At 39.6% G+C, this 57671-nt stretch carries 56 protein-coding genes (2 of these 56 running past the window's edge); 31 read left to right on the forward strand and 25 right to left on the reverse strand.

Annotated elements, in window-relative coordinates:
- Positions 1–90, reverse strand: the start of a protein-coding gene (locus ACKWBX_RS13595) for a TraR/DksA family transcriptional regulator (protein ID WP_413969249.1). It extends 294 nt beyond the left edge of the window; the window shows 90 of its 384 coding nt (coding positions 1–90); the start codon lies at positions 88–90; its stop codon lies off the left edge, out of view.
- Positions 91–94: 4 nt separating this feature from the next.
- The gene (gene ileS / locus ACKWBX_RS13600; RefSeq protein WP_413969250.1) at positions 95–3493 is read right to left on the reverse strand and encodes an isoleucine--tRNA ligase; all 3399 of its coding nucleotides are present in this window, start codon (positions 3491–3493) and stop codon (positions 95–97) included.
- Between the two features lie 184 nt (positions 3494–3677).
- Between ileS and ACKWBX_RS13605 the strand changes: the two genes are divergently transcribed.
- On the forward strand, positions 3678–4064 hold the full coding sequence (locus ACKWBX_RS13605) for a hypothetical protein (RefSeq protein WP_413969251.1): 387 nt from the start codon (positions 3678–3680) through the stop codon (positions 4062–4064).
- Between the two features lie 53 nt (positions 4065–4117).
- On the opposite strand, the gene ACKWBX_RS13610 is transcribed toward ACKWBX_RS13605, so the two are convergent.
- From ACKWBX_RS13610 to ACKWBX_RS13630, 5 genes are all read right to left on the reverse strand, one after another.
- A complete protein-coding gene (locus ACKWBX_RS13610; protein WP_413969252.1) occupies positions 4118–6529 on the reverse strand; it encodes a TonB-dependent receptor in 2412 nt (803 codons plus the stop codon).
- 1 nt (position 6530) lies between these two features.
- Entirely contained in the window at positions 6531–7250 is a 720-nt protein-coding gene (gene recO, locus ACKWBX_RS13615) for a DNA repair protein RecO (RefSeq protein ID WP_413969253.1), read from the reverse strand.
- 279 nt (positions 7251–7529) lie between these two features.
- On the reverse strand, positions 7530–8372 hold the full coding sequence (locus ACKWBX_RS13620; RefSeq protein WP_413969254.1) for a CPBP family intramembrane glutamic endopeptidase: 843 nt from the start codon (positions 8370–8372) through the stop codon (positions 7530–7532).
- Between the two features lie 107 nt (positions 8373–8479).
- Positions 8480–9823, reverse strand: a complete 1344-nt coding sequence (gene gdhA / locus ACKWBX_RS13625; protein WP_413969255.1) for an NADP-specific glutamate dehydrogenase — start codon at positions 9821–9823, stop codon at positions 8480–8482.
- Positions 9824–10005: 182 nt separating this feature from the next.
- On the reverse strand, positions 10006–11160 hold the full coding sequence (locus tag ACKWBX_RS13630; protein WP_413969256.1) for a cystathionine gamma-synthase: 1155 nt from the start codon (positions 11158–11160) through the stop codon (positions 10006–10008).
- Between the two features lie 86 nt (positions 11161–11246).
- Between ACKWBX_RS13630 and ACKWBX_RS13635 the strand changes: the two genes are divergently transcribed.
- On the forward strand, positions 11247–11990 hold the full coding sequence (locus tag ACKWBX_RS13635) for a DUF3298 and DUF4163 domain-containing protein (RefSeq protein WP_413969257.1): 744 nt from the start codon (positions 11247–11249) through the stop codon (positions 11988–11990).
- A 5-nt stretch (positions 11991–11995) separates the two neighbouring features.
- On the opposite strand, the gene ACKWBX_RS13640 is transcribed toward ACKWBX_RS13635, so the two are convergent.
- Positions 11996–12454, reverse strand: a complete 459-nt coding sequence (locus ACKWBX_RS13640) for a DinB family protein (protein ID WP_413969258.1) — start codon at positions 12452–12454, stop codon at positions 11996–11998.
- A gap of 71 nt (positions 12455–12525) precedes the next feature.
- On the opposite strand from ACKWBX_RS13640, the gene ACKWBX_RS13645 reads away from it, so the two are divergent.
- From ACKWBX_RS13645 to ACKWBX_RS13665, 5 genes are all read left to right on the forward strand, one after another.
- Positions 12526–12828, forward strand: a complete 303-nt coding sequence (locus tag ACKWBX_RS13645) for an ArsR/SmtB family transcription factor (RefSeq protein ID WP_413969259.1) — start codon at positions 12526–12528, stop codon at positions 12826–12828.
- A 72-nt stretch (positions 12829–12900) separates the two neighbouring features.
- Positions 12901–13596: an aspartate/glutamate racemase family protein gene (locus tag ACKWBX_RS13650; protein WP_413969260.1), complete on the forward strand. Its 696-nt coding sequence runs from the start codon at positions 12901–12903 to the stop codon at positions 13594–13596.
- Positions 13597–13603: 7 nt separating this feature from the next.
- The gene (locus ACKWBX_RS13655; RefSeq protein ID WP_413969261.1) at positions 13604–14209 is read left to right on the forward strand and encodes a short chain dehydrogenase; all 606 of its coding nucleotides are present in this window, start codon (positions 13604–13606) and stop codon (positions 14207–14209) included.
- A gap of 16 nt (positions 14210–14225) precedes the next feature.
- Positions 14226–14579 carry an arsenate reductase family protein gene (locus ACKWBX_RS13660; protein ID WP_413969262.1) on the forward strand — a complete coding sequence of 118 codons (354 nt, stop codon included), beginning with the start codon at positions 14226–14228 and terminating at the stop codon, positions 14577–14579.
- Positions 14576–15493, forward strand: coding sequence for a DMT family transporter (locus ACKWBX_RS13665; RefSeq protein ID WP_413969263.1), 918 nt, complete (start codon positions 14576–14578; stop codon positions 15491–15493). Before ACKWBX_RS13660 ends, ACKWBX_RS13665 begins: the two co-directional genes overlap by 4 nt.
- Here the strand turns inward: ACKWBX_RS13665 and ACKWBX_RS13670 are convergent.
- Entirely contained in the window at positions 15474–15953 is a 480-nt protein-coding gene (locus ACKWBX_RS13670; protein WP_413969448.1) for an acyl-CoA thioesterase, read from the reverse strand. The genes ACKWBX_RS13665 and ACKWBX_RS13670 overlap by 20 nt on opposite strands.
- Positions 15954–16061: 108 nt before the next feature.
- Here ACKWBX_RS13670 and ACKWBX_RS13675 point away from each other — a divergent pair, with 108 nt between their 5' ends.
- A complete protein-coding gene (locus ACKWBX_RS13675; protein WP_413969264.1) occupies positions 16062–17036 on the forward strand; it encodes an NAD(P)H-dependent flavin oxidoreductase in 975 nt (324 codons plus the stop codon).
- Positions 17037–17125: 89 nt separating this feature from the next.
- Here ACKWBX_RS13675 and ACKWBX_RS13680 read toward each other — a convergent pair whose 3' ends face one another.
- A complete protein-coding gene (locus ACKWBX_RS13680) occupies positions 17126–18775 on the reverse strand; it encodes an FAD-dependent oxidoreductase (protein ID WP_413969265.1) in 1650 nt (549 codons plus the stop codon).
- Between the two features lie 3 nt (positions 18776–18778).
- Complete coding sequence (locus ACKWBX_RS13685) at positions 18779–19054, reverse strand: UBP-type zinc finger domain-containing protein (protein ID WP_413969266.1); 276 nt, start codon at positions 19052–19054, stop codon at positions 18779–18781.
- Between the two features lie 116 nt (positions 19055–19170).
- On the opposite strand from ACKWBX_RS13685, the gene ACKWBX_RS13690 reads away from it, so the two are divergent.
- From ACKWBX_RS13690 to ACKWBX_RS13710, 5 genes are all read left to right on the forward strand, one after another.
- Positions 19171–20172 (forward strand): bestrophin family protein, encoded by a 1002-nt coding sequence (locus ACKWBX_RS13690; RefSeq protein WP_413969267.1) that lies wholly within the window; start codon positions 19171–19173, stop codon positions 20170–20172.
- Positions 20172–21137: a YheT family hydrolase gene (locus tag ACKWBX_RS13695; RefSeq protein WP_413969268.1), complete on the forward strand. Its 966-nt coding sequence runs from the start codon at positions 20172–20174 to the stop codon at positions 21135–21137. Before ACKWBX_RS13690 ends, ACKWBX_RS13695 begins: the two co-directional genes overlap by 1 nt.
- A gap of 132 nt (positions 21138–21269) precedes the next feature.
- Positions 21270–21746, forward strand: a complete 477-nt coding sequence (locus ACKWBX_RS13700; protein ID WP_413969269.1) for a c-type cytochrome — start codon at positions 21270–21272, stop codon at positions 21744–21746.
- Between the two features lie 147 nt (positions 21747–21893).
- Entirely contained in the window at positions 21894–22700 is an 807-nt protein-coding gene (locus ACKWBX_RS13705) for a hypothetical protein (RefSeq protein ID WP_413969270.1), read from the forward strand.
- A gap of 13 nt (positions 22701–22713) precedes the next feature.
- The gene (locus ACKWBX_RS13710; RefSeq protein ID WP_413969271.1) at positions 22714–23382 is read left to right on the forward strand and encodes a DUF7103 family protein; all 669 of its coding nucleotides are present in this window, start codon (positions 22714–22716) and stop codon (positions 23380–23382) included.
- A 9-nt stretch (positions 23383–23391) separates the two neighbouring features.
- Here the strand turns inward: ACKWBX_RS13710 and ACKWBX_RS13715 are convergent, their stop codons facing one another.
- Positions 23392–23958: a TlpA family protein disulfide reductase gene (locus tag ACKWBX_RS13715; protein WP_413969272.1), complete on the reverse strand. Its 567-nt coding sequence runs from the start codon at positions 23956–23958 to the stop codon at positions 23392–23394.
- A gap of 149 nt (positions 23959–24107) precedes the next feature.
- On the opposite strand from ACKWBX_RS13715, the gene ACKWBX_RS13720 reads away from it, so the two are divergent.
- Entirely contained in the window at positions 24108–24797 is a 690-nt protein-coding gene (locus ACKWBX_RS13720) for a DsbA family oxidoreductase (protein ID WP_413969273.1), read from the forward strand.
- A gap of 8 nt (positions 24798–24805) precedes the next feature.
- On the opposite strand, the gene ACKWBX_RS13725 is transcribed toward ACKWBX_RS13720, so the two are convergent.
- Positions 24806–25171, reverse strand: coding sequence for a DUF2237 family protein (locus ACKWBX_RS13725; RefSeq protein ID WP_413969274.1), 366 nt, complete (start codon positions 25169–25171; stop codon positions 24806–24808).
- Positions 25172–25259: 88 nt separating this feature from the next.
- Between ACKWBX_RS13725 and ACKWBX_RS13730 the strand changes: the two genes are divergently transcribed.
- Entirely contained in the window at positions 25260–25547 is a 288-nt protein-coding gene (locus tag ACKWBX_RS13730; protein WP_413969275.1) for a hypothetical protein, read from the forward strand.
- 4 nt (positions 25548–25551) lie between these two features.
- On the opposite strand, the gene ACKWBX_RS13735 is transcribed toward ACKWBX_RS13730, so the two are convergent.
- Entirely contained in the window at positions 25552–27138 is a 1587-nt protein-coding gene (locus ACKWBX_RS13735) for a SulP family inorganic anion transporter (protein WP_413969276.1), read from the reverse strand.
- Between the two features lie 142 nt (positions 27139–27280).
- Here ACKWBX_RS13735 and ACKWBX_RS13740 point away from each other — a divergent pair, with 142 nt between their 5' ends.
- The gene (locus ACKWBX_RS13740; RefSeq protein ID WP_413969277.1) at positions 27281–27643 is read left to right on the forward strand and encodes a YciI family protein; all 363 of its coding nucleotides are present in this window, start codon (positions 27281–27283) and stop codon (positions 27641–27643) included.
- A gap of 131 nt (positions 27644–27774) precedes the next feature.
- Here the strand turns inward: ACKWBX_RS13740 and ACKWBX_RS13745 are convergent, their stop codons facing one another.
- Positions 27775–28686 (reverse strand): nicotinic acid mononucleotide adenyltransferase, encoded by a 912-nt coding sequence (locus ACKWBX_RS13745; protein WP_413969278.1) that lies wholly within the window; start codon positions 28684–28686, stop codon positions 27775–27777.
- A 177-nt stretch (positions 28687–28863) separates the two neighbouring features.
- Between ACKWBX_RS13745 and ACKWBX_RS13750 the strand changes: the two genes are divergently transcribed.
- Complete coding sequence (locus ACKWBX_RS13750) at positions 28864–29865, forward strand: NAD(P)H-dependent glycerol-3-phosphate dehydrogenase (RefSeq protein WP_413969279.1); 1002 nt, start codon at positions 28864–28866, stop codon at positions 29863–29865.
- A 43-nt stretch (positions 29866–29908) separates the two neighbouring features.
- A complete protein-coding gene (locus ACKWBX_RS13755; protein ID WP_413969280.1) occupies positions 29909–31291 on the forward strand; it encodes an alpha/beta fold hydrolase in 1383 nt (460 codons plus the stop codon).
- Here the strand turns inward: ACKWBX_RS13755 and ACKWBX_RS13760 are convergent.
- From ACKWBX_RS13760 to ACKWBX_RS13770, 3 genes are all read right to left on the reverse strand, one after another.
- Positions 31288–32955: a glycerol-3-phosphate dehydrogenase/oxidase gene (locus tag ACKWBX_RS13760; RefSeq protein ID WP_413969281.1), complete on the reverse strand. Its 1668-nt coding sequence runs from the start codon at positions 32953–32955 to the stop codon at positions 31288–31290. The two genes, ACKWBX_RS13755 and ACKWBX_RS13760, sit on opposite strands and share 4 nt — an antisense overlap.
- A 93-nt stretch (positions 32956–33048) precedes the next feature.
- Complete coding sequence (gene glpK, locus ACKWBX_RS13765; RefSeq protein ID WP_413969282.1) at positions 33049–34533, reverse strand: glycerol kinase GlpK; 1485 nt, start codon at positions 34531–34533, stop codon at positions 33049–33051.
- Between the two features lie 367 nt (positions 34534–34900).
- Complete coding sequence (locus ACKWBX_RS13770; RefSeq protein WP_413969283.1) at positions 34901–35257, reverse strand: hypothetical protein; 357 nt, start codon at positions 35255–35257, stop codon at positions 34901–34903.
- Positions 35258–35334: 77 nt separating this feature from the next.
- On the opposite strand from ACKWBX_RS13770, the gene ACKWBX_RS13775 reads away from it, so the two are divergent.
- The 6 genes from ACKWBX_RS13775 (at position 35335) to ACKWBX_RS13800 (ending at position 40952) form a co-directional block, all read left to right on the forward strand.
- Positions 35335–35847 (forward strand): CvpA family protein, encoded by a 513-nt coding sequence (locus tag ACKWBX_RS13775; RefSeq protein ID WP_413969284.1) that lies wholly within the window; start codon positions 35335–35337, stop codon positions 35845–35847.
- A gap of 181 nt (positions 35848–36028) precedes the next feature.
- Complete coding sequence (locus ACKWBX_RS13780; RefSeq protein WP_413969285.1) at positions 36029–36502, forward strand: CAP domain-containing protein; 474 nt, start codon at positions 36029–36031, stop codon at positions 36500–36502.
- 367 nt (positions 36503–36869) lie between these two features.
- Positions 36870–37250, forward strand: a complete 381-nt coding sequence (locus tag ACKWBX_RS13785) for a DUF1304 domain-containing protein (protein WP_413969286.1) — start codon at positions 36870–36872, stop codon at positions 37248–37250.
- A 76-nt stretch (positions 37251–37326) separates the two neighbouring features.
- Positions 37327–38880 carry an L-piperidine-6-carboxylate dehydrogenase gene (gene amaB, locus ACKWBX_RS13790; protein WP_413969287.1) on the forward strand — a complete coding sequence of 518 codons (1554 nt, stop codon included), beginning with the start codon at positions 37327–37329 and terminating at the stop codon, positions 38878–38880.
- Between the two features lie 573 nt (positions 38881–39453).
- A complete protein-coding gene (locus ACKWBX_RS13795) occupies positions 39454–40365 on the forward strand; it encodes an OmpA family protein (RefSeq protein ID WP_413969288.1) in 912 nt (303 codons plus the stop codon).
- A 32-nt stretch (positions 40366–40397) separates the two neighbouring features.
- Positions 40398–40952, forward strand: a complete 555-nt coding sequence (locus ACKWBX_RS13800; protein WP_413969289.1) for a hypothetical protein — start codon at positions 40398–40400, stop codon at positions 40950–40952.
- Between the two features lie 68 nt (positions 40953–41020).
- Here ACKWBX_RS13800 and ACKWBX_RS13805 read toward each other — a convergent pair whose 3' ends face one another.
- The 4 genes from ACKWBX_RS13805 to ACKWBX_RS13820 form a co-directional block, all read right to left on the reverse strand.
- A complete protein-coding gene (locus ACKWBX_RS13805; RefSeq protein WP_413969290.1) occupies positions 41021–42019 on the reverse strand; it encodes an acyl-ACP desaturase in 999 nt (332 codons plus the stop codon).
- 54 nt (positions 42020–42073) lie between these two features.
- Positions 42074–42808 carry a metallophosphoesterase family protein gene (locus tag ACKWBX_RS13810; RefSeq protein ID WP_413969291.1) on the reverse strand — a complete coding sequence of 245 codons (735 nt, stop codon included), beginning with the start codon at positions 42806–42808 and terminating at the stop codon, positions 42074–42076.
- Positions 42805–43887: a TFIIB-type zinc ribbon-containing protein gene (locus tag ACKWBX_RS13815; protein ID WP_413969292.1), complete on the reverse strand. Its 1083-nt coding sequence runs from the start codon at positions 43885–43887 to the stop codon at positions 42805–42807. The genes ACKWBX_RS13810 and ACKWBX_RS13815 overlap by 4 nt, the downstream gene beginning before the upstream one ends.
- A 95-nt stretch (positions 43888–43982) precedes the next feature.
- Positions 43983–45125, reverse strand: coding sequence for an SPFH domain-containing protein (locus ACKWBX_RS13820; protein ID WP_413969293.1), 1143 nt, complete (start codon positions 45123–45125; stop codon positions 43983–43985).
- A 180-nt stretch (positions 45126–45305) separates the two neighbouring features.
- Here ACKWBX_RS13820 and ACKWBX_RS13825 point away from each other — a divergent pair, with 180 nt between their 5' ends.
- The 4 genes from ACKWBX_RS13825 to ACKWBX_RS13840 all read left to right on the forward strand — a co-directional run bounded on the left by ACKWBX_RS13825 (position 45306) and on the right by ACKWBX_RS13840 (position 52463).
- Positions 45306–49013, forward strand: a complete 3708-nt coding sequence (locus ACKWBX_RS13825; protein WP_413969294.1) for a T9SS type A sorting domain-containing protein — start codon at positions 45306–45308, stop codon at positions 49011–49013.
- A 111-nt stretch (positions 49014–49124) separates the two neighbouring features.
- The gene (locus ACKWBX_RS13830; RefSeq protein ID WP_413969295.1) at positions 49125–49541 is read left to right on the forward strand and encodes a hypothetical protein; all 417 of its coding nucleotides are present in this window, start codon (positions 49125–49127) and stop codon (positions 49539–49541) included.
- Positions 49542–49587: 46 nt separating this feature from the next.
- On the forward strand, positions 49588–50541 hold the full coding sequence (locus ACKWBX_RS13835) for a carbohydrate kinase family protein (RefSeq protein ID WP_413969296.1): 954 nt from the start codon (positions 49588–49590) through the stop codon (positions 50539–50541).
- A complete protein-coding gene (locus tag ACKWBX_RS13840) occupies positions 50538–52463 on the forward strand; it encodes an amylosucrase (protein ID WP_413969297.1) in 1926 nt (641 codons plus the stop codon). Before ACKWBX_RS13835 ends, ACKWBX_RS13840 begins: the two co-directional genes overlap by 4 nt.
- Here the strand turns inward: ACKWBX_RS13840 and ACKWBX_RS13845 are convergent.
- Genes ACKWBX_RS13845 through ACKWBX_RS13855 form a run of 3 tightly spaced genes read right to left on the reverse strand, consistent with a single transcriptional unit; the run spans position 52460 to position 55232 of the window.
- Complete coding sequence (locus ACKWBX_RS13845; protein ID WP_413969298.1) at positions 52460–53596, reverse strand: ATP-binding protein; 1137 nt, start codon at positions 53594–53596, stop codon at positions 52460–52462. The genes ACKWBX_RS13840 and ACKWBX_RS13845 overlap by 4 nt on opposite strands.
- Complete coding sequence (locus tag ACKWBX_RS13850) at positions 53596–54348, reverse strand: SDR family NAD(P)-dependent oxidoreductase (protein ID WP_413969299.1); 753 nt, start codon at positions 54346–54348, stop codon at positions 53596–53598. Before ACKWBX_RS13850 ends, ACKWBX_RS13845 begins: the two co-directional genes overlap by 1 nt.
- Before the next feature lie 11 nt (positions 54349–54359).
- Positions 54360–55232, reverse strand: a complete 873-nt coding sequence (locus ACKWBX_RS13855) for an aldo/keto reductase (protein ID WP_413969300.1) — start codon at positions 55230–55232, stop codon at positions 54360–54362.
- A 158-nt stretch (positions 55233–55390) separates the two neighbouring features.
- Between ACKWBX_RS13855 and ACKWBX_RS13860 the strand changes: the two genes are divergently transcribed.
- From ACKWBX_RS13860 to ACKWBX_RS13870, 3 genes are all read left to right on the forward strand, one after another.
- Positions 55391–56392, forward strand: coding sequence for an AAA family ATPase (locus ACKWBX_RS13860; protein ID WP_413969301.1), 1002 nt, complete (start codon positions 55391–55393; stop codon positions 56390–56392).
- A 96-nt stretch (positions 56393–56488) separates the two neighbouring features.
- Positions 56489–57355 carry a DUF58 domain-containing protein gene (locus ACKWBX_RS13865; protein ID WP_413969302.1) on the forward strand — a complete coding sequence of 289 codons (867 nt, stop codon included), beginning with the start codon at positions 56489–56491 and terminating at the stop codon, positions 57353–57355.
- Positions 57355–57671, forward strand: partial view of a hypothetical protein gene (locus ACKWBX_RS13870; protein WP_413969303.1) — the 5' portion only. It continues 1345 nt past the right edge of the window; the window shows 317 of its 1662 coding nt (coding positions 1–317); the start codon lies at positions 57355–57357; its stop codon lies beyond the right edge, outside the window. Before ACKWBX_RS13865 ends, ACKWBX_RS13870 begins: the two co-directional genes overlap by 1 nt.

Consider the following 57671-nt stretch of genomic DNA (forward strand, 5'->3'; position numbering starts at 1 on the left):
ACTCTTTGCTTTTTCTATTTTTTCCTCTATGAGTTCCTTAAACTCCGCTAAGTCCTTATCCGAGTATCTGACTTTTAAATCTTCTGCCATCTTTTTAGTGTTTTTCGATCAATAATTTGGTGTTCACTTCATCAAAAGCAACTTTGGTGCCACTTTCTAGTTTTTCTTCAAAATCCAGTTCGGCGGTCAAGGTCTCCGTTTTGATATACGCTAAGTTACTTGTCACGGCTTTTTCTACAAAACCATCTTTCAGAATTTTTATCGCTATTTTATCAGTCACCTCAAATCCGGATTCCTTTCTTAAATTTTGGATTCTATTGACCAGTTCCCTCGCTATCCCTTCCTCCCGGAGTTCTTCATTAATAGTAACATCCAAGGCTACGGTAATTTTTCCCGAACTGGCCACTAACCAACCCTCTATATCTTGGGAACTGATTTCTACATCCTGTAACTGTAATTTAATGGTTTTATTTTCCAGTTGCACGGATAATTCGCCCTCTTGTTCAATTTTTTGGATGTCTTCCTGAGAAAATGAATTTACGGCCTGTGCAATTTGCTTCATATCCTTACCGAATTTTGGTCCTAAAGTCTTGAAATTAGGCTTTATACGTTTTACCAGAATTCCAGAAGCGTCATCCAAAAGTTGTATTTCCTTTACGTTCACTTCGGACTTTATCAAATCGGAAACTGCTAAAATATCCGCTTTATCCGTTTCGTCCAGAATAGGAATCATTATTTTTTGCAAAGGCTGCCTCACTTTTATCTTCTCCTTTTGTCTTATGGAGAGGACTAAAGATGAAATGATCTGTGCCTTGTTCATCTTAGCTTCCAGACCTTTATCGATTAAATTTTCATCAGCAATTGGGAAACTTGCCAAATGAACGCTTTCAAAAGATTCTTTCTGTGTAGCCGAATTCAAATCTTTATACAATTTATCCATATAGAAAGGCGCCACTGGAGCCGATAACTTAGCGATCGTTTCCAAGCAAGTGTACAGTGTTTGATAAGCTGCTATTTTATCCTGCCCATAATCTCCCTTCCAAAAACGCCTTCTGCACAAACGCACGTACCAATTGCTAAGGTTCTCCTGAACATAATCGGATATTGCACGTGTTGCTTTCGTAGGTTCATAATCCGCATAGGCCTCATCTACTACTTTGATGAGGGAATTTAGTTCGGACAAAATCCAACGGTCTATCTCCGGACGTTCGGAAACAGGAATTTCAGCTTCGCTAAAAGCAAAGTCATCAATATTGGCATATAGCCCAAAGAACGAATAGGTGTTGTAAAGCGTTCCAAAAAATTTTCTTTTTACCTCAACGATACCTTCGGTATCAAACTTTAAATTATCCCATGGATTGGCATTACTTATCATATACCAGCGCGTGGCATCTGCGCCATGTTGGTCCATAGTTTCAAAAGGGTCGACGGCATTGCCCAAACGTTTGGACATCTTTTTGCCTTCTTTGTCCAGAACCAAACCATTGGAAACTACATTTTTGTAAGCCACGGAGTCAAAGACCATAGTTCCAATGGCATGAAGTGTATAAAACCAGCCACGGGTCTGGTCTACGCCCTCTGCGATAAAATCTGCGGGAAACGTCTCGCCTTTGTCTATTAAGTCTTTATTTTCAAAAGGGTAGTGCCATTGTGCATAGGGCATGGAGCCACTATCGAACCAGACATCTATCAAATCGCTTTCCCGTTTCATGGGTTTCCCCGAGGAAGACACCAATGTAATCTGGTCTACAATGTTTTTATGTAGATCGATTTTTTCATAGTTGGCTTCCGACATATCGCCCACAACAAAATCCTCAAAAATATCCTTCTCCAACACTCCGGCCGTAATAGCCTTTTCCATCTCGGATTTTAGCTCCGTTACGGAACCTATCATTATCTGTTCGGCACCGTCTTCCGTACGCCAAATGGGTAAAGGAATGCCCCAGTATCTAGACCGGGAGAGGTTCCAGTCGTTCGCATTGGCCAACCAGTTCCCGAACCTTCCTTCTCCGGTAGCTTTTGGCTTCCAGTTGATGGTTTGGTTCAGTTCAAACATTCGGTCTTTAATATCAGTGACCTTTATAAACCAAGAATCCAATGGATAATACAAAATAGGCTTGTCCGTTCGCCAGCAATTTGGATAACTGTGCACGTACTTTTCTACCTTAAAGGCTTTATTCTCCTCTTTTAGTTTAATGGCAATTTCAACATCAATGGAACGCTCGGGAGCTTCCCCTTCCTCATAGTATTCGTTCTTTACATACTTCCCCCCAAATTCCTTTAGCTCCGATCTGAACTTGCCCTGTAAATCGACCAAGGGAACGGTATTACCGTGTTCGTCCAATACCAGCATGGGAGGTATTTCCGGAGTAACTTGTTTCGCTACGAGGGCATCGTCCGCACCAAAAGTAGGTGCGGTATGGACAATTCCGGTACCATCTTCAGTAGTTACAAAATCCCCTGGAATGACCCGAAAAGCATTTTCAGCATTTTCATAAGGTAGTACGTAATCTATAAGCTGTTCATACCTAATCTCCAATAAATCGGCCCCTTTGCATTCTTTAACAATGTAATAGGGAATCTTTTTATCTCCTGATTTATATTCCAATAAAGCGGTTTTTCCCTCGACCTCAAAGAATTTGCCCGCAAACTGTTTTCCGACCAAGTTCTTGGCCAGAATTACGTTCATGGGTTTGAACGTATATTGATTATACGTTTCAACCAATACATAATCAATCTTTGGACCAACGGTCAACGCTGTATTGGATGGCAATGTCCAAGGCGTAGTCGTCCATGCCAAGAAATATATATCCCCTTCGTTCTGTAAAAAATCGGGCAAGGTTTCTTCAACAGCCTTAAATTGTGCCGTTACCGTGGTATCCGTAACATCTTGGTAGGTTCCCGGTTGGTTCAATTCATGGGAACTTAGCCCGGTTCCCGCTTTTGGGGAATACGGTTGAATGGTATACCCCTTATAGATGAGTCCTTTGTCGTATATCTGTTTCAACAACCACCAGACAGATTCCATATATTTAGACTTGTAAGTAATGTAGGGGTCTTCCATATCCACCCAATAACCTACCTGCTCTGTCATGTTGTTCCAAACATCAGTATAGCGCATTACTGCCTTTTTACAGGCGTTGTTATACTCCTCTACGGATATCTTGGTGCCAATATCTTCTTTTGTAATCCCCAATTCTTTTTCAACCCCAAGTTCTATGGGCAAACCATGTGTATCCCATCCGGCTTTACGCTTTACTTGAAATCCTTTCATGGTTTTATACCGAGGGAAAATATCTTTTATGGTTCTGGCCATTACGTGATGAATCCCCGGCATACCGTTCGCAGAAGGTGGTCCTTCATAAAATACGTAGCTGTCCTTACCTTCCCTTGAAGAGATACTCTTCTCAAAAATGTCCTGTTCTTTCCAATAGTTGAGAATCTCCTCCGCTACCTTGGGCAAATCCAATCCCTTATATTCTGCAAACTTCATACGAAATCCTTATGGTTCTGGGTTTTAAAGGCTGCAAAATTATAAAATTTAGATTTAACGAGACGCCTTTAGCACTACTGAAATAGCCTTAAAAGAGTCGTATTAACGTAAATACTTGGTCGAATACATCCATAAGCTGATTCAATGCGTATATTGCTACATAAAACACTAAACAATTAAACAAATGAGAAAAGTAATTTTAAGTTCCGTTTTGATGCTTGCATTAAGTATTTCTTTCGTTTCCTGTAGGGAAACTGCGGACAAGGCCAAAGATGCCGCCGAACAAGCCGGTGATGCTATGGAAGAAGCTGGTGAGGATTTGAAGGAAGCAGGGGAACAGGCAATGGATTCTGCTGAGGAATTAGGAGAAGATGCCATGGATACCATGAAAGAAGCCGGTGAGGATATGAAAGAGGCAGGTAAAGACGCTATGGACAAAGCTGAGGAAATGGGTGAAGATGCCATGGACAAAGCCAAAGAAGTTGGTGAAGACGTAAAAGATGCTACGAAAGATGCCGCTGATAAAGCCTCCAAAAAAGCCGAAGAGGTAAAGGACGCTGTAAAGAACTAATTGTAACGTTCCAAAAATTCAGAGCCTGCTCAAAAGAGCAGGCTTTTTTTTATTTAAAAATGATATCCCAATCCAAGAATAAGATTGCTCCCCGGTGCCACTATTCCAGAGGAATAGGTACGGTAGCGTTGGTTGGTCATATTCTCAAAGCTTAGCGTAGCATTGAGTTTGTTATTGATTTCATACCTTGACCTGAAATTTAAAGTGTACCAAGATGGTGAAAACGGATTTCCATTAGCATCGCTAGCATAAATAAAAGGTTTGGAGCGTTCTGAAACCGCCAGATCGTCAAAGGGTAGTTCTGCATTATAATTTAGGAAAAAATCGGCCTTTATTCTTTGTTTTTTCCATATTAGATGGGCATCCGCAAAAGTAGGAGCAGCATGTCTTGCCGGAGATTCCGTACCGTCCGCCTCTTCTTCAATCCCCTCTGTAATCGTGAGGTTGGAGGAGAAAGACCAATGCTCCGTAAAAAAAGCGTCCAAACCAAATTCAAAACCATATACAAAGGCCTTTGCCGCATTTTGAATGGCCTGAACGTTGCTCAACTCTCCCGCATATACGATTTGGGGCTGCCCGTTGAACTCAAAATCCCTTCGCACCAAAGCATCCACCAAATACGTGTAATATGCAGCCCCTCTTAAAACTACTTTGTCCTTAAAGTTTTTTTGAACCCCGATTTCCGCATTATAGGCATATTCAGGTTCCAAATCTGCATTGGGAACCACAACGGAGCCCGGTTCAGAATCAAAAATCTTTCCCACATCATCAATATTGGGAGCCCTAAAACCTGTGGAACCATTAAAAGTGACTTGTAAATTTTTCCTTGGAAACCAACTGAACCCAATACTTCCCGTAAGGGCCCCTGTACTTAGATCGGCCTTTTCAAAAGGAAAGTCATAAAAGGTTTGGTCAAAAAGAGCATCGATCCAAACATGACTGTACCGGAGTCCTGATAACAGCGTGAAATTTGGTTTTGCTCGGTACTCTCCATTAAAATAACCTGCTAGACTCTTCCATGTAGCACCATCAGGATAACGCGATGCCGCATTCGAATTTTGGTCGGTCTCTATATTCCTATCCGTACCATTGGAATACACTTTATTAAAGATATATTCCGTGCCATAATACAATCTTAAGTCCCCGATTTTCTTATTCTCAAAATCAACATTTAAATTTATGGCATCCACTTTTTCCTCGGTCATATTTAAAACTGTATCGCCAAAATCCCTACTGTTACGACTTTCTTGAAAAAATTGATAGGCCGATGTTATTTTTACCCGATCATAAAACTTCCCATTGCCCTTTTTGTTTACTTGAAGGTTTCCCATAAACCATCTTTGCGGACCGTAAAACCATTCCGCGGAGCGAAGCCCTTCCCCATCTCCTGAAGGCCTTATCAAACGATCATATCGATCGTAATCCGAGGTTTCGGAGTAGTATAGCCCCAATTTCGCGTCCCAATTTTTATTGGGTTCAAAGTATATTTTTTGCATGAAATTCAACTGGTCATATCCCGTAGATACTTGAATTCTGGGATTTTCGTTGGAAATTAATAGGTCTTCGTTATCGATTCTCCTTACAAAAGAATTTCTAAGATAGGAGTCAGGACCATGGGCACCCATTTTTAAATCCTGAAAGTTGTTATAGGTAACACTCGTTAACGAACCCCACTTTTTTTTAGCGAGCATAACATCGGCATGAACCGTATTTTCGGTGTTCGCCGAAGCAAATCTATAGTTGACATTCCCAATCACCTGAAGACTATCGTTTTGCGATAATAATGGTGATTTCGTATAAAAATTCATGACTCCCCCAATGGCATCACTCCCATAAATAACAGAGCCGGGACCAAAAATAATTTCGGTGTTGCGAACGGTAAACGGATCTATGGAAATCACGTTCTGAATATTTCCACCTCTAAAAATAGCGTTGTTCATTCGTACCCCATCCACGGAAAGTACCAATCTGTTTGTAGCAAAACCGCGTATCATGGGACTCCCACCGCCCAACTGACTCTTCTGCACGAACACTTTCCCACTCTGCTGCAATAAATCCGCGGAAGTCTGCGGAGCGGCAAACGCTATGGAACGGGCATCTATGGAGGCTATTTTATTGGGAATGTCTTTTTTCTGCTGCTCCCATTTGGAAACGGACATCACGACCTCGTCCAATTCTTGGGGCTTGACCACTAAAAAAACTTTATGGCCCTGTTTTATAATCTGGGATTTGACAGTCCTCTTAAACTCATAACTGATGTGTTTGAAATTGAGGCGTTCCCCATTTGAAAATATACCGCTATCAAAAGCCCCATCAAAATCGGTCAGGGCAATTTTTGACTTGTCCCCATTAAAAACGGCCACATTTGGGACAGGATTTCGTGTATCCTTGTCCAGAACAGTTACTTTTTGGGACGAAACAATCGATGCAAAAAGCAGTAAACCAATGAAAACTATTTTATGCATACTAACTGAAAACTTCATTTAAAACAGCAAGCGACCTTGGTTTTCTGAACCCCTGCAAATGTAGTTCAAAATAGAGCACAAGGGATTTCAGCAACTCCTGCCGGTTGGTTTTCTTCATTTTAATCGTGTGTAATGCATCAAAATTTGTGCCTAAAAAGGTTTTGAAGTACACTAAATTTTCCCCGGTGAGCATAGGGTTCAACGAGGAGGTGCTTACGAACTCCCCTTCCAACAGATCAAAATAGGGAGCCTCTAGGTTATTGACATCAGGGAAGAAACCTAGATACTTGGTCAAAGCAAGTAAGAAATAAAGATGAAAATTTGCTATATCATCATGATGGTCCAACCATTGTAAGGTCGCTTCCAAAAATTGGTATAAGGCAATATTGGCTTCTTCCTCGTGGACGCTGTTGCTCAGTATTTCGGCTAAAAATAAGGTCATCGCATTTTTTGAGATATCATAATGCAATGTCCGGTAATGGTAATTCACCTTGGCTTCGCGAATACTTTCCAAGGTTCCTTTGTTGCGATGATTTGCCACCAGTTCCAATTGGGATAACGGTTGAAAATAAGCAGCCTTCAACTTTCCTTTCTTAGACGTTAAAACCCCTTTGAGCAAATAGGATTTTAAACCGTCCGAAGCTGTAAAAGCCTTTACAATAAGGCTCGTATCTCCATATTTTAAAGAAGATAGCACTATGGCTTTGGTGGTGACCTGCATCTGGATAGGTTAGTTATGGCAAAGATAACTTTTAAAAATGCGAAGTACGAAATCAGAAATACGAGGTGAGAAATTGGAAATACGAAGTGGGAAGGACGAGATTCAAAGTACAAAATTAGAAATACGAGGTAATAAGTGCTTAAAGTTATCGAGGATTGGAAATGAATTCAAAATATGCTATCCTAGTTTTCTCCATTTTGATATCGTTGCTTAAAAACACAAGTGCGAAGGTTTTATATCGAACTTACGTTGATTTATATTTCTATAACTTACTTTATATTACGTTTCTTCTTCTTGAAAAGGGTTTTTCATATTTAACCAATCTATTTTTTCATTTTCATAAATATTCTTGATTCCAAGAATTACTAATAAAGCACCAAAAAGAGATAGGCTCCAATACATAAAATCAAATTGCATAGCATCCTGCCAATTATAAAAATCTTCTCCAAACCAATTGAAAACAGTCACCAGCAGGTTACTCGTAATATGAAAAAATATAGCATACCTTATTTTTCTTGTTTTCAAATATAGTAAGCTACATATTATTCCGAAAAAAAAGCTGGGAATTAGATTCCTGGGATTATCGACATGAATTAAAGCAAAACAAAAACTTGATGTTGCTATAGCTAGTATTGGTTTATACTTTTCAAGTAGTTTCCTTAAAAGAAATTGCCTAAAAAATAATTCTTCAAATACTGGAGCTAGAAGAACGGCTCCCATTGCATCATATAAATAATAAAAAATGTCTTTCTGATAAGAAAAATTTCTTGAAAATTCAAAATCAGGATTTTTATAAAAATCAATCATCTTAGAGAAATCCCAAAAGGGTTGCGTAGCTCTAGAATAGCCAATAATCATGATGATTATCCAAAACAATATCCTCAAATCTAGTACTAGAAAACCACTAAAAATTCCTTTATCAATTTTAGGTTTCCAGAACCAATAAAATATGGCTCCATATCCAATTAAAAAGGAGGCGGCTTCCAAAAGTAGGGCATGTTGGTAATAATTGGATTGAACGGAAATATTCCAATTCTCAGTAATTAAATAAAATAGTAATACGGGCAAACTCAAAAAAATCATTAGCAATATTGTCAATCCAACTGCCTGTAGAGCCCGCATATAATATGTTTAAACTAAAAATTAAATGAAAAATAATCCTTTTTGCATATCAAAAAAACCTGTTAAGTGTAAAACTTAACAGGTTTAAATTATTTCTAACCTTATTTTTAAATGACTCCCTGAGCCAACATGGCATCCGCCACTTTAACAAAGCCGGCAATATTGGCTCCTTTCACGTAATTGCAATATCCGTCCTCTTCTTTTCCATATTCAATACAGGAGTCGTGAATATCTGACATGATGCCTTTCAAACGTTCATCTACCTCTTCACGCGTCCAACTAATGCGTAACGAGTTCTGTGACATTTCAAGACCGGAAGTGGCTACTCCCCCTGCATTGGAAGCTTTCCCGGGTGCAAATAAGATTTTGGCATCATGGAAGGCATGAACCGCATCCGCATCACAGGGCATATTGGCCCCTTCGGCAACACACATACAACCATTGTCCAACAAGGTTTTGGCATCTTCTTTGCCTAATTCGTTTTGCGTGGCACAGGGTAATGCGATATCACATTTTACCCCCCAAGGTGTTTTTCCTTCGTGGTATTCCGCAGAAGGATATTCATCCACATACTCGGATATACGGCCCCTTCTGTTGTTTTTTAAATCCATTACGAAAGCGAGCTTGTCGTCATCTATACCCTCTTTATCATAAATATATCCACCGGAATCCGAAAGGGTAACCACCTTACCTCCCAATTGAATGACCTTTTCAGAAGCATACTGCGCCACGTTTCCTGAACCGGAAACCACCACGGTTTTACCATCAAAATCCTCTCCTTTGGTCTTCAACATACTTTGCGCAAAATACACCGTTCCATACCCTGTAGCTTCAGGACGAATTTTAGAACCTCCCCAAGAAAGTCCTTTCCCGGTCAACACTCCCGTGAATTCATTTCTAATTTTTTTGTACATCCCAAAAAGGAACCCGATTTCCCTGGCACCTACGCCAATATCCCCGGCAGGGACATCCGTATTGGGGCCAATGTGCCTGTTCAATTCCAACATAAACGCGTGGCAAAAACGCATGACCTCATCATCCGACTTTCCTTTGGGGTCAAAATCGGACCCGCCTTTACCACCGCCCATAGGGAGGGTAGTCAAGCTATTCTTAAAGACTTGCTCGAAAGCCAAAAATTTAAGGATACTGGCATTCACCGTTGGGTGAAAACGCAAACCGCCTTTGTAAGGCCCGATCGCTGAGTTCATCTGGATACGATACCCACGGTTTACATGAATTTCACCGTCATCATCTACCCAAGCCACACGAAAGGAAATTAAGCGTTCCGGCTCAACCATTCTAAGCAAGATATTCTTCCCGTTGTATATTTCATTTTTGGCGATATAGGGAATTACCGTTTCGGCAACTTCCTGTACTGCTTGGATAAATTCGGGCTCATGACCATTTCTGGTTTTCACCTCGTCCATAAATGCTTTAATTTTTGCTTCCATAAATGATAAGGTACTATGTTGTTTTTATTAAATTCAAAATATATCGGCAAAATTATGGTATTATTATAATTTTGGATATAATTTTTTCATAATATGATAAGAATTGCAATTTTACCTATTGAATTGAAATTTTGATGCAGAAAAACTACTTATTCTCGATATATGCTGCTAAAAATAGGGCATTATCCTATGGCTTGTTCTAAATCTGCAATAAGGTCTTCCACGTCTTCAATACCTACGCTGAGCCGTATCAAAGCATCTACCACTCCACTCTTTTCGCGTTCCGCTTTTGGGATGCTGGCATGCGTCATACTTGCGGGGTGTCCCGCTAAACTTTCTACACCGCCCAAAGATTCTGCCAAAGTGAATACCTGTAGCTTTTCAACGATTTTCACTGCGTCTTCATAACTACTTCCGGAAGGCACAAAGGAAATCATACCTCCAAAATCCTTCATTTGATTTTTAGCGATCTTATGATTGGGATGATTTTCAAAACCGGGCCAATATACTTTTTCTATTTTAGGATGATGTGCCAAATACTCCGCAACGACCTTCCCATTTTCGCAATGCCGCTGCATGCGCACATGAAGTGTTTTTATTCCGCGTAGCGTTAAAAAACTATCCATGGGCCCACAGACCGCTCCGCTGGCATTCTGTATGAAATAAAGCCTATCCGCTAAATCCTTATCATTCACGACCAAACCTCCAACAACCACGTCACTGTGACCGCCCAAGTATTTCGTCGCGGAATGCATAACGATATCCGCTCCCAAATCCAGCGGAGTCTGCAGGTACGGCGTGGCAAAAGTATTGTCCACTGCTGTCAAAATATCATGCTTCTTTGCTAATTGGACAACACTTTTAATATCTATGATGTTCATCATAGGATTAGTGGGCGTTTCTATCCAAATAAGTTTCGTTTTGTGAGTTATATGGGCCTCAATATTGGTAAGGTCTTCCATATCCACAAAATGGAAACGAATTACATATTGTTCAAAAATCCGTTTGAACAGACGGTAACTTCCTCCATATAAATCGTTCGTACAAATCACCTCGTCCCCGGGCCGTAAAAGTTTAATGACCGCATCAATAGCTGCTAAACCACTGGCAAAGGCCAACCCATAGTTCCCGTTTTCAATACTGGCAAGGGAATTTTCTAAGGCTGTGCGCGTTGGGTTGGCACTTCTGGAATACTCATAGCCCTTATGCCCGCCAGGAGTATCTTGTGCATAGGTTGAGGTTTGATATATTGGCGGCATGACCGCACCGTATGCCTTATCCGGTCGTTGACCCCCATGAATGGTCTTCGTATTGAATTTTAACTTTTTTGCACACATAGGCCATAATTATTCACACAAATGTATCGTTATCTTTTAGAGATTGCAATGAAGCCTTATTTTTACGCTTGTAACTTAGCTGCCCCATGAAAAAATCTATTTCTTTCGCATTGTTGTGTTTGTTGTTTTTCTGTTGTGATTCATCGAACGAAATAAAATTTGAAACTACTTCTTTTCATGAAACGGCATGCGATGCATGTGCTTCCATAAGCATTGACATTCCAAGGGCCATGGGAAAATCCAAAATCCATACGGCGATCAATACAGCGCTCAGCGAAGAAATTATCTATATCTTGAATTTTGACGAGGAGACTGAAGCAAGCGATATTCAAACAGCCATTGCTTCTTTTATCGAGGGATATCAAGAACTAAAAAGTAAATATACAGAGGAGGCCACACCTTGGGAAGCAAAGATTGAAGGTGCTATTTCGTACGAGGACGAAACAATACTGACTCTTCGCTTGGAGTCTTACCTTTTTACGGGCGGTGCACATGGTTATAGTACCGTTCGATTTCTAAATTTCGACAAGAAAAAAGGGATTGAAATAGACAATGAAAAACTTTTTGTAAACACGGACGATTTTCAAAAACTGGCCGAAAATAAATTCAGATTACAAGAAAAAATTCCGGATGGTGCACCTATTAACAGTACTGGGTTCATGTTTGAAACCGACACCTTTTACCTTCCGAACAATATGGGCTATACCCCGGAAGGATTACAGCTTTTTTATGAACCCTATGAAATTTCCTCTTATGCTGATGGTGCCATTATCCTAAACATGACTTTTGAAGAAATACAGCCTCTGTTGGCCTTTAAACCAAAATCCTGAGCGCATTATTGCACCATTTTTCGGAGTGCCAGAATACTGCCAAAATGCAATCCTTCATGAAAAAGATTAAAAGCGATCGCATCATCTACATTTCTTAAAGTGACCTTTGCGCTGGTCGTATATTCATTAAAGGTTGTAAAAAGCCCTTTATTATAGTCTTCTTTCGTCCGTTCTATAGTAGATAACAAAAGACCTTTTATCTGTTCTATTTCTTCATCCGTTGCCGTACCGTCAGGAACACTGCCCTTTTTGAATTTATGCACCAATACATCCGGAACCATCATGGGCAAATTGCTCATTTTATATACCAATAATTGTTGAGTAACCACTACGTGTGCAATATTCCACCATAAATTGTTCCGAAAACCATCGGGAATACATAGTAATTCTTCCCTAGAAGTGTTTTTTAAAATTTCCAATAAATTCCTTCTGTTTTGATGCGTAATCTCCAACAAGTGCCTCATTCTTTATAAAAATCGATTTGAAATCATATCTATATTTCTAAATATGTGAATATTATTGTTATCTTTGCAATATGAATTTTGTCGAAATTAATAAAGTATTATCAAATACAACACGGGTTCATATTCTGAAATGGTTAAAGGATCCCGAAAGTAATTTTCCCTCTCATCAGGATATTGACCATTTTAACGATGGGGTCTGCGTAGGATATATTCAAGATAAGGCCGGTTTGTCACAATCTACCATATCTACCTATTTAGCGGCCATGCAAAATGCTAATTTGGTGATTCCGACACGCCATGGAAAATGGACCTATTATAAGAGAAACGAAAAGGTGATCCAGTCTTATATTAAATCACTTCAAAAAGAATTATAAAATTTTTTAAAATCGATACATATCTACATTTAGCGAAATGTAAAAATGACAAACAGTAAAAGAAGAATATATATGAAAACAATAGGATTAATTGGTGGTATGAGTTGGGAATCCTCAAAAGTATATTATGAATACACCAACACCATCATAAGGGAACATCTTGGAGGTTCACATTCTGCCAAAAGCATTATGAGTTCTGTTAATTATGCCGAAATAGAAAAATTGACCTTTGACGGCAATTGGGACAGCATAGGAGACCTTATGGAAGACCAAGCACGGAAATTGGAGAAGGCCGGAGCCGATATGATTTTGCTCTGTACTAATACCATTCACCTGATAAGCGATCGGATCACAAACGCTGCGAACATTCCTTTCTTGCATATTGCAGATGCAACGGGCGAGGCCATCCAAGCTGAAGGATTGAAAAAAGTAGCCTTGCTGGGAACCAAATTCACCATGGAAAAAGATTTTTACACCCAAAAATTACAAACGACCTACGGTCTTGAAGTGGTCATCCCCAACCCCGAAGAACGACAAACCATACACAATATCATTTATAACGAATTGGTGAAGGGAATCTTCTCGGAAACTTCCAAAACCAAATACTTGGAAATCATCAAGAACATGGAAAAACTAGGTGTAGATGGCATTATTGCGGGCTGTACGGAAATTCCATTACTGGTCTCCCAAAACGATGTTGACCTACCCCTGTTCAACACCACCAAAATACATGCAACTAAAGCCGTGCATTTTGCATTGGGCAAATAAAATACATATGAAAATACTCATTATTGGTGGGAACGGAACCATAGGAAAAGCCGTCACGGCCCACTTAGGAAAAAACAATGAAGTAATCGTTGCCGGTAGAAGTAGCGGAGCTATTTCTGTTGACATTACCGATAGCCCTTCCATAAAAAATATGTTTGAACAGTTGGTCAAAAAACTAGATGCTATCATATGTATTGCAGGTGAAGCCAAATGGGACGATTTTGATACGCTTTCGGAAGAAGATTATTACATTGGGCTTAAAAGTAAGCTTATGGGGCAGGTAAATTTGGTGCGTATAGGCCGTGATTATTTAAGGGAAAACGGAACCATAACCTTGTCTACCGGAATTTTGGCAGATCATCCTGTAATAAAAACCGCTAGTGCTGCCATGGTGAATGGCGCAATTCATAGCTTTGTAAAAGCAGTGGCGTTAGAATTGGAAAACGGAATCAAGATAAACGCAGTTTCTTCTGGTTTGGTAGAAGATGCGTATGAAAAATACAAGGATTATTTTGTAGGTCATGTTCCCGTGCCCATGCAAAAAGTTGTGACTGGCTATATGGAAAGTGTTATGGGAAACGAAACCGGAAGAATTATCAAAATTTATGGTTAATACAAATTTGAAATAGATGAAAAAAATATACCATTTAAGTAGCTGTACCACCTGCCAAAGAATCATCAAGGAACTGGAACTGCCGGAAGATTTTGAGCTTCAGGACATCAAATCGGAAGCCATTACGGAAGACCAGTTGAAAGAAATGCGTTCTTTATCGGATAGCTATGAATCATTATTTAGTAGACGGGCCATGCTTTTTAGACAAAGGGGACTCCACGATCAAGAATTGGGAGAAGAAGATTATAAAAGACTTATTCTTGACCACTACACCTTTTTAAAAAGACCGGTCATATTGTTCAACAATCAACAATTCATTGGGAACAGTAAAAAAACCGTAGCAGCGGCCAAAGAAGCTATTCACGGATGAGCAAAAGAACCTTGGCCCTGTTGGCCGCAATAGGTGCTACCACTATATACGGACTAAACCACACCGTTGCCAAAGGCGTTATGCCCATGTACGTGAAACCGTTCGGGTTTATTATGCTCCGGGTCATAGGTGCTGCCCTGTTATTTTGGTCGATTTCTTTTTTTGGACCTAAAGAGCGTATTGAAAAGAGAGATTATCCACGACTGTTTCTCACGGCTGTCTTGGGGATGGGCATAAACATGTTGGTATTCTTTAAAGGACTACAACTTTCCACACCTATTAACAGTTCCGTTTTAGTGACCACTACGCCTATCATTGTTTTATTGCTATCTGCCATTGCCCTAAAAGAAAAAATATCCAATAGAAAGATATTGGGAATTACTATTGGACTTATAGGCGCTATTGGACTTATCCTGTTTGGAACCGAAATAAGACAAGATGCTCCCAATATTCCATTGGGTAATTTTTTAGTATTGATGAATTCCGTTTTTTATGGTTCCTACCTTATCGTTGCCAAAACACTGATTAAAAAATACCATCCGTTTACCTTTATGAAGTGGCTTTTTACTTTAGGCATATTTCTTTGTCTTCCATTTGGCTATACCGAGTTGCTTGAAATGGACTATACCAATTTGCCAACGGATATTATTCTGAGTATTCTTTTTGTAGTCGTTGGCACGACTTTCTGTACATATCTATTCAATATTTTTGCACTCACCCAATTGAAAGCCTCTACCGTGAGTGCTTTTGTTTACCTACAGCCGCTCATTGGTATTTCATACGCGTTGGTCACTGGTCAGGATACTTTGACTACCGTAAAGATAATGGCAGCGTGTCTGGTCATCCTTGGGGTGTATCTGGCCAGTAGAAAACCTATCAAAAAACAGCGCGCGTCTAAGCTATCAGATTCTTAGGGGCCTTGGCAAATTTCCTCGTATCCTCTTTAGTCAAAATGCGAAATCCTTCCGGCTTTTCTACTTTGTTGAATGCCTCCAGAAATTCATCGGGAAGTCCCGTCAGCTTCCTCGTTTTTAAATCCATCCAAGCACCCATCATTTCGCAACGGGCAACATTTTCGCCTTTGTGATTGTAGAAATCGTGGTGAAATTCAAAGAATTTACCATCTTCGCTCATCCCCGTTACTTTTAAAGAAACTTGTACTGGACGACCTGGAAAAACTTCCTTGAAGTAATAAATATGCTCATGAAAAACCACAGGACCTATCTCATGTCGCGCCATACTTTTATGGTCAAAACCTAATCCCATCAAAAAAGCCATTCTTGTGTGGCTCATGAAATTTACGTATGCAGAATTGGCCAAATGTCGGTTGGCATCTACATCACTCCACCTAATTTCAAATTCTTTTAAATACATCTTATTTATGTTATGCATGCATAATAGTTATAAAAATACCATAGTTTTGGAAAAGGAATACTGAACAATCTTATTTATCTGTAAATTTAATATTCAAAAATATACTCCATGAGCCAAAAACCCACATTTATCAAAGACCTTTCGTTACCTGCCGTTGCAGCACCAATGTTCTTAATTTCAGGTCCTCAACTGGTCATAGAATGTTGTAAAAATGGAATAGTCGGTACATTTCCAGCGTTAAACCAACGTACCAGCGAAGGTTTTGAAGAGTGGCTCATCGAGATAAAAACAGCTCTGTCAACCTTTGAGGAGGAAACAGGCAAAAAGGCTGCTCCGTTTGGTGTAAACCTTATTGTACACCCTACCAACCCTAGATTGGAGGCAGATGTAAAACTATGTGTAAAGCACGAAGTGCCTTTGGTCATTACCTCGCTCGGAGCAGTTTCTATGGTGGTAGATGCCATTCATAGCTATGGAGGCATTGTATTTCATGATATCATCAAAAAGCGCCATGCGGAAAAAGCGGCGGAGGCCGGTGTAGACGGACTCATTCTTGTAGCCGCCGGTGCAGGCGGCCACGCGGGAACCATAAACCCGATGACACTCGTTGCCGAAATTAAAAAGTTTTTTCACAAAACTATCTTGCTGTCGGGCTGTATCAGTACCGGAAGGGATATTGCTTCTGCCATACAAATGGGTGCTGATCTAGCCTATATGGGAACCCGATTTATTAATACCGATGAAAGCAAGGCCACACCGGAATATCGGCAAATGATCATTGATGCAGGAGCGAGCGATGTAGTTTATACCGCTGCCATTTCTGGAGTCCATGCCAATTTCTTGGGCGCCAGTCTTAAAGCGGCAGGAATTACCGAGGAAGACTTAAAAAAAGACACAAAAATAGATTTTGGTAAAGAACTGGATACCGAGGCCAAAGCGTGGAAGACCATTTGGTCCGCCGGACAGGGTGCTGCAATGATCGACGATTCCAAACCTGTATCCGAGTTAATTTCCGACCTAAAATCCGAATTTAGAACAGCTATAGAAGAGCAGGTAAAAGTATTGGAAACCTACCCTAAATAAGAAATAAGTCTTTAAAACGAATCCCGAAAATGTATATTGGCATTTTCAATTTCTATGATTATGCCCAATACAAAATATCCTGTTCAGGTTTATACTGATTCAGCATTTCTAAGCTCCCCTAAAAACTGATGTACCTGGCTGATGGCCATAGAACCTTCTCCAACGGCCGAGGCTACCCGTTTTACCGAACCTTTTCGTACATCGCCTACCGCAAAAAAACCTGGAATACTGGTTTCCAAAGATTGTGGTTTTCTCTTCTTGAAAATGTTGCATTGGTATAAATCTTTCTCCGCAATTCCGGGTCCCGTGCAAATAAAACCTTTTTCATCTGTTGCAACCAAATCCTTGAGCCATTCCGTTCCGGGTTTTGCACCAATAAAGGTGAACAAGTTTGTAATTGGTTTTTCAGTTTTATGACCTGATTTAGTTTCTAGGATTAACGATTGTAAATAGTGTTCTCCGTGCAATTCCGTCACTTGCGTAAACAAATGCACCATAATGTTCGGGGCAGCTTCAATGCGTTGTACTAGATAATCGCTCATTTTTGCTCCCAAATCACCTCCACGAAGTATGACGTGCACCTCTTTGGCATGATCCGCCAAGAACAATGCCGCTTGCCCTGCGGAATTACCGCCACCGACCACACCAACAATTTCATCCTTACAAGAAGATGCGTTCATGCCCGTCGCCGAATAATAGACCCCGCTACCTTCGTATTTTTCAATGTTATCCAATGGGAGTTTACTATAACTGGCGCCCGTTGCGGCCATTAACGCTTTTGACTTGATTACTTTGCCATTGGTCGCGCATAAAACAAAATGATCGCCAGCATGCTCAATACTTTGGGCTTTATGGGGAATGGAAATATTGCATCCAAATTTTTGTGCTTGTATATACGCTTTATGTGCTAAATCATTTCCTGAAATCCCGGTAGGAAAACCTAAATAGTTTTCGATTTTAGAACTTTTTCCTGCTTGGCCTCCCGGCGCGTTGCTATCAATAGTAACTACATCCAACCCTTCTGACGCGGCGTAAACACTTGCTGCCAGTCCAGAGGGTCCGGCTCCTATGACCAAAAGGTCAAATACTTTATCCTCAAAATCCATTAAAACCCCTGAGTTTCTAGCTACAGAATCCAATGATGGGTTTTTACAGATTTTGGCATCACTTGTAATCAAAATAGGCAACTCTTCCGTGGAAACATTAAAATTCAACAACAATTTTTTTGCTTCCTCGGAAACATCGACATCTAAAAAATTGTACCATATATGGTTCTTTTCCATAAAATCCCGGATAGCATAAGTCTCCTTTGAATTTCCGGAACCTACCAACTTCATACCTCCCGTAAACTCGTTCAGAACAGTTTGTTGCCTTAATAAAAATGCATTCAACAGTACATCGCTAAGGCCGCTATTTTTAGAAATGGCCCTGCGGAGTTGAAGCGGGGTAAGTCGCAATAAAGTTGCACCAGACTTCGCAATGGCATGGAATTGAGCACTTCTATTGGATAACATCCCACTATCTCCCGAGAACTCATTTTTTTGATGTTCTACTATTATGCGGTTATCGTTGGTAGGGTCTTCAACAGAAATGACGCCTTCCAATACCACAAAAAAATCATATTGCAAATCTCCCAACGAAAATATTCTAGAGTCGTTCCCATACGATTCTATAACACCGTGTTCTTTTAAAATATTGATTTGACCTTGTGTCAATTCTGGAAATCTTGGGTCGCTCATTTTCTAATACCTAGCTATTAATTTATGTTCATAACACCACATCCATTTTTCGTTGGGTTTAGCGGAAATAATCACCGGATGCCCTTTTAGATGAGCATGTTTATTGGCATGCCTGTTTGGAGAACTGTCACAACAAAGTGTTATCCCGCAAGTTTGGCAAGTTCTTAAATGCACCCATGTATCGCCTGTTTTTACACAAAATTCACATTCATGAGTATCTGGTTGTTTTATCTGTGAAACTGCTTCTAGATGTTCACATTTTTTCATTTTCAGTGCCATTCTTAAATGTACAATAAAGTTGATGGTGTTTTTTTAAGCCCATAAAAATTATGAAACTTTTAAGTATTTTTAAAAAATGGTTTTTTGACTATACTTCTTCTAAAAAAACAACTAAAATGTATATAAAACGTAATATTAATTGGGGCATTATCTTCCGTTATGCCTGGAAGAATACTCTTTTTTTTATGCTGTGGGCCACAGCAATTTTCTCAGCTTATTATTTTTTGAATTGGACGCATATCGATATTCCCTTTCAACCCTTGAGCGTGATCGGGATTGCCGTAGCGTTTTATATCGGTTTTAAAAACAGTCAAAGCTATGATCGTTTTTGGGAAGGAAGAAAAATATGGGGCGGCATTGTCAACTACTCCCGCACTTGGGCAAACAACGTGCTAAGTTTTGTTGACGATACCTATGAGACCAAACGAATCCTGATTTATAGGCATATTGCATGGATCAATGCCTTGCGCATCCAATTGCGCCAGCCTACCAGCTTTTCCATAAAAGAGAATAGGGCCGTAGAGCGTATGTTCGACAGGCATAGAGAGCGAAACCCCGTTTGTGCCGACCTTGAATCTTTCATAAGCCCCGAAGAAGAAACCGATCTGCAAAACCGAAAAAACGTGGCTACGCACTTGATTAAAAACCAAGGTTTACATTTAAAGCAACTCTTGGCAGACGATAAAATAACAGAGTTTGATAAACAGGTTTTCCACAATAATCTAGAAGAACTTTACAACCTTCAAGGCAAATGTGAGCGTATAAAAAACACTCCTTTTCCCAGGCAATATGCCTATTTCAGTACTTTATTTACCTGGATTTTTGTTCTATTGCTTCCTTTTGGATTGCTCAATGTTTTTGAGAATCAGGTTTCGCAAATTACGGAACAAACACAATGGTGGTATCTACCGCTGATGATTTTCTTCTCCGTTCTAATCTCTTGGATTTTTACCACCATGGAAAAAATAGGCAGCAATAGCGAAGATCCTTTTGAAGGCCGTATCAACGATGTACCCATGACCGCACTTTGCCGAACCATTGAAATAGATTTGAAAGATATGTTAGATGAAAAAGACTTGCCGGAAAAGACAAAACCACAAGACAACATCCTTTATTGATGCCGATTGTTCCCTCAAATTATAATCCTCCATTTTTATTTAAAAACGGCCATTTTTCAACGATTTATGCCGGGATTCTACGTAAAATTGATGGATTTAAGCAAAAAAGGGAGCGAATTGACTTGCCCGATGGCGACTTTCTAGATCTTGATTGGAGTTTTTCGCATCAAAAAACCACCAAACTGACCATTTTACTCCACGGACTGGAGGGCAATGCTCAACGGCCTTATATTACAGGGAGTGCCAAGCAGTTGAACACCCATAATATTGACGCTTGTGCAGTAAACTTTAGAGGTTGTAGCGGAGAAGTGAACAGACTATATAGTTCCTATCATTCCGGTGCTACCGAAGATTTGGCCGCGGTCATTGAACATATTCTTTCCTTAAAAAAATATGAGGAAATCTATCTCAAAGGGTTTAGCCTTGGCGGAAATCTTATTTTAAAATATTTAGGGGAAGACAGAAGCATATCACCAAACATAAAAATGGCCGTTACGGTCTCTGTTCCCTGCAATTTATACAATTCATTAAAGGCTCTTTTAACGCCAAAGAATAAACTCTATTCTAATCGGTTTAAAAAACACTTGATAGCCAAGTTAAAACTGAAACAAAACGTATTCCCAGATTTGCTTTCCGATAGCGACTTGAAAAAAATCATCACGCTAAAAGATTTTGACGATATCTATACCAGCCGTGCACATGGCTTTGTAGATGCCTTGGACTATTATGCCAAATGTAGTTGTCTGCAATTTTTACCCAATATTCAAATTCCCACATTGATTATTAACGCTAAAAATGATTCTTTTCTTGGACCGGAATGCTACCCTTACGCAGCGGCGGAACAAAACCCTAACCTGTATTTGGAAGTTCCTAAATATGGCGGCCACGTCGGGTTTTATGGAAAAAACAATGTTACGTATTCTGAAAGGCGAGCTGTGGCGTTTTTTTCCCATGATAAGTCCTAACCAATTACATTATTCATATGTATTGTAAAATAATTGGACTACTACTATACTAAATTAACGGACAATAAATAAAATTCCTATATTAGTCTTTTGAATAAATGATTGCTTAATCAGCATAAAAATCCCTTGAAAATGCGAAAAATAGTTGCCTTTTTAGCCCTAGGAAGTTTAATTGTGAGTTGTGGCGAAAAAAAAGAAAAGAAAGACGGTTTTGAAATGAACCGAACCAAAAAAGAGGTCAAAGCTACGGAAACATCGGAAGGTGTCCCTGTTGATCTGGACAACAAAGGTGTAGGCCCTATCAAAAATGTGGAGTTCAATGATGAAATTGATCAAGAAATGGCTGCTGCCGGGGAGATAAAATTTCAGGCTATTTGTACTGCATGTCATATGGCAGAACAGCGCATGATAGGTCCCGCGCTAAAAGGGGTTTATGAGCGTAGAAGTCCGGAATGGGTGATGAACATGATTTTGAATCCTGATGGTATGTTAAAGGAAGATCCTATTGCAAAAGCCTTGTTGAAAGAATATAACAATGCTATTATGCTCAATCAAAATTTGACCGAGGAAGAAGCAAGAAATGTAGCGGAGTACCTGCGTACTTTATAATATAAGTTTTTCGAAAAAGCTTCAATGCTGTTACCCTTGCAGGGATAACAGCATTTTTTTTAGATACAATTCCCAATTTTATAAAAAAGAGAATTTCAAAAACTAAAATAATTGATGTAATTTAATTGATATGTTAGCCCCAAAATCATGAAAAAACTACTTCTTCTAAGTATGGTATTGTTTGCGCTGAACGCGGCAGGACAAGAAACCCAAAAATTTTATTCGGTTGAAAAAGATGCGGTAATCTCAAGTGAATTCAAGCAAGTTAAGGAAACAGTGAAGCTAAATTATACTGATGAAAAGAACAGCATTGCCGGTGTAAGCTCCATTATTTTGGGAACCGTCGCAGGCGAACTCGTTCCGCGTTTGGTCAAACAAATAGGAACATGGGTCTACAATCCGGAAAACTATATTTCAGAACACGGTGCTGCTTATCATTTTGAAAAGAATAAGATTATGGACTTATCGTCCGTAAAGAATTTTGCCGTACTCCAAACGGGGACCAAGGAAATCAATAGTGAAGAAATCATTTCCAAATTTATATTTTCAATTACAAATATTAACGAAGGAGATAAGACCCTAACAGGGTATAAAGTCATTGCCTTAAGTGCCTATGAACTGAATTTTACCCAAGCCAGGTTAAAAAATAATGGGAAGGACATTCATGTAGTATTGGAACCTATTATTACGTACTACGATAAACAGCATCAAAAGAAAGAACTTATATTAAAATCGATACGCCTTTCTAAAATAGTTCCCGGCAAAAGTGTGGAAGTTTTGGAGGAAAAAGAGCTTAATTATCAGATTATACCGCCGCATTTATTCATAGAATCAATAGCAGTAAGAATCACAGAGGTGAATAATAGAAAAAAAGATTGGGATGCTTTTCTAACGTTGTATAATACCCAGGAAGGCAAAATCAGTGAGTTTATTATAGGTAAACTTACCCAATAACAGGAACTGAATTATGGCGAATCCAAAAAACAAGAACGGTATCTCCAATAAAATGCAAACTACGCTTGAAAAAGTAAACCATTTTGCCAAAGTGGAACGTTTTATAGCGGTAACCCTGACACTTACGCCATTAGTGCTTTATTTGGCCGATTTCGGTTTTGAACGAAAGTTTCGCACAAGCATCAGCGACTACGCCTTTATGTGCGACAGTTATTGGTTCGGTAGCCTTTTGGCACTAGCCGGTGCGCTCTTCATTTTTAATGGTGCGCAGCATATGAGCCTCACGGATATTCCCAGTTTGGCTTTTGCCGAAAAACGTTTTGGAAAAGGCTACAATATTATTTTTGGTATAGCACTCTTTGGGGTTATTTATTTTGACCATGAAGATTTTAAGGTCGTACACTATATTTTTGCAGCCGTCTTCTATTTGGGATGTGCGCTCGCAATGCTGCTTACCCGCGAAACCCAATTAAAAAAGACGGGAGACGTTTTGGGCATTCTTACCATACTTTCCCTAGGCTTAAACCTCTTATTGGATTGGATTTTGGGCGAAGACAACAATCCGTTTACCTTGCTTTGGGCAGAATGGCTAGGTCTTATTTTTATTGCGATTTACTTTGTAGCGGAATCCTTTGAACGGGATAAACGCGAACTACAGGAAGGGATAAAAAGCTGCATGTAAGGACTAAGCTCAATTTTTTATTAGCTCGTCTAAAATGTTCCTTACCTTCTCACTGCTCCAATCTACCGCACCTGTTTCTTTAATGACTATTTTACCGGTTCCATCAATTACATAATTGGTCGGGATGCTTTTCGCGTACAGCGCATCTGGTGTTTTCATTCTAGGAAAAAATACGGGCAAATCATATTCTTCTTTTAGCAAAAATGAATTTACGACTTCGGGTTTTTCATGGGTGAGCAATATAAAATCCATTTGTTCGCCATAATCCGAGTATAATTCTTGAATACTTGGTAGTTCTGCAATACAGGGAGGGCACCAAGTGGCCCAATAGCTTAGAAAAACGACCCTTTTCTCCCCAACGGAAATATGCTTATCGTTTCCCTTCAAATCAGTTAATCGATAGGAGAAAGGCTGTATTGATTTTTGCCCATTATCATCTTGCACGGACGGAGACATCACAAAAACTCTCGCCTTATTTATCACCACCATTATGGGTTTTCGCGTTTGTGGTACAATGAGCAGGAGTACAAAAACGCCGAATATGACATCGCTCACTTTGATTTTCTTCTTTTTCATGTATCACAAATTAAGTAATTACCTATGTAAAAAACATCACAAAATATAAAGATTCCAATAGCGATCAGCCTAAATGATTTTGATAAAACAGAAGTCAGTTTTATCATAATTTTACGACCTATTCTACAAACAAAATATTACATTTTACTATGCAAAAAGAAAAAATAAAAGTTGATGTCGTCTCAGATGTAGCATGCCCGTGGTGCTATGTAGGTAAAAAACGACTGGAAAAAGCCTTGGAACAATGGAAAGGTACTCCTGTAGAAGTGGAATGGCACCCTTATCAATTAGATCCCAATATGCCGACCGAAGGCTTGGACAGAACAACTTACTTGACCAATAAATTCGGGGATATGGAGCGCATAAAACCCATGACGGATAGACTTATAGATGCTGGAAAAGACGAAGGCATTACCTTTAACTTTGGCGAAAAATGGTTGGCCGTAAATACGCTCCCATTACATCAATTATTGCATGTGGCGGGTGAAGAAGGTTTTAAAAACGAGCTAAAAGAACGATTCCTAAAAGCATATTTTGATGAAAATCTTCACCTTAATAAAACAGAGGGATTGGTCAGTATTATGAAAGAATTCAATTGGGATGAACAGAAGACCAAAAAAGTGATCCGAGATGAGAATATTGCTTATACCATAAAGCAAGAAATTGCACATTACCAACAACTTGGTGTTACCGGAGTTCCTTTCTTTATCATCAATGACAAATACGGCATTAGCGGCGCGCAGCCCCCAAGTGTATTTTTAGATGCTTTTGCCCAAGTTTCGCCTATTGAAATTATTGCCGAAGGAGACAGTTGCGACCCTTCAGCAGAAAACTGTTAGAGCGTTCTCTAAGAAGCCATATGTTTATGCTCCAACAGCCATTCAAATTCGACATACTTTAAAGCCTTTTCATGGGTAGCTTCCAAAACTACTTCTGGTGCTTTGCCCGCTAAATAGGCTTGTTTCCATCTAGAAGCGCACAAACACCACTTGTCTCCCGGTCGTAGACCCGGAAACTGGTACATTGGGATCGGAGTAGTTAAATCGTTGCCCTGCTCTTTGGTATAGTTTAGAAATGATGCGGTCATAATTGCGCATACTACATGCGTTCCAACATCTTCCGCACCCGTACGGCAAAAACCATCTCTATAAAAACCTGTCTTAGGGGCGTTACAACAAAGTTCTAATTTAGTGCCCAGCACATTTTTTTCCATCGTACTAAATTTTATGTAAAAATACTGGATATCAAGGCTTTTGTAACAAACGGCATATTTTTAGTACTAATAAGAAAAATACACAATTATGGGAGGAGGAGGATTTGCTATGGATGCCGTTAATGTAGTTAGGGCAAACAGGTCATTACTGAAGAAACGGCGCAGTTATAAAAACTTACGTTCTGAATATGAAGGTTATACCCAAAAAACAAAATTAAAATTTAAAGAACTTACTCCCGTTCAACAAGAACTTATAAAAAATGAGATAAGGCTCAAAGCCAAAAAAGACCAAGTATATAATCTCAGAATTAGCATTGTAGCGCTATTGCTACTTCTTGGAGTATTTGGTTTCCTATACTGGAAATATATGGCTTGATCTATTATTTTTTGTCAATACGGTCCACCACAACTTTGTAGGTCGGATCTTCCATTACGTTTACATCAATAATCTCCTCTGCTTTTCCTAATAAGCGAATACAATCTTTACTCAAATGCCTAAGATGTACTTTTTTACCCACCTTGGCATATCGGTCCGTAATTTTGTTCAAGGCTTCAATTCCGGACATGTCCGCTATGCGACTTTCCTGAAAATCGATAATAATTTCATCAGGGTCGTTCTGAACATCAAACTTTTCTCCAAACAAAGTGGTGGAACCAAAGAACAAGGGACCATAGATTTCATAATGTTTCACTCCGTTATCATCTACATATTTTCTAGCGCGAATTCTTTTGGCGTTCTCCCAGGAATAGGCCAAAGCTGAAATAATTACACCCAACAACACGGCAACGGCCAAATTGTGGGTGATGGCAGTAATTAGTGTTACCAATACCATAACAACGACGTCCGATTTTGGCATTTTACCAAAAGTCTTAAAACTGGCCCACTCAAAAGTACCGATAGCAACCATAAACATTAACCCGACCAATGCCGCCATAGGCAAACGTTCAATAAGACTGCTCCCGAACATAATAAATACCAAAAGCATCACCGCAGCCGTAATTCCGGATAACCGTGCCCTTGCACCCGAAGACGTATTGATCAAGCTCTGCCCGATCATGGCACAACCTCCCATTCCGGACAAAAATCCCGAAAGAATATTGGCCGTTCCCTGTGCCACGCATTCTTTATTGCCGCTACCACGGGTATCCGTGATTTCATCAATGATATTCAAGGTCAACAAACTCTCTATCAATCCTACTCCGGCAACAATAGCGGCATACGGAAAAATGATTTTAAAGGTTTGAAACGTCAATGGTATTTGTGGAATGGACAAAGGTGGGAAACCTCCTTTAATACTCTCTCCCTCGCGCATGGTATCGGCTACCGTAAGTGTATCCACACCAAAACTGATAACAATTGCAGAAACCACCACAATAGCGACCAAGGAAGAAGGTACAGCTTTCGTGAGTTTTGGCAATCCCCAAATAATCAACATGGTCAATAGCGTTAAACCCAGCATGATGAAAAAGGGTGAACCACTTAATAATTGGGTAGTTCCCTTTTGATAGAAATTAGGAAATTGCGCCATAAAGATGATAATGGCCAGCCCGTTCACGAAACCGAACATTACCGGATGCGGTACTAAACGAATGAATTTTCCAAGTCTCAGCACTCCTGCCAAGATCTGTAAAATACCTGCAATAATCACCGTAGCAAAAACGTAGTTTAATATGGTTTCCGGTTCAATTCCTGGAAAGTTTCGTTTTAATTCCAAAATCAAGCCCACAAAAATAACCGCAACGGCGCCTGTTGCCCCGGAAATCATTCCTGGGCGTCCTCCCAAAATAGAAGTGACCAAGGCCAAAATAAATGCTGCATATAATCCAGTCAAAGGAGAAAAACCCGGAATCAAAGCAAAAGCAATGGCCTCTGGAACCAAAGCTAGAGCCACCGTAAGACCGGAAAGAATTTCCGTCTTGTAATCTACTTTTTGTTTGAAATCGAATAAATTAAAATACTTGCGCACGCCTCTAGATTTTAAGGGCGCAAAAATACAATTATTAGCTTTCTTAGTTCCCTATTGTAGTTTTTATATACCATTATCAATCTATTTTTAATAACTTGATATAAAAGAGACTGATAATCTATCAAATTACAAATACAATTCTATGAAAATCAACTTCTTAAAAATTATATTTGTGCTGGCACCATTACTTTCATTTGGTCAAGAACAAAACAAAAAAGAAAATTATTTTATTGCCCTTTATACCGTAGGTGACGGCTGGGATATTAATAAACAACCGAACGAACAGCCCTATTTTAAAGAACATTCCAATCATCTAGATCAATTACGAAAAGACAATACTATTGTGATTGGAGCTAGGTATAGCGATACCGGTATGATTGTTATAAAGGCAACGGATTTTGATATGGCAAAGAACATTTTATTGAACGACATAGCGGTAAAAAATAATTTATTCCATGTAGAAATACAGCCTTTTTCACCTTTCTATAAAGGCTGTTTAGAATAGTTTGAAGAGGTGTGCCTCCGGAATACTTTATAAAACTGTCATCTATTCTTTATACACTTTACGGGAAATTAAAAACCGCCCCGAATAAAATCCAAAGCGGTTTTCCAACTAAACAACCAAACTAAAATTTGTTATTTTCTTCTCCGTTTTACATCCATTTTGGGATTGGAAGATTTTGTTCTTTTTCTTGCTTCCGTTCCCTTTCCGGTTTTTAAATACTGCTGATAACCCCTTCCCTTGAATTCATATACGGTTTCGCTATCAGGATGATATAATTCAATGGTACTATCATTGATTACATATAACTCAAAGTAGTCATCTCCCAAAAAATCATAATCCAAGGTTATCGTTTTTAACGTATTATCGCCAGCAATATCATACACTTGATAGTTTCCCTCAAAGTCCCACTGCAATCGACTTATAGGTGTTCCCACAGCATCTACGGAAGACCTGAAGAAAGAGGGTAAAAACTGTAAAAAGTTTTCGTCATCAAAATCGTTTATGGCTCCTGTTTCACTTGTATAGATTTTCTCCCAAGAATCGTATTCCTGTATAAAATAATTGATATTGTCATAGAAAACCTGATCATAATCAAAGTTATTTCTTTGGTATCCCCTTAAAAAATAGGAGGTGTCCGAACTTGCATCATATAATTCTATAGTAGCACCATCAACCGCATAAACTTCTAACAACCACTTGCCATCCACATCATGGTCGATTTCAACAACACCCCTTAATGTATTATAAAATCCAACATCGATTCCGAAACCGTTACCCGTCTTCCCAATACCTACAATATTGTTATTCGCCAAAAATGTTCCATTATCAAAAGAGACGGTAAAAGCGCGTTGTAAGAAAGGTACCTCGCCGTTGCCCCGTGTCTCGTTAATGTCTACATACCATAAATCATAGCCCTGTAGCACACGGTCCGTATTAAAGGCAGATTCTTCAATAAACTCGTCCTCTACAATAACTTCTGCATAACAAGAAACCAGAAGCGTGGCCAATAATACGTATCCCAAAAGTAATTTTATAGTTCTCATAGTGCTATGGTTTTTAATTCCCTATACCTAAAACAAGCACCATGCCAATATTTTTAAGTTGCTGATAATCAATGTTCAATCTCTTTATTTTATTTTGGTAATTTTGAATTCTCGAAGAAACGTTAACCTATTTTATAAAAAAATCCAAAAACCTCTTTTGGAGGATACCCATAACTAATGAGCGATACATCAAAATTTGCCGTGCTAGGAGGTGGAAGTTGGGCAACGGCCATTGTGAAAATGCTTTGTGAAAATCAGGATACTGTAGGCTGGTATATGCGAAATTCCGATGCCGTCGCTTATATTAAAAAGGAAAAGCACAATCCCAATTACCTCACTGCGGTGGAGTTTCATACCGAACAGTTGCACTTAACGGATGACATCAACGAAATTATACGTTCTTCGGATGTACTCATTTTTGCTATTCCATCCGCCTTTTTGGAAAGCGAGTTACAAAAACTATCCATTTCTTTAAAGGATAAAATTATCTTTTCGGCCATAAAGGGCATCGTCCCTGAATCCGGATTGATAGTCGGTGAGCACTTTCACGATACCTATAAAATCCCCTTCGAGAACATAGGGGTAATTACCGGACCTTGCCATGCGGAAGAAGTGGCTCTGGAACGCCTGTCCTATCTGACCATTGCCTGTGCTGACCAAGAAAAAGCAAAATTAGTGGCCAAGAATCTTAATAGCGATTATATCAAAACCAAAATATCGGACGATATTATCGGAACGGAATATGCCGCAATGCTAAAGAACATCTATGCACTGGCTGCAGGAATCTATCACGGGTTAGGGTATGGAGATAATTTTCAAAGTGTACTGATGAGCAATGCTATTCGTGAAATGAAACGGTATATAAAACGGGTTCACAAAATGAAGCGCAATATTAATAATTCTGCTTATTTAGGGGATTTATTGGTCACGGGCTATTCCACTTTTAGCCGTAACCGTATGTTCGGCAATATGATCGGGAAAGGATATACGGTCAAAAGTGCCCAAATGGAAATGAAGATGATCGCGGAGGGATACTATGCGGCCAAAACCGCCTATGAGCAAAAATCAAACTTCAACAAAAAAGTTCAAACTCCAATCATAGATGCCGTCTATAAGGTTTTATATGAAGGCCAAAACACTAGGCGGATCTTTAAGGAATTGACGAATAGGTTGGATTAAAGAAAGTTTCCTTTATTTTAGAGTATATCAATCAGGTTACTATATGCGTAAATGTATTCTAATTTTTTTCTCTCTCTTACTTTGTAATTGTTCTGAGCCAGTTTATAAAACAGTAGATGGTATTCTAGAAGTTCCTGAAAATCGAGAAAATCCAAATTCTCGAACCCTCAATTTAGTCTATAAAGTTTTAAAGGCCAAAACACTAGATTCATTAAAAGCACCTATTGTTTTTTTACAGGGTGGCCCGGGAGCTTCGACTTTGATAATGGAAGAGTTTTGGAAAAATAATCCACTGAGAAATAATAGGGATATTATTCTAATGGATCAGCGTGGAACAGGAGAGTCTCAAGCAAACTGTGTAAATCTCGGAAAGTCTATGTTCAATCTTATGAAACAAGATGTTGATGGAGAAGGTGAATATGACGCATTAAAAAAGTTATTAGCTGAGTGCAAAAAAACAATGAATCAAAAAGGAGTTGACTTCGCTGGATATAGCAGTAAAGAAAATGCAGCAGATTTCGAAGATTTACGAAAGGTATTAGGTTATAAAGAATGGAATCTTTTTGGTAGTTCTTATGGGTCTCGATTAGGACTAACTATAATGCGTGATTATCCAAAGAATATACGAAGCGCTGTACTTTCAGCCATCGTTGCTCCAGAAACAGATTTCTTAGAAGGTTCTATCCAAAACTTTGAAACCTCACTTTTTTCTGTTTTTGAACGTTGTAACGAAAATAAGGCGTGTAATAGAAAATTTCCTGAATTAAAGCAACGCTTAATCATGGTCTTGAAAAAATTAAATTCTGAGCCTTTACGTTTTGACTATGATGGCAAACCTTTCGTGCTTAACTCTCAAGATGCTTTATTTATAATCTTTGTATCACTATATAACCGGTATAGTATTGGCAATATTCCTTTACTCATAGAAGCCTTTGAAAAGGGTGAAATCGAACATCTTAAGAATGCAATAAAAAGTGTTGAATATTTATATAACCTAGTGAATTGGCCCATGAACTATTCTCTAACAGCTTATGAAGAATTGCCTTTTAATGACCATACAACAATCGAACGGTCTTTAGAACTATCTGAATTTGGTATTGGACTGGCTTCTTATAATTCAGGACTAGAATTATTGGAGAATTGGCATTCTTTTAGGGCACCGGACTCAGAAGATGAACCTATAATTTCTGAAATCCCAACTTTAATGACTAGCGGAGGTCTAGATCATGTAACTCCAATTAAATATGCCCGAGAGGCCATAGAACATTTAAAAAATGGCTATGAACTGATATTTTTAGATGAAGCACATGATCATTATAATTCTTGTTTTTTTCAAATCGCTGAAGATTTTCTCAACAATCCTGATCAAAAACCAAATACCGATTGCAGCAATGAAAGAAACCCAATTGAATGGAACCTAAACTAAACCCGATTCATCGAAAAATTAGAATGCTCTTCTAACTCCTTATTTAGTTCTTCTCTCCATGCAAGTAACTGGATTTCATCAGCTCCACATTTGCTATTAAACTCTGCTAAAATCGGCTCCATATAATTACGGACACCATCAATGTCAAAATAAAGCCTTCCAGTTCTACGGATAAAGAAATCCATAGGATTTTGCACCATTTCATGGGCAATCCCAAACTCGAGCTCCGCTAAAACCAAACGGGTAGCATTGTCCTTTTCTTTTCTATTTTGATAGTATCCTAGAATGGTTTCCGTTTGTTTTCCATAATTGGTTACCAAAAACCAAGCATCGTACTCTGAAAATCCGTCATCTTTAAGGCACTCATAAATTTCTGTAATATATTTTTTAACGTGTTTGAACTTTTTAAAATCATTACCGCACAATGGAATAGTATCCGTAGTACATTTCTTGGTTTTCAATTTAAAATCTTCTTCCATCTTTTTGGCAATGCGGTCCACTACACGCTCGGACATCTTACGATATCCTGTAAGTTTCCCCCCGGCAATGCTGATGAGTCCCGTATCCGAAGTGAAAATTTCATCTTTTCGGGACAGTTCGGAAGCAGATTTTCCTTCTTCGTGAATAAGGGGCCTTAACCCTGCCCATGAAGAAATAATATCCTCCATTTCCAAATTGATGGAAGGGAACATATTGTTTACGGCAGAAATCAAATAGATCGCATCCGCCACATCGGTCTGGACTTTATCCTTATTATCATTATAATTGGTGTCCGTAGTGCCTATATATGTAATCTTACCGCGAGGAATGGCGAACATCATACGGCCATCAGGAATATCAAAATAAACGGATTGTTTCACCGGAAGTTTTTCATGCGGGAATACCAAATGTACACCTTTCGTCAAATGGAGGCGTTTCCCTTTCTTGGAATTGTTGAGCCCTCTCAACTCATCTACCCATGGTCCCGCGGCACTGATCACGTATTTAGAATTTATATTGAATTCTTTTCCGGATATCCCATCTTTTACGGTCACACCGGCAATCTTTTCATTATTGTACAGGAATTCGGTCACGGCGGCATAGTTTATTGCCATAGCCCCAAATCGTAAGCTGGTTTTTATGTTCTCTATGGTGAGCCTCGCATCATCGGTACGGTATTCGGCATAATACCCAGCTCCCTTTAATATTTTCTTTGGCAGCAAAGGCTCAAGCTTCATGGCCTCTTTTTTCTCTAACATCTTCCGTTTATCGTCACCAGTTACTTCGGCCAAAATATCATACACCTTGAGACCTATGGAGGTTAGCCATTTCCCATAGGAACCGTTTTCTATGAGTGGCAACAACATCTTTTCGGGCAGTACCAAATGGGGAGCCAATTTATGTACTATAGCTCTTTCCGAACCCACTTCCTTCACCAGCCAAAAATCAAACTGTTTTAAGTACCGAAGTCCTCCATGTATCAATTTGGTGGACTTGCTACTGGTACCCGATGCAAAATCGTTCTTTTCCAACAATGCCACCTTCATTCCGCGAGAAGCGGCATCCAATGCAATTCCGCCTCCCGTAATTCCACCTCCGATAACGACCAGGTCAAACTCTTCGTTGGAAAGTTTCTCGACAATTTTGGTCCTGTCCAGATTTGAAAATCTTATATTTTTACTCATTGATTTCTATTTTATTGCAATTTTTAATCCATCCTACCTCTCAAAAAATAGAATAAATTTACTGAGCCAGTTCGCGAAAACTCAAACTAAAGTCTATTGTTCTTCCCAACCTTTTGTTCTTTCTACCGCCTTTTTCCAATTCTTGTAAAGTCTTTTTCGTTTCACGCGATCAAATGTAGGCTTAAAAATACGGTTCATGGGTCGGTTTTGGTCTACGTCTTCTTGTTTCCATAGTCCAACTTGAATGCCCGCCAAAAAGGCCGCTCCCATAGCTGTGGACTCTATGACTTCCGGTCTGTGCACTTCAGTGTCCAAAATATCTGCCTGAAACTGCATTAAGTGATCATTGGCACAAGCGCCACCATCCACTCGAAGATTTTTTAACTGTATTCCGCTATCATCTTCCATCGCTTTTAAAATATCCTTGGTTTGATAGGCCAAAGACTCTAGTGTAGCTTTTGCCAAATGCGCCTTGCCTGTATCACGTGTGAGTCCAAAAATGGCGCCGCGTGCGTACATATCCCAATAGGGTGCTCCTAGCCCTGCAAAAGCCGGAACGACGTAAACGGAACTTTCACCTTCAACGGAATCTGCCAAGGCCTGTGTTTCTTTTGCATCCTTTATCAGTTCCAAACCATCACGCAACCATTGTATGGCCGCGCCCGCTATAAAAATACTCCCTTCTAGCGCGTAATGCACTTTGCCGTCCAAGCCATAAGCTATGGTCGTTAGGAGTCCATTTTTGGAAAACTGGGGCTTCTCGCCTGTGTTCATCAGCATAAAGCAACCTGTACCATAAGTGTTTTTGGCCGTTCCTTTTTTAAAACAAGCTTGACCGAACAAAGCCGCTTGCTGATCTCCCGCAATGCCCGAGATAGGGATGCTGGTTCCATCCAATTCATAATTTCCAAAATGATATGCCGAAGGTTTCACCTCGGGCAACATGGTTTTGGGAATTCCTAAGGCACCTAACATTCTATCGTCCCATTTAAGGTTTACGATGTCATATATTAAAGTTCTGGAGGCGTTGGTATAATCGGTAATATGATTCTTTTCCGAGGACATGTTCCACACCAACCAAGAATCTATAGTTCCCATGAGGAGTTCTCCACTATCCGCTTTTGCTCTGGCTCCGTCAACATTATCCAGTATCCATTTTACTTTTGTTCCAGCAAAATAGGAATCTATAACGAGTCCCGTAGTAGTACGAACATGCTCCGTAAGCCCCTCTTTTTTTAAATTTTCACAAATATCCGCAGTTCTTTTATCCTGCCAGACAATTGCGTTATAAACGGGTTTTCCCGTAGCTTTTTCCCAAACTACCGTGGTTTCCCGCTGGTTGGTAATGCCTATGGCTTTAATATCCTTCGGGGAAATAGCATTGTCCTCAATTAATTTTTTGAGTACTCCCAGTTGGGTTTCCAAAATCTCCATTGGGTCGTGTTCCACCCAACCCGATTTTGGAAAAATCTGCTTGAATTCCTGTTGTACCATCCCCTGTATTTTTCCTTTTTCATCAACCAATAAGGCTCTGGAGCTCGTAGTACCTTGATCTAATGCAATAATATAATTTCCCATGACGATATTTTAATTACAACGAGTTACACGAATAGCACAGTGTAGCATAGTTTTAGTAAATATACTGGGATTAAATCAGTTTTACAACCCGATAATTATAAGGTAACGTTTGCGTAGGATAATTTTATTTTTCCAAGCATGAATAGGTCTCATCAATCTTGAAAACAATTCACATTTGACTTATCTGAAACACCAAATGTACTAATGCATATACTATTAAGCCTATAATGAAGTTGGTCCATCTCTTTTTTTCACGAATGATAAAACCTTTAAACTCTGTAGCGTTGTTTTTGTAATCTTCAAAAAAAGCAAGGAGTATTGGAGCGAAAAAGATAATCGGAATTAATAGCGCAAAATAGCCCATATTCTATTTTATAAAACCTTTTTCTATAAAATAATCTACAATGGCTTGTTTCATTAGAACCGATTGTTCTCCGGCTTTTAAGGGCGGCAGCGCTTCCTTTATTTTGTAGTGTGGCCAACCTTCCTCATCAAAAAAACTGAATTCATAATAGCCATAGGGTTCCAAAAGTCTACAAATGGCTATATGCATAAGGTTGACTTTCTCGTCTTTCTTATACTTTTTATGATATTGTCCGAGCTCCTGAACCCCTACCAAATAAATAATAGCGTCCAGTTCCAAAGGATCTCCATCTGAAAATTTGGATGAAAGCCTACTCACCAAAATATCCCATCTTTCCTTTAAAATTGTATCTCTGGACATCTAACTTGTTTCTCCTTTAACTATATTAAAAGTAAAGGTACTAATCAAAATTCTATATTTGTTAAAATGAGAATCCTATGAGTTTTCTGGATATTATATTGGGGCTTCTTCTTATTTGGGGACTTTGGAAAGGTCTTAAAAATGGATTATTCGTTGAAATTGCATCACTGGTTGCATTGATAGCGGGTATTTATGGCACGATTCATTTCTCCTACATCACGAGAGATTACCTTTCAACCAAAATGGATTGGAATGAAAATTACATACACATTGCCGCTTTTATCATCACCTTTATATTAATTGTTCTAGTAGTACAATTAGCGGGCAGATTTCTGACCAAAATTGTCGATTTTGCAATGTTGGGCCTACTAAATAAAATTCTGGGAGGGCTATTTGGAATGCTCAAAGTTGCCGTGATTATCGGGGCATTACTCATTTTCTTTGAAAACGTGAACGATAAAATAAACCTCGTGGACGATGATACCAAAAACGAATCGGTTTTATACCGACCTATATATCAAATCGGAGCTTTTATTTTTGATGCCGTTCTACGGTCCAGTGACGAGGAGGTGGCTATTTTACAAAAGTAGTTTCACTACATTTCCAAACGGTTTATCGAAAAAAAAATATATTAACATTTAGAGACATCTTTTTTCAGTATTATTACTGTGTTGATACCCCACATCAGCAGAGAACACAAATTACCTCATCTTATATTTACCTACTTTTTGTTTTGAGCAACCTGCTTGCTGAATAGAACACAATATGAAAATGAGATTGCTCCGTGCTATCCCAGTTTTGTTGGTATTCGTTTTTTCATGTACCAGCGAAACATTAGAGGAAGCACCGGCCGTTATTTCGGCCGAAAACAATGTTCCCTTAGAACAGGAACTTCTAAAATTAGTCAACGACCATAGGGTTGGTCTGGATGTGAACGTCTTACAGTTCAGTGAGATTGCCTATAAGTATGCCAATGATCATAATGAGTATATGATTGCAAAAGGGAGTCTTAGTCATGACAATTTTAGCTCACGGGCTTCTAAAATAGATTCTGAAGAGACTGTGGAGATGGTTGCCGAAAACGTAGCAAAGGATTATATCAATGCGCAAGACGCGTTCAATGGATGGTATGACAGTTCCAGTCACAGGAAGACCATGGAAGGTGATTTTACGCACACCGCAGTTAGTATAAAAATAGCTCCGGACGGTAAATACTATTTTACACAGATCTTCTACAAAAAATAATTTAAAAGAAGTATTTCTCTTCACACTAAAAAGTGTTGGTCCATAAGGTTACATCTATATTAAACTTGTGCAAAATTAAAAGTGCTCCTACGTACTATAAAATGTCTTTTCTTACTGATGGGCTTTCATGACAATCAGATTTAGCTCATATGCTTTATTTAAAGATTTTAGAAGCAAGAGAAGTGCCGGGACAGTCGACTCAGTTCCCGTCAAAACCTCAAGATTTCATCATTATTTTAAATGAAGGTTTAGGTTGATAATGATGGGTCCGAAGAGCTTTCGGTTATAACTGTAGGCTTTTTATTGCGGATGTATAATTATCTTTTCTAACTTTAATAGATTCATTAATCAGTTTTATTCAAATACTATGCTTCTTATCCTCGCAAAGATTATTACAATACTCGTAGCACTAATGCATCTTTATTTTATGTGGTTGGAAATGTTTGCGTGGACCACCAGAGGGAAAAAGATTTTTAGGAACTTCCCACCGGAATTGTTTGAACCTACCAAAAGCATGGCCGCCAATCAAGGATTGTACAATGGTTTTCTCTCGGCCGGACTCATTTGGTCCCTTTTTATTCAGAATTCTATATGGGCCACTAATATTTCTATTTTCTTTTTGGGTTGTGTTCTTGTAGCCGGCATTTATGGTGGTATTTCAGTATCCAAGAAAATTTTCTTCATACAGGGAATTCCAGCAGCTATTGGTTTAGTACTGTGGATAACATTGTGGTTTGCCTCAAGCTAATTCAATCTATAATTAGGAATATTATTCTTTGTATTTTTGTAAAAATCTAACAATACACACTTAAAAAGTTATAAAAATGTCCAAAATAGCAACAACATTTGGTATTGCAGAAGCTTTGAAAACACTTGGAATTCAAGATATTAATGATGGAACCTCAACAGGTTCCTATAATTTTTCGTCTGGTGAAATCATTGCCTCCTACTCTCCGGTCGATGGTGCGTTGATAGCCAAGGTCAAAACTACCACCAAGGCGGATTACGAAACAGTAATGACTTCTGCTTCAAAGGCTTTTGGTTCGTGGCGAAAAAAACCGGCTCCTCAAAGGGGGGAAATCGTAAGGCAGTTTGGAGATAAATTACGAGAACTTAAAGAGCCGTTAGGAAAGTTGGTATCCTATGAAATGGGCAAAAGCTATCAGGAAGGTTTGGGCGAGGTTCAGGAAATGATAGACATCTGTGATTTTGCAGTTGGGCTGTCCAGACAGCTACACGGTCTTACCATGCATTCCGAAAGACCTGGGCACCGCATGTACGAGCAATACCACCCGCTGGGAGTCGTGGGCATTATTTCCGCCTTTAATTTCCCTGTGGCCGTTTGGGCATGGAATACTGCTTTGGCATGGGTGTGCGGGGACGTCTGTGTTTGGAAACCTTCGGAAAAAACACCCTTATGCGGTATTGCCTGTCAAAATATAGCCGCCGCTGTTTTAAAGGCGAACAACTTATCGGAAGGGATTTCCTGTTTGATCAATGGCGACTATAGAGTTGGGGAAATGATGACACAGGACAATCGTATTCCATTGATATCCGCTACGGGTTCCATTCGTATGGGAAAAATTGTTGCACAGGCCGTAGCGGCCAGATTGGGAAAATCATTATTGGAGTTAGGGGGCAACAATGCCATTATCGTTACTCCGGATGCCGATATAAAAATGACTATCATCGGAGCTGTTTTTGGGGCCGTGGGTACCGCAGGGCAACGTTGCACATCAACAAGACGGTTGATTATACATGAATCTATTTATGACAAAGTAAAAAATGCCTTGGTATCCGCTTACGGACAATTACGCATTGGAAATCCCTTGGACGAGAACAATCATGTAGGGCCTTTAATCGATATTGATGCTGTAGATAGTTACAAAAAAGCAATCGAAAAGGTAGTTGCCGAGGGAGGAAAGCTTATCGTCAAGGGCGGTGTTTTAGAAGGTGATGGATATGAAAGTGGCTGTTATGTAAAGCCTGCCATTGCCGAAGCTAAAAATGATTTTGAAATCGTACAGCATGAAACCTTCGCCCCGGTGCTTTACCTTTTAAAATATTCAGGTGAAGTGGAAAATGCCATCGCCATACAAAATGGGGTAGTACAGGGTTTATCTTCTGCCATCATGACCAATAATTTAAGGGAAGCGGAACGTTTTCTTTCTGCTGCTGGGAGCGATTGCGGTATTGCCAATGTCAACATCGGGACATCCGGTGCAGAAATTGGAGGTGCCTTTGGTGGTGAAAAAGAGACTGGAGGTGGTAGGGAAAGTGGTTCGGATGCTTGGAAAATCTATATGAGAAGGCAAACGAACACCATTAACTACACCACGGAATTGCCTTTAGCACAGGGTATTAAGTTCGATTTGTAAAAACCAAATCTTTTCTATGCGGGATTGTGGTCGGTAGGATTAGGACTCCACCTACCTTTTAAAAGTGTTTGGGTTCCTAGGACCATTATCATACATATGAACTTAAAAAAATTGATCAGTTTCTTTTTTGCTTTTTTCACAAGTGTACAAAATTTGGTAAAAAGTTACTTTTTGATACATTAATACTTAATCACTTCTGTACGAATTGGAGCAAAAGTTGTGTAAATAACATTTAGTTATCATTAGTCTTACAGAAAAAGCCCCGACTAAACCCATAGTCTGGGGCTTTCTCTAAACCAACTAACTCAAAAAATATAGATGACCCTAACCCAATGCCGGAACTTAGTCGGGAGTGATAGGGTGTTTTCTAATTTCTATTGCAAGGTCTAAATAAAATGGATTTTTTTAAAGCGATATTATGTCCGTTTGGGAACTCCGTGTACGAATGGACGAAAATCGAGTATAAATGGAAAAAACGCTTTCTCTTGATTCTTAGGAACTAAGCTTAAAAATTTTTAACAATTTTAAGATTTTTTTAATACATTGTAGGATAAACACTAAACAATTTCCACAATGACAAGAACAACAACAAATCTTCTGTTAATGTTGATTACCATCGTCGCCGGAACTTTTTTTTACATTACGTTATGTAGTGAATGCGGAGGTGGTACAACAGTAGAACCGGAGCCGCCCAAAGAAGTAGTGGCCCCAGAAATTCCCGAGGCTACCTCTTATCCTTTTGCCTTAAATGATGGTGAATACTCCTATAACGCTAATGACAACTATAATTTTAATATATCATCATCTACTATTTTGATGCCGTTGTCAGAGAACGTTCAAAACGGAATTGGTGGTCTAAAATCATTTTTAGATGCCAATCTTGGAAAGGTATTGAATATTACCGGGTTTTATAAAAGTGATGAAACCAATAGCTCAGCTTTTCCAAATTTAGGGTTGGCCCGAGCAAATGCAGTAAAAAACCATTTGGCATCCAATGGAATAGCTGCTGCCCAAATGAATACTATGGGGAAATTAATGGACGATATGGTTCCAAAGGACGACATATATCTTGGTCCTGTATCCTATAGCTTGGATGACAAAGCGGAAAACGCGGATGAAGAATTAAACGCACTTTATGAGAAAATTAAGGCAGACCCGCTGGTATTATATTTCAATTCTGCGCAAGCGTCCATTAATCTTGATGCCGAACAGCGTCAAAAAGTAGCGGACATCTCTAGGTATTTGGATAAAAGAGCAGATGCCTCTGTTAATGTCATTGGTCATACGGATAATACGGGAAAAGCTTCCACTAATATGAGACTCGGTTTGGATAGGGCAAATTTCGCTAAAGCTTATCTCATGAAAAACGGCATTTCGGAAGCAAAAATCAACGCTTCAACAAAAGGACAGACACAACCTATTGAAAGCAATGCTACAAAAGAAGGGCAAGCTAAAAATAGAAGAACCGTTGTAACACTTAACTAAAGAAATCACTAATACACATAAACCATACAAAAATGAATTTTGAAAATCTAAATATCTGGTGCTGGGTCATCCCATCCTTGGTGGGCATCATCTCAGGAATATTGGGATACTTAATCGGAAAGGGAGGAAGTACCACCATTGACAATTCTGCTGACCTTAAAGTGCTAAAAGACAAGAACGCGAAATTACAAGCTGATTTGGATGCTTGTAACAAAAAAGTTTCGGCCAATACCAATCTTGGTGCCTCTGCAGCTTCTTTTACAGCCGAAGCAGCAACAGCTTCTATCCCATTTGATGGAGCAGCGGCCAAATTGGCCTTTGGAAAAACCGTTAAACAGGACGACCTTAAAATTGTTGAAGGGATCGGCCCTAAAATAGAAGGGATGTTCCATGAGTCCGGAATAAAGACGTGGAAAGCCCTTTCCGAATCGTCCGTAGCGGATTGCCAAAAAGTACTCGATGGCGGTGGAAAGCGTTACCAAGTACACGACCCTGCATCTTGGCCCATGCAAGCGAAAATGTGTTATGAAGGCAAATGGAAAGATTTGGCCAAATGGCAAGAAGAACACAAACACGGAAAGCTATAATAATCATCTTAAACAAAAAACCCGATTCAATTTGAATCGGGTTTTCTATGTTTTATGAATAGCTCTCTTTACAATCTTCCGTTTGCTTCGACCCATTTAAAATGGTATTGATCTTCCGGAAATTTCATTCTAGAGGCTATACGTTCCAAACGTTCCGGAAGCTTCATCAAATAATCCCTGGCCTTTTCGGCCTCATCGTTCAAGTCACGAATAGCATCAAGCTGCCAAAAAGAATTTAATTTTTGTAAAATATCTATATAATCCTGGGCCGTGTACACTCCCAAACGTTGCGCACAGTTGGAGAAATTTTCAAAAGCGGTCCCTATAGTGCCTCCAGATTCTCTTAGGAAGTGTGCGGGCATCACAATTTTTTTCTTCATCATATCGGCAAAGGCCAACATCATTCCACTAGGGTCATGACCAAATATCGTTTTCACAAATTCCCTGTAGGCCAAATGATGGCGCATTTCATCTCCCGCAATAATGGTACACATCTTTCCCAACAAGGCATTCCCCTTTTTCTTGGCCATTTGGCCCACGCGTTTGTGCGAGATATTGGTTGCCAATTCCTGAAAAGAGGTATATACAAAATTTTTGTAGGGGTCCCTATCGGTACCGATATCAAAACCATCAGAAATTAAATGTTGGGTGGTGATCTCAATTTCTTTCATGTCTACACGGCCAGAAAGATAGAGATACTTGTTCAGCACATCTCCGTGCCTGTTTTCCTCTGCGGTCCATGCACGCACCCACTTTGCCCAGCCATTGGTTTTATATTCTCCGTGTTGGTCTATCCCTACCACATCCATTAACCAAGACTCATAGGTTGGCAAAGCTTCTTCCGTTATGGTGTCCGCTACCATGGTTACCCAAAAATCATATCCTAATTCTTTGGACTCTTCGCGCAACTGCTCAATATCGTCCAAGAAACTATCGCTATGGGTATCCGGCAAAAAATCCGTCGGTTGCCAAATATCTTCAGGTTGTATTAGAAAGTTATCCATAAACCCTTCCACCTGTGGCTCAATGGCCTGCATCACTTCTAATCTTATATTCTTATCTGACATTCTCGGTTTTTTTCAAAGTTCGGTATTATTAACCAAAAACTTCTTAAATCAATCTCAATTTCTCCCTTTTTCATTAGGATATAGCAAATAAACCGGGTCACTTTGCCAAACTTGCTTGGAGTCTACGTCCATTAGGGATAACGGCCCCCTAAAAGCGGCACCCGTATCTATGTTCCAAACATTGGCCGCATTTTGTGGTACGGTCTTCCCAATTCTAGTTACCGGAGTATGCCCAATATAAATTTCTTCGTAGTTGGTCAATCGCTTGGGATAGAAGGTATCTTCCTTTTTCAATTTGGGATTTAAGGAAAGAGCCAGTTCCCAAAGGGTACGGTCCCAATAAAAGGTTTTTGTAAAATACTCGTGGTCTATGCCTTTTAGATTGGTGAAACCTGCATGCAAAAAAAGTCTATTGTTCGCATCCAAATAATAGTTTTTTAACTGTTCATAAAAAGCGATGTGTCGTTTTTTGGTTTTTGCATCCGTTTTTTCGTAGGAAGATTTGGTAGCCTCTCCCCCATGCATATGCCAAGTAGGATTATCCGTTGCACCCGTAAGCCAATCATAGCAAAGTTCATCATGGTTGCCTCTTATAAAAACACATTGATAACGCTTTTTTAGGTCTAAAAGATAATCTACGGTACTTACCGCTTCACTCCAACCATCTACATAGTCTCCCAAAAAAATAAGCCTGTCTTCCGTTGTTACCTCAGCACGTAATAAAAGTTGTTTCAATGCTTTTAATCCCGAATGTATATCCCCAATGACCAGCGTTCTTTCTAAACTCATTTTGCAAAAATCGCAATTAGGGAAATCACAGCAATGATAAAAAGCACCAAAAAGAAAATTTTCCAAAAAGAATAAGGTCTGCTGCCACTGACCGTTCCCATCTGCCCGTTAATGTAGAAGTGGTATTCTTTTCCATTATACCGGTAAGCGCTAATATAAACGGGCAGCAAAATATGCTTAAAGGTTTCATTGGATAGTTTAATGTCCGCATTTGCTATACGCTGGGTATCGCCGCCAATATCTCTCCTTATCCAATTATAGGCAATATTTTTTGCTTCTTGAAAAGATTGATGATGTCCTTCCTTTAAAGATACCGTATACTTTTCGGTCACAAAACCGGATAGGTATTTTGAGTCAAAACTGACCAGCTCCTTCAAATTCCACCGGGCAATGGCACTGGGAATATCCCTCCGTTTTTTCTCTGAAGCATTTATAAGAATATCGTCTACAAAACCGTTTACCGTTCCACTGGCCGATGTCCATCTTGTTTTTCGAACTTGTCTTGTTTGCATCCCGTTCTTGGTTCTGTAACGTTGTTTCTCATAATAATAATCCCCACGCTGTCCTTGATAAGAGGCAAACAGATTACTATCAAATGTCCAATAGGGAATATAAAGCCCGTGCAGCCCCTCAGGATGTAAGGCGGCTCGCTTCAACTTATTCGGGGCAAACCAAAGACCACCGACCCAAGTTTTAAAAATGCTCCGTGCCTTTTTCACATCCAACTGAAATGGAATCAAGGCTCCAGGTAAAATCCATCCCTCTTTTTGAATGTCCTCTATAATTAAAGGTTCCCCACAATACACGCAGTCCAAAGACTTGTAATTTTCTTCTACATGCTGATTGGCACCACAGTTTTTGCAGTGCAGAAGTTCTATGGTTTCCGTGTAGGCATTCTCACCAACTACACGCAGGTAATGCTCCAATTCCAACTCCTCAAAACTGCTCTTGGACTGCTCAATAAACTCCTCGTAACCACAATACTCACAGTTTAGCTGGTGAGAGCCAGGTTTAAATTTCAACTCCGCACCACAATTGGCGCATGCTTTTTTATGTTCTGATTTTTGGATTTCTTGCATTACAAGTTCGTATCGCTCCCCCTTCTTTAGGAATCTTAAAAAGAAAAAGTTCGATGATTACTACAATTCAATAGGTTGGTACCTTATAATACTCTTTAAGCATTTGGTAACGGTGGCGGTGTATTGCCCCCTAAAAATGGCTTCAATTCTTCAATCTCCTTTAATGTCGTCCAATTGGCCATTCCCTGTTTCCAAATCAAGGAATCCCTATTGATCGTTCTGTTGGCAAAAAGCTCCTTTAGCCTGTCAATGGATACCGGTCCCGATTGTTGTCCGTTCACGGCATAAAAATAAGTAATCTGTAAAGGCATTGGCGGCGGAACCGCTCCGGTAGACTGAGGCGTTTGGGTACCAAAAACAGGTTGTTGTACTTGTGGATTCATCATATTGCCCATTTGCTGTGCCAAAACGAAGCCCATGCCCATGCCCATGCCGGCACCGGCAGTTCCACCTTCATTGGCCGCTGCCAGTTCCATAGCTTTTGCGGCCTTGAATTGAGATAGCTTGGTCATATCCAATTTATCCAACCGGCTGTATTCGAAAATCTCTTTTTTAAGCTCTTCCGGCATGGAGACATTTTCAATATAAAATCGCTCCAACTCAATTCCGACCCGCCCAAATTCTGGTTGCATTACCGTTTGGCAGGTTTCGGAAAGTTCCGTGGTATTTGCGGCATATAGTTCTATGGGGAGATTGGCCTCGCCGACCGTATCCGTAAATCTGGTTACGATTAAACTTTTTAGATGTTCGTTTACTTCATAATTGGTAAAATTACCATCCGTACCCACTACATCTACCACAAACTTTCCGGCATCGCTAATTCTAAAGCTATAGGTTCCAAAAGCCCTGATCTCTACCAAACCAAAGCGATCATCACTCAACATAAATGGGTTTTTGGTACCCCATTTTTCATCCGTGAACAATCTTGTGTTCACAAAATAGACTTCGGCCTTGAACGGACTATCAAAACCATATTTCCAACCTTTAAGGGTTGTCAAAATAGGTAAGTTCTTCGTGTTAAGAGTATATGTTCCCGCCTTAAAAACATCTGCCAATTGGCCTTCGTTCACAAAGACTGCGGTTTGCCCTTCGCGTACTATTAACTGTGCGTTGTTCTTGATTTCGTTTTGATAGCGTTCAAAACGATGAACTATGGTATCGTTTGTATTATCCAGCCATTCAACAATATCAATAAATTCATGGCTTAACTTCTTTTTTATTTCATCAAATAGGCTCATCTCGTTCTTAATTTTAATTACATCAAAAGGTACTCATTTCTTAAAAACCTCCAAAACACAACCTATCATTTTATAAATAAAAAAAGGATTGTGCATTTCATCGATAAAGTAGGAAAGTAACTACTTCTTTTAACTTTTTTTTATACATTTCAACTTGACTAATTTTTAAAACGAGACTCTATGAAAAAATCTTTACTCAAGAAAAACTTTATGCTCTTTTTTGTATTTGGTTTGCTCCTTACGTTTAGCGTGCAAGCACAAAAACAAAATCTAAAGACCACGGCGGACAACGGACCGAAAAAAGGACATGCCCTTTACAAAAAAACTAAAATCTACGATAGTAAATCGGGCCCGGTAGGAGCCAAACCCAAGGCAGTGGGTGACCGTGCCCTGGACCGATGGGAATATGAGCATTCGCTTCTGAAAAATCCATATACCAATAAGATTCCCAATGACATCTTATTAAAGGAAACCCAGTTTTCCGAAAAAATAAAAACGACCAATTTATCCAGAGAAGCATCAAAACAATTTGAAGGAAAAACAAGCAGAAGGAGGTTTTCCTATTTCGGCCAAAGAGGTCCCGATAATGTTGGTGGTCGCACACGTGCTCTTGCCATAGACCGAAATAATGAAAACGTAATTCTTGCGGGTGGCGTTTCCGGTGGTCTTTGGAGATCCGAAAATACAGGTCAGTCTTGGCGTAGGGTCACGAGGATTCAACAATCACCGAGCATTACTGCCATAGTACAGGACCCAAGGCCCAACCGTGGCAATATTTGGTACTATGCCTCTGGGGAACGTTTTGGGAATTCTGCCGGTGCAGGTGGCGCTTTTTACCAAGGGAGCGGAATCTACCAATCCTATAACGGTGGTAGAAGTTGGAACCAGTTGAGAAGTACGGATGACGGGGACGATGCCGCTTTTTCATCATTTGACCTAATCAATAGTTTAGCCGTAGACCCAAGAAACGGCGATTTGTATGCCGCTACTTTTGATGGTCTTTACCGTTCACAAAACTTGAATGGTGCAAGAACCTTTGAACAAGTGCTTGATAGCGGTTTTGATAGAACAACGGAAGTGATGATTACCCCAGAAGGAAAGATATATGTTACCGTTGACTCAAGAAGTGCCAATGGTGGCTTTTTTGTTTCCGAAGATGGGGAAGAATTCACCAATATTTCACCTCCTGTAGAAGAGCCTTCATTTGGCAGAACGGTTATGGCATATGATCCATCCAACGAAAACAGAATCTATTTTTTCTCAAGCGATTTATCCGGTGCAGCACCTGCCCTATTGTGGAGATATCAGGCAGATACGGAAACAGAAGAGGAGCGTTGGGCAGATCTTTCCGCAAATTTACCCATAAACATTGGCGGTCCTATTGGAAGTTTAGATCTTCAAGGTTCCTATAATATGATTATTAAGGTACACCCTACCGATCCAGATTTGGTGTATTTAGGAGGCACCAACCTCTATAGGTCCACAACGGGTTTTACTACTCCGACCGGAGCAGAAGGATGGATCGGAGGATACAACATTGCAAATGATGTTTCACTTTATCCCAACCATCATCCCGACCAGCACAATTTGGTGTTTTTCCCTTCCAATCCGAACAAAGCTGTTTCCGGAAATGATGGCGGGGTACAAATCACCGAGGATATCACAAGAATAACACCGGAATTAAATATTGAGGATGTAGAATGGACTTCCTTGAACAATGGATATGTTACTACCCAACCTTACGTTATTGCCATTGATCCGGAACCAAATAGCGATGATATCGTTGCCGGTTTCCAAGATAACGGTACATGGTTCAGTAATTCTACAGATCCAACAGCTCCTTGGATCAGTGATTTTGGTGGAGACGGATCCTTCAATGCCATTGCTGATGGTGGACGTACCAGATATGTTTCCGCGCAGAGAGGTGTCGTCTTCCGTTTTAATTTTGATGAAGATGGAAGCTTTGTTTCCTTCACAAGAGTTCAACCTTCCGGTGCCAGTGGTTTTGGGTTCATTGCACCTTTTATTCTTGATCCTACAAATGATAATATCATGTATATGCCTGCCGGCGACCGTATTTGGAGAAATAACGATTTGGATGAAATTCCACTGTTCTCCAATGCCAATACCAGTGTAAATTGGGTAGAACAAACCCAAACGGCCACACCGGACGGTTCCAATATCACAGCGTTGGACGCATCTAGATTCCCTGTAGCCAACACACTATATTATGGAACGAATTCCGGAGGTATCTACAAAGTAGAAAATGCCAATATTGATGACCAAGAGGTAATAGATCTTTCTTCGGGAAAAGGGCTTCCTCCCGGTTTTGTTAACGACATTTATGTTGATCCTAACAATAGCGAAAGAGTATTCGTTGTTTTTTCCAATTACAGTATCCCTAGTTTATTCATGAGTGAAAACGGTGGTGAAAGCTGGGTGAACATCAGTGGTAATTTGGAGGAAAATCCCGATGGTTCCGGAAACGGACCGTCCGTTCGTTCTTTTGCGATAAGCGGAAACAATAATATCTTTTTTGCCGGTACAAGCACAGGGCTGTACATTACTTACAACCTTAATGGTGAAAGAACCCGATGGTTTAAGGAAAGAGGCGTTATTGGAGATGCCGTTGTCATGGACGTAAAAACCAGGAAAGATGGTTATATGGCTTTGGCCACTCATGGTAATGGTGTATTTGACGCAGCATTCTATGCCGCGCCTAGCCCCGAGCCATCGCTGAGTGTAGCTTATCTATTGGATGATGTAAGTTTTCCTATAAACAGCGGCGCATTTGAATTTGATGTAGATGTAACAGGGTTGTTCGTAAGTGACAACAATGCAAACATTTCCATTGAAGTTACCAATACCAATCCCGAGTTGGTTTCTGCCGTGCTAGAAGGAAATACACTAAGGGTTTCCGGAGTTGCCTCAGAATTAGAGGAAAATGCCACTATTGGGCTTGTTGCCACTTCTGGCAATGAACAGGTCACGGAAGGCTTTACAGTTCGTGTGGTAGTGCCGGCCATATACGAACAAACTGACCCATCAGTGAGCAGTACGCCATCACAATTCTTCTTGGATTTTGGTGCGCTGGCCCAAACGGCGGACGATTTTATAGTACCAGAGGGAAATTCATGGAAAGTTCGCAGCATCATTGCAAACGGAGTTGCTAACGGCACACCTACTTTTTCGAGCGCTACCGTTGTTGTTTATACGGATAATGGCGGGGTTCCCGGTCAGCCAATATTCAACAGTGGGGAATTAGTGCCCGTTTCTGACCCGCAAAACACGAATATAGAGCTAGAATTTCCGGAAGACCTTGAATTGGAAAGTGGTACGTACTGGTTATCCGTTTACGCTAATTTGGCATTTAACCCTAACCAGGAACAGTGGTTTTGGCTTACCCAAGCCAACGTCATTGGAAGTGAATCTGCTTTTAGGGACGATGGCTTATTTGTTGCCGGAGGAGTGGACTGGACACCGCGTTCCTTGGTTTTCGGTAACGCCCCCGATGATTTGGTGTTTCAAATTTTTGGGACTATTCTAGATGGCTCGGAAGAAGATGCACCTCCAGCAGAATCCAATGACACGCCTATATTAGATGCCGTCTCGGAAAACCAAACATTAACGGAAATAGGTTCTACCGGAATCACAACGGTCTGGCCAAACCCGTCAACCGCTGAGTTTTACTTTTCCTTGAAGGAAAGTAAAGATGCCAAGGTAACGGCTAGAGTTTACAATATCTTAGGACAGATGGTATATGAAAAAGGAGATATTGATGCCACCAAAACCTTTTCCTGGAATTCTTCAGGAAGACCTACAGGGCTTTATTTCGTTAAAATCCAAGGGGCCAATACCAATCAAAATTTTGGAATCATCAAAAAATAGAAATCCACTATAATATGAAAAGGCCCAGGCATATATCCTGGGTCTTTTTATTTTATATCATCCATTATGTTTTCTTTTCCGTAAATTATAATATATATCAAAATGTATTTTATGAAACAGTTGATGCTCCTTTTGCTTATTGCAGGTTTTTCATGTGATGCTGCCAAAGAATTGCCAAATAATGAAATGATTTCTGAAAGCCCTAGTGAAAGTTCCAATGCCGTTGAAACTACAGCACCTGATGGTATCAAACTAAAAATCAGTATCATTGAAGTTTACGATAAGGGCAAGAATATTTGTGGTGCTCCCCAACCCAATGTCATGAAAGTTGAGGTTATTGAAGTTTTGGAAAGTGGCTTTGGACTGACCAATATGCCCCATAAAAAACAACAATTGTTGGTAAGCTTTTTTAAAACTCCAAAAAATCTAGTCGTTGGGAAACTCATTGAGGCAAACGCTCAAGAATCTTTATGTATGGACGCATCTACAACATTCTACACTATAAATTCCTATAAAATCTTAGAATAAGCCCATTTTTTGTCAGTACCTTGTTTCAAACTTCGATACGAATATCATGAAGAAGATTTTTTGCATTGGCGAATTACTGATTGACTTTGTCGCCGAAAAACAAGGAAAAGACTTGTCAAAAGCGAAAGAGTTTTCAAAAAAAGCTGGTGGGGCTCCGGCAAACGTAGCCTGTGCCATTAGTAAGCTTAATGGCAAAAGTCATTTTGTGGGCGCAGTGGGAAAAGATCCTTTTGGAAATTTTTTACTGGACGTTCTTGACGATAACAACGTTGATATCTCCCTGGCGCAACGTTTTGAAGTTTTTACCACGTTGGCATTTGTCTCTATTGATGAAAACGGGGAACGTGATTTTGTGTTTAGCCGTGGGGCGGATAAGGAATTGAAATACGACTCCTCCCTAAAAGCTAATTTTAAAAATAATATCGTGCATTTTGGTGCAGCTACAGCCCTTTTGGGAGGCAATCTTGAAGATGCATACGGGCGGTATTTTTTTGACGCGCTCACCCAAGATTCCTTCATTAGTTTTGACCCCAATTACCGAGGAGATCTTTGGAAAAACAAAGAGGATGTATTCATAAAAAAATGTATGCCTTTTGTAGAAAAATCCCATCTCTGTAAATTTAGTTTGGAAGAAGCCTATCTCCTTTCTGGAAAGAACAGTCTTGATGAAGCTTGTGAAAAACTACATGAAATCGGAGCAAACATTATTGCTATCACTTTAGGAGCTGAAGGTACGTTGATAAGTACTTCCCACTTTAAAAAAACGATTCCGAGTATAAAGGTAAATCCTTTGGATACCACAGGAGCAGGCGATGCTTTTATCGGTTGCCTCTTAAAGCAAATTTCAGATTTGGATACTTTGGAAAATTTAAATGCCAACACAGAAATGCTCAGTAAAATGGTCACAAAAGCCAACAAAGCAGGTGCCATTACGACGACCAATTTTGGCGCAATTGAATCCTTGCCTACACAAAATCAATTGGATTCCCTACCAATATGAACCAAGCTGCTCTGCATCGATTACTGGCCGCTAAATATGGTTCAACCAAAGAATCGGACTTATTTCAATTACGGCTTGCCGCTAATCTTTCACTGATCAAGACCTTGTTTTTTTCTTTATATTCTTCCCCTGAACATAAAACACACTTTCATGGTCTCTTGGACAAACTTGAGGTTTTGTACAAAAAACGTCCCGATGCCTTGAAAAAACAGGATATAGAACGATTAAATTCCGGGAATTGGTACCAAAGCGAGCAACTTGTAGGAATGCAGTTGTATGTAAATCGTTTTAATGGCGATTTGAAAGGTTTGAACAATAAACTGAATTATTTTGAATCTCTCGGCATCAATTTTCTTCATTTAATGCCCGTTACTACACGCCCTAAAGGAGAAAATGATGGTGGCTATGCCGTAAACAGCTATCATAAAATAGACCCCAAGTACGGGTCAAAAAAAGATTTTTTAGCACTCGCGGAAGAAGCAAGATCAAAAAATATACTATTGATGTTGGATTTTGTCGTAAACCATACCTCTGACGAATTTCAGTGGGCACAAAAAGCCAAATCAGAAGACAAAAAATATCAAAACTATTATTATACTTATCAAAATCGTGAGATTCCAGACGCGTTTGAAAAAACATTGCCCGAGATTTTTCCTGAAACGGCTCCGGGCAGTTTTACCTACAATGCCCAAATGGATAGATGGGTAATGACCTGTTTCAACTCCTATCAATGGGACCTCAACTATACCAACCCAGCCGTCTTTATTGAAATGTTGGAGAATTTAATGGTACTGGCCAATTTGGGTGTGGACGTCATCCGCTTTGATGCACTGGCATTTTTATGGAAAAAAATAGGGACAATATCACAGAATCTTAATGAAGCACACGAACTTGTCGCCCTTTTCAGAATGTGTCTACAAGTTATAGCTCCCGGTGTTATTTTACTTGCCGAGGCTATTGTAGCCCCTCGGAATATCCTAAAATATTTCGGCGAGAATACACTTGAGGGCAATGAATGTGAAATTGCCTATAATGCATCGCTCATGGCCCTTATCTGGAATTCTATCGCAACTAAGAAGACCAATTTACTCGTAAAAAGTCTTCTTGAAATTCCAAATAAGCCTAAAGATGCAACATGGATAAACTACGTGAGGTGCCATGATGATATTGGACTGGGATATGATGATGACTTTATAAGGGCCATGGGTTGGAATCCCCAATCGCATCGGAAATTTTTGTTGGATTATTATTCCGGTAAGCTAGATTGGTCTCCCGCGAAAGGGTTATTGTTCATGTACAATCCCAAAAACGGAGATGGAAGAATTACAGGAAGTACCGCCTCTTTGTTGGGCCTAGAAACAGCACTCTCAAATAGGAACGAAAGCGAAGTGACATTCGCTATTGCCAAAATTCTATTGGTCCATGGCATCATATTATCATATGGAGGAATCCCCATGATATATGCCGGGGACGAAATTGGAACGTTGAACGATTACTCGTTCAAGGAAAACAAGGACCATCGGAACGATAGCCGTTGGGTCAATAGACCAATGCATGATTGGGATACCGTAAAGAAAATAAAGACGGACAGTTCACCACAAAAGAAAATTTATGAAGGGCTAAAGAGATTGATCAAACTAAGAAAAAAGCTTCCCGTTCTAGCGGATACCAACAACTTGATCATTCACCCCGACACTAACCCACATCTTCTGATTTATGAAAGGCGAAATGGAAAAGAAAGTATTTTGATCATTTCCAATGTTGATGAACATACGCAATACCTTGAAATTCCATATTTATTTTCTAAAATGAATTTCAAAATTGATAGGGTAAAAGAATTGATTCATCAAAAACCAATTGAGATAGAAAATAATATATTGATTTTGAAACCCTATCAACAGCTTTGGCTTCAAAACCGTTAATTATATCTGACTTTTCTTATGATTCGTAACGCTTCTTTCAACGATGTGTAGACTTTAGGATAGTGTTTTTTTGTTAATTTTCTACCTTTTTCCATCTCTTCCTTAGCTTCTTCAAACCCATTTAAATAACATATCAGATATGTGTCCGCTAAATGCATTATGTCTTCCTCTTCATTAGGTTTCAGGACTATTTTAGCTTCAATCTTGGAAAGTAGGCTGTTATTGGTGTTGTAGATGTGATGTAGCGTTTTTTTGTCATACTGCGGGGGTTCAAAGACCAGAGTGCTCTGTATCTGATACTTACCGTTGTTTTCAAACTGGATCATTACTTTTTCCAAGGGGTAATATTTTTGATTTCCGCCTAGACCCAATTGAACATATTCCATTGTGGTAAAGGAATGTTCATCATACACAATGGTTACCTCATCCAAGTTGGAGTAGAAGAGTTTTACCTGTTCATTAATGAGTTCTATATCCACGCGATTATAGTAGGTCTCTCCTTTTACAACCTTTTTATTACCGGCCCAACAAACTACAAATTGCTCTTTGAAAACCTTATAATCGCTTTCCAAGTCCTTATGGCGATTGTTCAAAAAATCAATAACCCCATCCAATGTTAATTCTATATTGTTTCGGGCATGTTGTTCAATGGTGGCCACCGTTTTGGAATTAATGTCCTTTAGTTCTATATCAAAAACCTTGGGCAAACTAATACTGCCTTCCCTAAAGTAAACGGAACCGCCATAATACTTCCATATATTTCGTTTCAGGGAACATACTTTTCCATTTGATTTAATCGTGACCAAACCTACCACCTTACCTTCCTCCAAATGTGGGAACGGAATATTTTCATATGAAATTAACGGTGGATTCTGCAAATAGGCGTTGACCAAATTTTGAATCTTGCTATCGTCAAAAAAATCTACCCCAATGATTTTATTGTCCTCATCCTCTACCCCGACAACTATAAAGGAATTATTAAATGGGTTACTATTGGCCAGTGCACAAACATGCTTTAAGAACTTGGCCTTGCCTTCTCTCTCCCCTATGGCGATGAAACGTTTTTTGTCATAAAAACTATTCTCGTCATTATGCGCTAGGAGATTTTTTACAAGAAGGCGTTTATTGATCATTAATCCCTATGAATCATAGTTGCCGAAGCTTGGGCCGTAGGCATTACCACCAAATCCGAAATGTTAACATAGTACGGCCTGGTTACCACAAAATGAACAATCTCTGCGATATCCTTTGCCCTTAAAGGTTCAAAACCTTTATAAACATTATCCGCACGTTCGTCATCCCCTTTAAAGCGTACGTTGCTAAACTCAGTTTCCACAGCTCCAGGATTTACTGCGCCAACTCGAATTCCGTATGGGTTTAAATCCATTCGCATTCCTTGGTTAATAGCATCCACAGCATGCTTACTCGCACAATACACGTTTCCTTTTGGATATACTTCCTTACCTGCCGTTGAACCGATGTTGATAATATGCCCTTCTTTTCTAGATACCATCTGCGGAATAATCGCTTTGGATACATACAATAATCCTTTTACGTTAATATCCATCATCGCATCCCAATCGTCCAAATTTCCTTCGTCTATGGTATCCAATCCATGGGCATTACCGGCATTATTAATAAGAATGTGTATTTTGGAAAACTCCGCAGGAAGACCCGAAATAGTATTTTGCACCGCTTCTTTATCGCGAACATCAAAATTTATGGTATGTACTTTGGTTGTTTTTCCCAATCGCTCTTTTAAGTCGTTCAAACGTTCCTGCCTTCTTCCACAGAGAACAAGTTTAAATTGATGTTTGGCGAATAGTTCTGCTATAGCTTTCCCGATACCGCTGGTAGCTCCCGTGATAAAAACTGTTTTGTTCATATTATTTATTTTTACGGTACTTCCTGTCCTTTACTGGCCTCTAACAAGATAAACCAATCCTCCAGTTCCATTTCAATATCTACAGATTTGACGGCCATTTCCAAGCGAATGGGAGTCGTGGTGCCGACTACCGGATAGATTTTTGAAGGATGCTTTAATATCCAGGCCAGTAAAAGTTGGTCTTCCTCGGCATCGTATTTTTCACACAGCTTGTGCAACACTTTTCTAATACGCGTCGTTTGTTTTGAATTCTCCCTGAAGTAAATTCCCAACGGACTCCATGACATGGCCAGCCTATTTTTAATCATCGTATCGTCCAAAGCGCCATCATACATGACATCGTTTGCCGTCAGGGAAAATTCTACCTGGTTTGCGTCCACCGGAATGGCCGTTTCCAATAATGCTATTTGGGAAGGTGTGAAATTTGAAACGCCGAACTGTCTTATCTTTCCATCTTTTTTGAGGATTTCTATCGCTTCCGCTATTTCTTGCGGATCCATCAAAGGGCTTGGTCTATGCAACAGTAGCAAGTCCAAATATTCCGTCTTTAATTTTTTCAAGGATTCTTCCGCAGAACGGATAATATACTCTTTTGTGTATTCATAATGCTTTACGGGATTGGGTCTTCCCGTAACCATTTGAATACCACATTTACTAATGAACTGCACTTCTTTACGGGCTATCTTACTTTCGGCAAAAGCCTTTCCGAAATCGGCTTCGGTCGTATAATCCCCATAAATATCCGCATGGTCAAAAGTGGTTATCCCTATTTGTAGGCAATGCTCCATCAGAGCGATTATTTTGTTCGTAGAAAGCTTCTTTCCCCACTTTCCCCAGGTCATAGTACCAGAGATTATTCTAGAATAGGTATCTGTATTTTTCATAGGCGGGTGAAATTAAAAAGAAATCCCTTAAAAACTTCATAAAAATAGGGGCTTATCACTTTTTTTAACCAATCATTAACAGGTACTCAGTGAATAAATTTTCAATTTGCACAACTGTTAAATAATTAACCGATTCAGACCAAAAACGAAGTGAATATATGGAGGAAAATACTACTGTTGACATTAGTGCCGTAAACGAGAAAATTGCTCAGGAAAGTGCTTTTATAGATTTGCTTGTACTCGAAATGAACAAAGTGATCGTTGGCCAAAAGCACATGGTAGAAAGATTGCTTATTGGCCTCTTAGGGCAGGGGCATATTCTATTGGAAGGGGTTCCCGGCTTGGCAAAAACATTGGCCATAAACACGCTCGCCAAAGCCGTAAAAGGAAGTTTCAGCAGAATACAGTTTACTCCCGATCTTTTACCTGCGGATGTTGTGGGAACGCTTATTTATAATATGAAAGAGAATGATTTCTCTATAAAAAAAGGTCCCATTTTTGCCAATTTTGTATTGGCGGACGAAATTAACAGGGCTCCGGCGAAAGTACAATCCGCCCTATTGGAAGCCATGCAGGAAAAGCAGGTTACCATTGGTGACGAGACGTTCATCCTGGACAAGCCTTTTTTGGTCATGGCCACTCAAAACCCAGTCGAACAGGAAGGCACATACCCTTTGCCCGAAGCACAAGTTGACCGTTTCATGTTAAAAACGGTGATCGACTATCCTAAGATGAACGAGGAGCAGTTGATCATGCGCCAAAATCTTATGGGGAATTACGAAACGGTAAAACCGGTAGTTTCCCTTAAGCAAATTTTGAGTGCCCAAAAAGCGGTCCGTGAAGTTTACATGGACGAAAAAATAGAAAAATACATCTTGGATATTGTTTTCGCGACACGCTATCCGGAAAAGTACAATCTGGAAAACCTAAAGCCCCTTATTAGTTTTGGAGCTTCCCCAAGGGGAAGCATCAATTTAGGGACCGCTGCAAAATGCTTCGCTTTCATAAAACGAAGAGGATATGTTGTGCCGGAGGATGTTAGGGCAGTGGTACATGATGTTTTGAGACATCGTATCGGTATTACCTATGAAGCAGAAGCGGAAAATATTACTTCTGAAGAAATCATCAATAAAATCGTAAACGAAATCGAAGTGCCATAAATCAGTCAACAGTTTTCGGCACATAGTTGGCGGCCCCTAAATAACGCAACCACCTATTACCGATTACTGCATACTACTAACTGTTTACTGAAAAAAATGGATACTAAAGAACTACTCAAAAAAGTACGGAAGATCGAGATAAAGACGAGGCGTCTTTCCGACCATATATTTGGCGGGGAATACCACTCTACCTTCAAGGGCCGTGGTATGACGTTTAGCGAGGTAAGGCAGTATCAATTTGGTGATGATGTAAGAAATATAGATTGGAACGTTACGGCAAGATACAACGAACCGTATATTAAGGTTTTTGAGGAAGAACGTGAGCTCACCATGATGTTAATGGTAGATGTGAGTGGCTCAGGGTTTTTTGGAACCGTAAACCAGTTTAAAAACGAAATTGTTACGGAAATTTCTGCAACCTTGGCCTTTAGTGCTTTGCAGAACAACGATAAAGTAGGAGTCATCCTTTTTTCCGATCAGGTTGAATTGTTTATTCCACCGAAAAAAGGAAAAACCCATGTATTGCGTATCATAAGGGAACTTTTGGAATTTAAACCGAGCAGTAATAAAACAGATATTGCCGAAGCTTTGAAGTATTTGACCAACGTCATGAAAAAGAAAGCTATTGTTTTTGTGCTATCGGATTTTATTGCCTCGGACTATGAACGCACACTAAAAATTACAGGAAACAAACACGATGTAACCGGAATCCGTGTGTATGACGAACGTGAGGAAGCCATTCCGAATTTGGGCGTTGTGCAAATGATGGATGCTGAAACCGGCGGAATGAAATTAGTGAATACGCAGTCCAAAAAGGTTAGAAACGGCTATGCCGAATTTCACAGGGAAAAAGTAGCCTACTTCAAGGATACTTTTACAAAATCAGGTTGCGGCGTATTGGATTGTAGGGTAGATGAAAGCTATGTAAAAAAATTACTGGGTTTCTTTAAGAGAAGAGGTTGATGCTAAATATGAAATATGAAATACGAGGTACGAATTTAGTATCGCAGTTCTTGCGGTGCATTACCTTGTTCATGCTGATACTAGGTTTTCAAGGATTTTCACAATCCAAACCCATAATTAAAACGGAAATTGACACCACTTTCATAAAAATCGGGGAACAGATACAGTGGAAAGTAATTGTAGAAGTAGATACCACTGCCCAGGTTTTCTTTCCGGAAGGGCAGACCTTTTCCCCCTTGGAAACGGTTGAAGCCTTTGCAACGGATACTACAAGAAAACAAGACCGTTTGACCCTTCAGAAAATATATGCGCTTAC

This window comes from Maribacter algae (genome assembly GCF_047345745.1).
In the GTDB taxonomy this organism is placed as follows: Bacteria; Bacteroidota; Bacteroidia; order Flavobacteriales; family Flavobacteriaceae; genus Maribacter.

Coding starts and splice junctions, on each gene's coding strand:
- ileS (WP_413969250.1), bottom strand. CDS start 3,493: ATGAAGTTTGCAGAATATAAGGGATTGGATTTGCCCAAGGTAGCGGAG.
- ACKWBX_RS13605 (WP_413969251.1), top strand. CDS start 3,678: ATGAGAAAAGTAATTTTAAGTTCCGTTTTGATGCTTGCATTAAGTATT.
- ACKWBX_RS13610 (WP_413969252.1), bottom strand. CDS start 6,529: ATGCATAAAATAGTTTTCATTGGTTTACTGCTTTTTGCATCGATTGTT.
- recO (WP_413969253.1), bottom strand. CDS start 7,250: ATGCAGGTCACCACCAAAGCCATAGTGCTATCTTCTTTAAAATATGGA.
- ACKWBX_RS13620 (WP_413969254.1), bottom strand. CDS start 8,372: ATGCGGGCTCTACAGGCAGTTGGATTGACAATATTGCTAATGATTTTT.
- gdhA (WP_413969255.1), bottom strand. CDS start 9,823: ATGGAAGCAAAAATTAAAGCATTTATGGACGAGGTGAAAACCAGAAAT.
- ACKWBX_RS13630 (WP_413969256.1), bottom strand. CDS start 11,160: ATGTGTGCAAAAAAGTTAAAATTCAATACGAAGACCATTCATGGGGGT.
- ACKWBX_RS13635 (WP_413969257.1), top strand. CDS start 11,247: ATGAAAAAATCTATTTCTTTCGCATTGTTGTGTTTGTTGTTTTTCTGT.
- ACKWBX_RS13640 (WP_413969258.1), bottom strand. CDS start 12,454: ATGAGGCACTTGTTGGAGATTACGCATCAAAACAGAAGGAATTTATTG.
- ACKWBX_RS13645 (WP_413969259.1), top strand. CDS start 12,526: ATGAATTTTGTCGAAATTAATAAAGTATTATCAAATACAACACGGGTT.
- ACKWBX_RS13650 (WP_413969260.1), top strand. CDS start 12,901: ATGAAAACAATAGGATTAATTGGTGGTATGAGTTGGGAATCCTCAAAA.
- ACKWBX_RS13655 (WP_413969261.1), top strand. CDS start 13,604: ATGAAAATACTCATTATTGGTGGGAACGGAACCATAGGAAAAGCCGTC.
- ACKWBX_RS13660 (WP_413969262.1), top strand. CDS start 14,226: ATGAAAAAAATATACCATTTAAGTAGCTGTACCACCTGCCAAAGAATC.
- ACKWBX_RS13665 (WP_413969263.1), top strand. CDS start 14,576: ATGAGCAAAAGAACCTTGGCCCTGTTGGCCGCAATAGGTGCTACCACT.
- ACKWBX_RS13670 (WP_413969448.1), bottom strand. CDS start 15,953: ATGTATTTAAAAGAATTTGAAATTAGGTGGAGTGATGTAGATGCCAAC.
- ACKWBX_RS13675 (WP_413969264.1), top strand. CDS start 16,062: ATGAGCCAAAAACCCACATTTATCAAAGACCTTTCGTTACCTGCCGTT.
- ACKWBX_RS13680 (WP_413969265.1), bottom strand. CDS start 18,775: ATGAGCGACCCAAGATTTCCAGAATTGACACAAGGTCAAATCAATATT.
- ACKWBX_RS13685 (WP_413969266.1), bottom strand. CDS start 19,054: ATGGCACTGAAAATGAAAAAATGTGAACATCTAGAAGCAGTTTCACAG.
- ACKWBX_RS13690 (WP_413969267.1), top strand. CDS start 19,171: ATGTATATAAAACGTAATATTAATTGGGGCATTATCTTCCGTTATGCC.
- ACKWBX_RS13695 (WP_413969268.1), top strand. CDS start 20,172: ATGCCGATTGTTCCCTCAAATTATAATCCTCCATTTTTATTTAAAAAC.
- ACKWBX_RS13700 (WP_413969269.1), top strand. CDS start 21,270: ATGCGAAAAATAGTTGCCTTTTTAGCCCTAGGAAGTTTAATTGTGAGT.
- ACKWBX_RS13705 (WP_413969270.1), top strand. CDS start 21,894: ATGAAAAAACTACTTCTTCTAAGTATGGTATTGTTTGCGCTGAACGCG.
- ACKWBX_RS13710 (WP_413969271.1), top strand. CDS start 22,714: ATGGCGAATCCAAAAAACAAGAACGGTATCTCCAATAAAATGCAAACT.
- ACKWBX_RS13715 (WP_413969272.1), bottom strand. CDS start 23,958: ATGAAAAAGAAGAAAATCAAAGTGAGCGATGTCATATTCGGCGTTTTT.
- ACKWBX_RS13720 (WP_413969273.1), top strand. CDS start 24,108: ATGCAAAAAGAAAAAATAAAAGTTGATGTCGTCTCAGATGTAGCATGC.
- ACKWBX_RS13725 (WP_413969274.1), bottom strand. CDS start 25,171: ATGGAAAAAAATGTGCTGGGCACTAAATTAGAACTTTGTTGTAACGCC.
- ACKWBX_RS13730 (WP_413969275.1), top strand. CDS start 25,260: ATGGGAGGAGGAGGATTTGCTATGGATGCCGTTAATGTAGTTAGGGCA.
- ACKWBX_RS13740 (WP_413969277.1), top strand. CDS start 27,281: ATGAAAATCAACTTCTTAAAAATTATATTTGTGCTGGCACCATTACTT.
- ACKWBX_RS13745 (WP_413969278.1), bottom strand. CDS start 28,686: ATGAGAACTATAAAATTACTTTTGGGATACGTATTATTGGCCACGCTT.
- ACKWBX_RS13750 (WP_413969279.1), top strand. CDS start 28,864: ATGAGCGATACATCAAAATTTGCCGTGCTAGGAGGTGGAAGTTGGGCA.
- ACKWBX_RS13755 (WP_413969280.1), top strand. CDS start 29,909: ATGCGTAAATGTATTCTAATTTTTTTCTCTCTCTTACTTTGTAATTGT.
- ACKWBX_RS13760 (WP_413969281.1), bottom strand. CDS start 32,955: ATGAGTAAAAATATAAGATTTTCAAATCTGGACAGGACCAAAATTGTC.
- glpK (WP_413969282.1), bottom strand. CDS start 34,533: ATGGGAAATTATATTATTGCATTAGATCAAGGTACTACGAGCTCCAGA.
- ACKWBX_RS13770 (WP_413969283.1), bottom strand. CDS start 35,257: ATGTCCAGAGATACAATTTTAAAGGAAAGATGGGATATTTTGGTGAGT.
- ACKWBX_RS13775 (WP_413969284.1), top strand. CDS start 35,335: ATGAGTTTTCTGGATATTATATTGGGGCTTCTTCTTATTTGGGGACTT.
- ACKWBX_RS13780 (WP_413969285.1), top strand. CDS start 36,029: ATGAGATTGCTCCGTGCTATCCCAGTTTTGTTGGTATTCGTTTTTTCA.
- ACKWBX_RS13785 (WP_413969286.1), top strand. CDS start 36,870: ATGCTTCTTATCCTCGCAAAGATTATTACAATACTCGTAGCACTAATG.
- amaB (WP_413969287.1), top strand. CDS start 37,327: ATGTCCAAAATAGCAACAACATTTGGTATTGCAGAAGCTTTGAAAACA.
- ACKWBX_RS13795 (WP_413969288.1), top strand. CDS start 39,454: ATGACAAGAACAACAACAAATCTTCTGTTAATGTTGATTACCATCGTC.
- ACKWBX_RS13800 (WP_413969289.1), top strand. CDS start 40,398: ATGAATTTTGAAAATCTAAATATCTGGTGCTGGGTCATCCCATCCTTG.
- ACKWBX_RS13805 (WP_413969290.1), bottom strand. CDS start 42,019: ATGTCAGATAAGAATATAAGATTAGAAGTGATGCAGGCCATTGAGCCA.
- ACKWBX_RS13810 (WP_413969291.1), bottom strand. CDS start 42,808: ATGAGTTTAGAAAGAACGCTGGTCATTGGGGATATACATTCGGGATTA.
- ACKWBX_RS13815 (WP_413969292.1), bottom strand. CDS start 43,887: ATGCAAGAAATCCAAAAATCAGAACATAAAAAAGCATGCGCCAATTGT.
- ACKWBX_RS13820 (WP_413969293.1), bottom strand. CDS start 45,125: ATGAGCCTATTTGATGAAATAAAAAAGAAGTTAAGCCATGAATTTATT.
- ACKWBX_RS13825 (WP_413969294.1), top strand. CDS start 45,306: ATGAAAAAATCTTTACTCAAGAAAAACTTTATGCTCTTTTTTGTATTT.
- ACKWBX_RS13830 (WP_413969295.1), top strand. CDS start 49,125: ATGAAACAGTTGATGCTCCTTTTGCTTATTGCAGGTTTTTCATGTGAT.
- ACKWBX_RS13835 (WP_413969296.1), top strand. CDS start 49,588: ATGAAGAAGATTTTTTGCATTGGCGAATTACTGATTGACTTTGTCGCC.
- ACKWBX_RS13840 (WP_413969297.1), top strand. CDS start 50,538: ATGAACCAAGCTGCTCTGCATCGATTACTGGCCGCTAAATATGGTTCA.
- ACKWBX_RS13845 (WP_413969298.1), bottom strand. CDS start 53,596: ATGATCAATAAACGCCTTCTTGTAAAAAATCTCCTAGCGCATAATGAC.
- ACKWBX_RS13850 (WP_413969299.1), bottom strand. CDS start 54,348: ATGAACAAAACAGTTTTTATCACGGGAGCTACCAGCGGTATCGGGAAA.
- ACKWBX_RS13855 (WP_413969300.1), bottom strand. CDS start 55,232: ATGAAAAATACAGATACCTATTCTAGAATAATCTCTGGTACTATGACC.
- ACKWBX_RS13860 (WP_413969301.1), top strand. CDS start 55,391: ATGGAGGAAAATACTACTGTTGACATTAGTGCCGTAAACGAGAAAATT.
- ACKWBX_RS13865 (WP_413969302.1), top strand. CDS start 56,489: ATGGATACTAAAGAACTACTCAAAAAAGTACGGAAGATCGAGATAAAG.